The sequence below is a fragment of the Sporocytophaga sp. genome (genome assembly GCF_017745095.1).
Classification (GTDB): Bacteria; Bacteroidota; Bacteroidia; order Cytophagales; family Cytophagaceae; genus Sporocytophaga.
Genome location: NZ_JAGHZZ010000006.1, coordinates 287945 through 345615, shown reverse-complemented (window position 1 = coordinate 345615; position 57671 = coordinate 287945). Strand labels below are relative to the sequence as shown.

The following is a 57671-nucleotide window of genomic DNA, read 5'->3' as shown; positions in this document are numbered from 1 at the left end:
TGGTGCACTGATCGCTACATCTGCATTATCTTGGTCTGGAGATAATTCTTTTCTGTTAAAGGGACTAATGCTTGTATTGTCTACAGCATGTCTTTATGCAGGAGGAATTGTATTTAATGATGTCTTCGATTATGATATGGATAGAATAGAACGTCCTGAAAGAATGATTCCAAGCGGAAAGCTTACAATTACTGAGGCAAAAAGGTTTGGTATTTGTCTTTTTTCATTTGGGATTTTCTTTGCATTGATGGTGTCATTCTCAAGCGCTGCTCTGGCTTTTTGTATTGTGATTTCAGCCTTCACTTATGATGCGAAAGCCAAACATTCTGTTATTTATGGTCCTCTGATGATGGGTATTTGCCGTGGATTAAATATGTTGCTGGGAATTTCAATAGTAAGCAACAGTATTATTCAACATGTTTATCTTGCTCTAGTACCCTTGTTTTACATCATTGGTATAACACTTATCAGTAAATGTGAAACAGGAAGAATTAAAAAAAATATCCTGGACGCCGGCTTCTTCTTTTATCTCTTGGCATGTTCAGGTCTTATTACGATATTATTAGTTAAAGAATTTCCGTTGCTAAGTATACTGCCGTTCCTGTTTGGCTTCCTGCTGCTTACTTCTATACCAATTGTAAAAATGCAGGTGAAAGTCAATTATGGTATAATAAGACAGGCAGTTAAAAATGGTATAATAGGGATTATTCTTTTGGATGCTACTCTGTCTGCAGGATATGCCGGTCCTGAGTTTGCTCTTGCCATACTGACACTTCTGCCAGTATCCATTGCGCTTTCCAGATACTTCGCTGTTACCTGATAGCACACTCCTCTGAGTAATGTATAGTAGATCTTTTATTATTATAAATAGATCTGTTCGTGTTTGTTTGATCACTCATAGTTGATGGAAAATTATTATGAAAAGTTTGCAGCAATCATTCGTAGTCCCGTTTACTTATAGGGTATTTTTTACAGAAGATATATTCGATGAAAGAAATCATATACTGAAAGGATTAATCAACAAGTCTTCAGAAGAAAAAGTATTGTTGATTTTTGATGAAACTCTCACTTGTAAAAGCCCGGATTTATTGCCTAAGTCCAATACATATTTTAATAAGAACCTAAGCGGACAACTTACAGAAGTTATGATTCTTCCTGGTGGGGAATCTGTGAAAAATGAAATGGGAAGGGTTAATGAAATCCTTGAAGCAATTGAGAGAGGAAAGTTGTCGAGGCATTCTTATATTATTGTTGTAGGTGGTGGTGCTTTACTGGATCTTGCAGGATATGCAGCTTCAATTGCACACAGAGGTATTCGCCTGATCAGAATTCCTACCACGGTGCTTGCTCAGAACGATTCAGGAGTGGGAGTAAAGAACAGCGTGAATTATTTTAACAAGAAAAACTTCCTGGGATGTTTTGCTCCACCTTTTGCTGTGATCAATGACAGAAAGTTTCTCATGACATTGGGTCAAAGAGACTGGATTGCCGGTATTGCTGAAGCGATTAAAGTTTCATTAATAAAGGATGAAGAGTTTTTTCATTTTATAATGAACAATGCTTCTTCTCTTATTGCCAGAGACCCAGACATTATGCAGGATCTGATTTATCGATGTGCAGAGCTTCATATGCAGCACATTGGTGGAGACGATCCCTTCGAGCGCGGCTCTTCACGTCCGCTTGACTTTGGGCATTGGGCAGCTCATAAACTGGAGCAGATGGATAATTATAAAATTCGACATGGGGAAGCAGTAGCAGTAGGAATAGTCCTTGATGTTACAATTTCATATCTAAGAAATTATATAACACAACAAAGCTGGCATCAAATCTTGGATTGTATTAACCAATGTGGATTCAGAGACATAGTGAATGATTACTTACCTTTTTTAATCAATAACTATTGTGAATTGGAAAAAGGACTACACGAATTCAGAGAACATCTCGGAGGAAAACTTACGATCATGCTTTTAAGTGCTATTGGAAAAGGAACAGAGGTGGGAACAATTGAGAGTGGTGAAATTATAAAGAGTTTACAACAAGCAAATTCATACTACCAAAAAATTGAAATGAGCCAGTTATGACTTTTAAGAAAGGCTTTCATCTTACATATTGCACGAATATTCATCCAGGAGAGACCTGGGAAGAAACTTTTGGAAACCTGAAAGAATATCTTCCATCTATCAAAGATAAAGTTAATCCTGGACGGCCATTTGGGATAGGTTTGCGCCTATCTGACATAGCGGCAAGAGAATTGTTAGCAAATGATAATCTCTTCAGATTCCGTCAGTGGTTGGAAGCTAATGGCTTCTACGTATTTACAATAAATGGATTCCCTTATGGAGGTTTTCATAGAACCATTGTAAAAGATAAAGTACATCTACCCGATTGGAATTCCCGTGAACGAATAGAATATACTGTCCGCTTGATTAAAATTTTAAACTTCCTTTTGCCTCAAGGGATAGAAGGGGGAATTTCAACTTCACCGGTATCTTACAGGCATTGGTTTAAGAGCAATGAGCAGATGGATCATATATTTCGGAAGGCAAGCTTTCACTTTGCTGTGGTAACGGAATACCTTATGCAGGTGAAGAATGAAAGCGGAAAAGTAATTCATCTTGACATAGAGCCGGAGCCGGATGGAATCATAGAAGATACCAGGGGTATGATTAATTTTTACAATAACTGGCTTGTTCCGGGAGCAGTGAAGTATTTCTATGAAATAAAAAATATGAGTGCGCAAGAGTCAGAGACAGCAATTAGAGAACATATCAAGGTTTGTTTTGATGTATGTCACTCTTCTGTGTTGTTTGAAAATCCTGCTGAAATGCTTGCTCTATATAAGAAAGAAAAGATAGGGATTGGTAAGATCCAGATAAGCGCAGCATTAAAATTCAAACCTGCAGGCATAGATCATAAAGAGCTTACCACTAAACTCAAATCTATAAGTGATAAGATTTATCTTCATCAGGTTGCCGGAAAATATCAGAAGGAAATTAAGAGGTATAATGATTTGCCTGATATGATCAATGACCACAATTATGGTTCATGCGAAGAATGGAGAATCCATTATCACGTACCTCTTTTTGTATCCAATTATGGAGTATTAGAATCAACTCAGGATGATATATTAAATGTATTTCAATTGCTGCAACATCAGTCTATCACTAATGTACTGGAGATAGAAACATATACATGGAGTGTATTGCCAGATGAAGTTAAATTAGATTTAACTGAATCAATTGTAAATGAATTCAAGTGGGTGCTTGAAAATATGAAAGTTCAATATCAGAATTTATGGATAAAGTAGTTGTGATTAACCTTGTGGCTTTGTCTTCAAAGCTGCTTGGAGATTCTACTCCTTTTCTGAAGGAGTGGTCTTCCAGAAAAAAAACAGTGCCAGTAAGGCCTGCATTTCCAGCGGTTACATGTACCGCTCAAAGTAATTATTTAACAGGCAGAACTCCTGGGGAGCATGGTATTGTCGGGAACGGCTGGTATAGCCATGATGATTGCGAAATCAAGTTCTGGAAGCAGTCTAACAAACTTGTTCAGTCTGAAAAAATCTGGGAAGCAGCAAAAAAGATTGATCCTAATTTTACATGTGCCAATATGTTTTGGTGGTATAATATGTATTCATCTGCTGATATCTCTGTAACGCCAAGACCTCAGTACCATGCTGACGGAAAAAAACTCCCTGATGTTTATTCAAACCCTTCAAGTCTGAGAGATTATCTTCAAAAGAAGCTGGGCACATTTCCTCTATTTAATTTCTGGGGCCCCAATACTTCTATAAAATCGAGCAACTGGATTGCTGAAGCTTCCATGCTCGTAGACGGTATGTTTAATCCAACTCTCACACTAATATATTTGCCTCACCTGGACTATTGCCTTCAACAATATGGACCTAATGATTCCAGGAGCAAAGCAAACCTTAGAGAAATAGACGAATTGTGTAAAAGACTGATTACGTTCTATGAACGAAGAGGAGCTAAAGTGAATATCGTTTCTGAGTATTCTATAACAAATGTTTCCAATCCAATTCATATTAATAGGATTTTAAGGGAAAAAGGATATTTGAAGCTGAGAGAAGAAAGTGGAAGAGAACTTTTGGATGCAGGAGCTTCCAGGGCTTTTGCAGTAGCAGATCACCAGATTGCACATGTTTACATTAACGATTCATCCATTAAGGAAGATGTTAAAAAAATGCTGACTTTATCCAAAGGTATTGATGTTGTTTTAAGCGGACTAGATAAAGAGCTTTTAAATATTGATCACGAAAGAGCAGGAGATTTAATTGCAGTTGCAGATAAGGACTCATGGTTTTCATACTACTATTGGATGGATGATTTGAAAGCTCCTGATTTCGCACGAACTGTTGAGATACATAAAAAGCCAGGTTATGATCCCGTAGAATTGTTTTTTAATCCTGAAATGAAATTTATTAAAGCGAAGGCAGCTATTAAATTACTAAAGAAAAAAATGGGCTTCAGGACACTTATGGATTTTATTCCACTGGATGCAACATTAATTAAAGGATCGCATGGGAGGGTTCCTGATTATAAAGAGGAATGGCCTTTGCTGATAACCGGAGAACATTACAAATGTCCGGACTTTATCGAAAGCACAGGAGTGTACAGAGTATTATTAGATCAGGTATTTTCTGAAGTCCCATATTTATAATGAAATGTATTTTAGAAACACTCTGAATAAATTTGTGATAGTTAAAAAAATGTATAGGTGGTAACCACAGTTAATAGATGGTTAAATTATCTTCTTTTTACATCGTTTTTATTACATTTGTTTCAGAGGGATCTTGTATTTACATGCTTAAAAACTTTTTGATTTTAATCTTACTTTTTACAGTCATGGTTCCGCAGGTATTTTACTTGTCGGCGGGATCAGGCATGGTATTGAAGAAAAAAGATTCGTCAGTAAAAGTAACTGTCGATGAAGAAGAATCGGAAAGTGATAATGGTAATGAGGAAAGAGATGAGGCTAAGGAAAAAATATGCCTTAATGCATTGAGTAAATTTATACTTGAATTTCTTATATCAAATTTACAGTTTCCTTATTCAAATCCCGCTTTTCTTCTCGGCCAGTCCCGAGAAATGATAACTCCACCACCTGAAGTAGTTTAGAAACATTACCTGATTTTCAGGTTACTATTTTTATAAAATAATTATATCCTGCCTTGTCTCATTGCGGGGTATGGCAGTTTCTAATCTATTTAAAATTTTTAATATGGGGTTATTAAATAATCTTTCAAAACAAATATTTGCCAATTTAAAATATGATATACCATCAGGTTTGGTGGTTTTTGTGGTTGCTTTGCCACTTTGCCTTGGCATTGCTTTGGCTTCAGGAGCGCCTCTTTTTTCAGGACTTATTGCGGGTATGGTCGGTGGACTGGTGGTTGCATTGTTGAGTGGAGCTGCTCTCAGTGTGAGTGGGCCGGCGGCTGGGCTAACAGTCATAGTTCTTAATGCTATTACGGAAGTTGGATATAACGCATTCCTTTTAGGTGTAGTAATAGCAGGAGTGCTACAGATTATTCTGGGTTTTATAAAGGCAGGAACAATCAGTTTGTTTTTCCCATCATCAGTTATAAAGGGAATGCTTGCGGCTATAGGTATTATTTTGATACTTAAACAAATACCTCATGCCATAGGCTATGATGTAGACTATGAAGGTGATTTTTCATTTGATCAGTTTGATAAAGAAAATACTTTTACAGAGTTGATGAGAGCCTATGAGTCTCTGAATAAAGGTGCTATAATAATATCAGGTTTATCCCTTCTTATTATGATTTTCTGGGATAGAATCGCAAGAGGTTTTTTAAAATCGATACCGGCCCCATTAATTGTAGTAGTTGTAGGATCTTTATTAAATATTCTTTTTGCAGAAAATGTTCCTGTTTTGGTACTTGAAAAAGAACATTTGGTTGCTATTCCGGAGATAAAGGGATTGGCGTCCTTAACAAAGCTTGTGATATTTCCTGCATTTAATGAGATATGGAATTTAAAAGTATGGAGAATCGGGCTGACACTTGCTGTAGTTGCAAGCCTCGAAACTCTTCTCAGTATTGAGGCGGTCGATAAACTTGATCCTTTGAAAAGACATACGCCAACAAATAGAGAACTTAAAGCTCAGGGGGTAGGTAATATTCTTTCTGGGATAATAGGTGGCTTACCTATGACATCTGTTATTGTTAGAGGCACTGCTAATGTAACCGCTGGAGCAAGATCTAAATTCTCCTCCTTCTATCATGGTTTACTTCTGTTGCTTTGTGTTGTGTTTCTTCACAAAATATTAATAAAAATACCATTGGCCGCATTAGCTGCAATTCTCTTGGTGATTGGTTATAAGCTTACTAGTATAGGGCTGTATAAAAATATTTTTAAAAATGGGGTAGAACAGTTTGTGCCTTTTATTTTGACGATCCTTGCAATTGTATTGACAGATTTGTTGAAAGGTATAATAGTGGGTATTTGTATTGCTGTGGTCTTTATATTAAGACGAAATCTTAAACTTGCCTATTCCTGCTCTATGAAGGAGAGTGAAGATACAAAGGTTATGAGGCTTGATCTGGCAGAAGAGGTTTCTTTCCTGAATAAAGCGAATATTATGACTATGCTTCGGGAAATTCCCGATTATTCAAAAGTGATCATTGATGGCTCGCATGCAAAGTATATTGATTATGATGTGATAGAGATTTTGAATGACTATAAGGTAACTGCTAAAACCAGAGGGATAGACCTGCAGATGGAAAACATTAAAGAGAGTTATGATATAGGATATAAAAATGGCAAATAGCCGGATGGAAGGATGTTTCATAACTTTATAAATTCTTTTATAGTTCTTTTTATGGATGTGTATGTGAAAGGAGAGAATTATATGAGAAAAATTAGAAACCTGTTATTCCTTCTGATCGGAGGAATATTGTCCTCTTGTGCTTATGATGAGATAGGAGGACATCAGCAGTTTACGACATCTTCATTGCCCGGTCAGAAGGTAAGTTCTGCAGATAACCAGAACTCTGGTCACCATAGCCCTAGTTATTTTCATGAGTGGTTTGAGGATGAAAAAATTACGTCAGAGCAAAATACCCTTAAACTTAATTCTTTTGGGAACCATGTAATCTACGAAAATGTGGATTATGAATATAACAGATTCAACGATTATCTGGGGGGAAGTAATCCTCACAGATATCCCGAAGGTGATGAAAATCCTATAAGGCCTGAAGATTGGATTGGTTTGGAGGTTTATTATGCTCAAAGAGACTCTTCCTATCTTCAAAAAGGATATATATATCCTGAAACCGCATTTATTCCCCCTGGGTACTATCAGGAGCTTCAAAGCAGAGACTCCGCGGATGCAGAAGTTCGTACTTGTTGTCCTGGAAGGAAGAAAGCAAGTGATGCAGCTCCAGAAATTAGGGATGAAGTACTTCACGGTGAATCTTGTTCTAAAATGAACAAATCATTGTAGTAAACGGTTATATTATTAGAAGGTATGAGAGAGAAAGGAAAGTGAAGAAGGAAACCTTCGAATATCTTAAATAGCTAAAAGTTATTTAAATATATGGGGCTGCCTGTAAAAGGGCAGCCTTTTTTATTATTATTAGTATTTGTGGATAAGCAAGATGATTTGAAATTTTATTGCTGTTGCTCAAGCTGTTGCTTTAAATGCAGCTCATGTCAATAACTTGACCATCATAAGCCAAATGAACATTGGCGGGGAGTTCGGTCTCGACACTTCGGTGTAAACCCATTTTATGGGCAATATGGGTAAAGTATGCTTTTTGAGGTTTTATTTTATCTACAACTTGCAGAGCCTGTTCAAGGTTGAAATGTGAGATATGTTCCTGTTTTTGTAGAGCGTTTAGTATTAAAACTTTTGTACCTTTTATTTTTTCTAGTTCTTGATCTGAAATATAATTGGCATCAGTGATATAGGTGAAATCCTTTATTCGGAAACCGAAAACTGGCATTTTGTAATGCATTACCTCTATTGGTGTGATTTCAGTTTTTCCTATACTGAATGGTTTATTTTCTATTTCAATAAGCGTTATTTCAGGTACACCAGGATATTTAAATTCAGTGAAGGCATAGGAGAATTCCTTTTTCAACTGCTCCAGAGTTGCAAGTCTTCCATAGACCGGCATATCTTTTTTCTGAGAATAGTTGTACGCTCTTATATCATCGAGGCCTGCTGTATGGTCTTTATGAGCGTGGGTAATTAAAACGGCATCCAGGTTCTTTATTCTTTGCCTTAGAGCCTGAGTTCTGAAATCCGGGCCGGTATCTACTACAATGCTTTGATCCTCCGTTTGAACATGAATGGAGGTTCTGAGTCTTTTGTCTCTGAAGTCAAGAGAAGTGCATACCTCACAATCGCAGCCGATTACAGGTATGCCCTGAGATGTACCGGTACCCAGAAATGAAATGATCAAAGCGATAATTCAGTTTGATTGATTTCCAGATAAAACTTTTTGTTTTTTTCACTCAATCTTGATACATCAAGCTTAATGGAACGGAGGATTTCTATTAAGCAGTTGATTTTACCTTCAACCGGAAAATATTTATTGACAACCGCTACTTTGGTGTCTTTTAGAATGCAATAACCCGAATGAAAATTGCCTTTTTCGTATCTGAGCATATATTCTGACTCTGCGAAAATATCTTCCAGTTTATTTAAAAACTGATTGGTGTATTTTATTTGCATAATTTATAAAGTCCATTTTTTCACGGTTTCGACCAGTTTGTCGAAATCGAGAGGTTTCTGAAGATACTCATTTATTCCGGCATCAACAAAATCTTTATCGCTATAGTTTTTAGCATTTCCGGTTATTGCTACAATGGGTACTTTAGATTTCACAGAATCAGGGTTTTTTCTGATTTCTTTAGCGCAAGTCATACCATCCATAAGAGGCATGTTTATATCCATTAAAATTATGTCGTAATTTTCTGATTCAACAGCTTTTAATACGTCTTTTCCATTTTTTACGCTTGAAATTTTGTAATTCTGAAATTCCAGGATCTTTTTGGTCAGGTTTTGAATAACTGAACTGTCCTCGGCAATAAGAACTTTCTTGTAAGTGCTCATAATCTCTATTCTTTAAAAAATATTTTTGTAATAATCTCTGAATTCCTGAAAGGCAGTATCTAACTCATTCAGACCCTCTTCCAGATTTGTCAAATTGTTTTGTTTTAGTCTTCCCTCTATTTCTCTTGCGAGCTTCTCTACTCTTGCAATTCCGAGGGTTCCGGATGTCCCTTTTAATGTATGCAAATTATTTAAAATATTCTTAATATCTTCTGTTTTAAAAGAATTTTTGCATGCCTCTATTTGCTCAATAGCCTCTGTTTCAAAGTCATTATAGATATTAAGTAAAGTATCGGAATCGGCAAAAACTTTAAGTTTATTCAAAACCTCCTGATTCAGAATTGCATTGTTGGTCTTTAATGTTTCCTGACTAATATTTATCTCGGATTTTGTCTCAGACTTCCTATGTTTACTCCATTCCCTCAGTTTACTGATTAAATTCTCTGGTTTTATTGGTTTGGATAAGTAGTCATCCATTCCATCTTTAATAAACTTCTCCTTGTCTTCCTTCATGGAATATGCAGTCATCGCAATGATAGGAGGTGTTTGGGCTAGGTTCAGCTTTCGTATTTCTTTTGTCGCTGTTACTCCATCCATCTGGGGCATTTGAATGTCCATGAAAATGAGGTCATAAGACTTCGACTTTACTTTTTCAATTGCTTCAATACCGTTTTCAGCTATATCCACTTTGCAACCAGCTTTTTTCAATATCTCATTGGCCACAAACTGATTGATCTGATTATCATCAACAAGTAATACGTTTAATGGATCATCTGAATAGGATTTACTTGTTTCTGATAGATTCTCTGAAAGGTTTGCTTTGGGCGATACTCGTTTACTTTCCTGAGCTTCAAATGTAAACCAGAATGTACTACCGAGACCTAACTCAGATTCCACACCAATCTGTCCATTCATCATTTTACACAGCTCTTTCGATATAGACAGTCCTAAACCTGTACCAGCATAGGCTTTGGTGGATGAGGTATCTACCTGGCTAAAAGATTCGAATAGCTTTTTCTTATTTTCCTCAGAAATACCAATCCCTGTATCTTTTATCAATACTTTTATCTTGTAAGTACTCCCTTTTTTCTCGTCAAGCACCAACTCGATATTTACACTTCCATGATCTGTAAATTTTATTGAATTGCTGGTAAGGTTAGACATGATTTGTAATAACCTTATTTCATCAGCAAGAATATATTTGGGAATATTTTCGTCAATAGTAAATGCAAAATTAATCTTCTTGGAAGCTGCCTGTTGATAGAATAATGAAAATAATTTTTCAACAGTTGATTCGATAGAAATTGAAGTAAGGCGAAGCTGCATCTTACCTGCTTCAATTTTAGAAAGATCAAGTATGTCGTTAAGTATTGTCAAAAGTGTCTCGGAAGACTTCTTAATAGTTTGAACATACTTTCTCTGTTCTTCATCAAGATGAGAATCAAATAATAGATCAATCACTCCGATGATTCCGTTCATTGGTGTTCTGATCTCATGACTCATGTTGGCAAGGAAGCTTTCTTTTACTTTCAGTGACCTCTCCGCTATTTCTTTAGCTTTAAGCAATTCTTCTGAAGCCTTCTTCAAATATGTAATATCTCTGGCTACACCATCTACAGCAATAGGTTTACCTTCTTTGCTATAGATAAGTCTTATATTTGAAATAGACTGAATTACCGTTCCGTCTTTAAGTACCAGGTTGTTTTCATAGTTTCGGATAGTACCGGTACGCAGCAATTGTTTTACAAGGGCCGTCTGTTTTTTAGGACTTACATAGAACTCTGTAATATGTCTTCCGATGATTTGATCCTGGCTGTACCCGCTTAGTTCACATCCGGACGGACTTATCATATTGATTCTGCCATGAACATCTGTTCTGTAGTATATATCTTGGAAAGATTCAAATATATTACGAAACTTTTCCTCGCTTTCCTGCAGTGCTATTTCCCAATGTTTCTTTTCTGTAATATCGTGTGAAATACCTGAAACTTCTTCTATTCTTCCATCTGGAAGGAATATAGGATTCAGGAAAGTTTCTCTCCACGTTTCCCTTCCATCAATAATTGTGCGGGCTTCAAAGTGTTGTTGTTTGCCTTCAAATGCTTCTTTGTACCTTGCATTGACAAAATCATGATAAATTTCGTCTGAAAGCATTAATATTTTAGGCTTTTCAGAAGCTTGGTCCAGTTCAGGATAAGAACCGAATTTCCTCTTTATAGCTTCAGCATAATTTCTATTGAAAGAAGTAAGCCCCCTTTGTCTGTTAACAGACCATATTAGGTGAGAACTGCTTTCAAAAATTGAATTTAATCTGGCAGTTTGTTCAAGGATCTTTTCTTCGTTTCTCTTTCTCTCAATCGCAATGGCAATCTGCCCTGAAATAAAGTCAAGAAGGTCAAGGTGTCTTCTCTTGAATTTATTTCTGTCACTATGGCTTTTTACTGCAATGACTCCAATGGTACGGTTTTCCAGGCGCAAAGGAACTCCCAGCCAGATTTTGGGTACCGGACCCATTAATTCTACTTTTCCAGAAGCTGCCAGTTCGTGAATATCTTCTTCGTAAAGAAAAGTAGGTTTGTCGTTAAAAAGAGAATATTCAGTTAAGCCTTTTCCTACAATTCTTTTTTGAGTAGTAATTCTATCTCCGAAATTTTCATCAACATAGTAAGGAAAATTCAGATAGTTTTTATCCTTGTCATAAAGCGCAACATGGAAGTTGTTAACAGCAATAATTGTCTTAAGCTCCTGGTGAATATTGTAGAGAAGAGACTCCAGATTGTTGCTGCTAATGGTAAGGTTAGCGATTTTGTAATAAAGGGTAACGCCTCTTTCTGCTCTAATTCTTTCAGTATTGTCGTGAAATATACCTCTGAACGCAATAGGCTTTTCCTTCTCATATCGAACGTTTACACTGCCAATAACATGGATAGATTTACCAGCCTTTGTAGTGAAAACAGTTTCAATTTTGTCGCCTTTTTCTCCGCTTAATATTTTTTGTAAATGATCAAAGGTAGCTTGCTGATAGTCCTTGTGAACAATTTCTTTAAAATTAAGACTTGTGATCTCGTCATCTACATACCCAAGGGTATTCTTCCATGCATTGTTTACAAAAATAATATCACCTTCAAGTGAAAATACCTGAATAAGGTCATTGGCATTTTCAAAAAGATCGTGAAGTTGCTCATTACTTTCTTTTAAAGCTTTTATTACCCTCTTTTTTTCAGTTACATCTTCACCCACGAGGGTAGTTTCTGAAAGCTTTCCATCCGTATTGTTTTGAATCAAAACCTGAAATCTGACAGTTCTCACTTGTCCGTCTTTGGCGATGATTTTTCTTTTAATGTTATTAAAAAGTTGGCCATTTTCAATCAGGCTAAAAATCCCCCTATCATCCTGGCCTTTACCTTTGTGAACAATATTAGTCCATTCCTTTCCCAGGAGGTCTTCCTTGGGTAAGCCCAGAAAGTCAGCAAATGTCTGATTGCAATACGCTATTTTGCCATCCTGATTGATAGAAAGAGCGAATAGGGTAATTTTTTCCAGGGCATTACGAAAATTCAGGTCAATCTCCGGTAGTTTTTTATCTGATTGCCTTTCAATTAAGTTTATTTTATCCTGAAGCTTCAGGATCTCCGCAGCTAATTCTTCTCTCGATTTATTTTCTAATTCCATGGGTACTCAGAGGATGGATCGACTTAAACAAATATAATCAATTTGATCTATAAAAACTTTTTTTACGCTAAAAAGCCTGTGTTTCTAATTTGTTGGTTTTTAAAGTGTTTTGCGTGTGTTCCTTAAAAAATATTTTTCAGTTAATATATCTTACAATAATTCAGGCTACAATTTTTAATTTGCAAAAAAATAGGCAATGGCCAGAATCATTTTTACGGTAACAAACGATCTTTCTTATGACCAAAGAATGCAAAGGATTTCATCCACATTGGCCAAGGCCGGGCATTCTGTTCTTCTGGTAGGTAGGAAAAGAAAAAAATCTATAGAGTTAAAACATCAATTGTTTGAGCAAAAGAGGCTTGATTGTTTTTTTGAAAACGGGAAGCTTTTTTATCTGGAATATAATTTTCGTCTTTTATTATTTCTGATATTCAGCAAGGCAGATATAATCTGCGCGATTGATCTCGATACAATTCTACCATGTTATGTTGTTTCGAAGTTAAAAAATAAACCTTTGGTGTATGACGCTCATGAGTTATTTACAGAGGTGATTGAAGTTGTCAGAAGACCATTTGTTAGGTCTATGTGGCTGAAGCTTGAAAGTTATATAGTGCCAAGAGTAAAGTATTCATATACTGTGAGTGAAGGAGTGAAGAGAATTTTTGAAGAAAGATATCCTGGAGTTAATTTTTCTTTGATAAGAAATCTTCCTTTGTACATGCCGGTTGATCCTGACACATCAAAAGAAAAATATATAGTATATGCAGGAGCAGTAAATGAAGGAAGAGGTATTGAACAAATGCTTAATGCAATGCCTGAAATCAATTGCAGCCTTTATATCTGCGGAGATGGAGAAATGTTTGAAAGCTTGAAGGCTAAAGCAAAGGATATGAACCTCGATGGTAAAGTGAAATTTCTGGGTTATGTAGAACCTGAAAAATTAAAGGAAATTATTCGTAAAGCATATGCCGGTGTATTGCTTTTGGAAAACAGAGGGGCAAGTTACTACTATTCACTTGCTAATAAGTTTTTTGATTACATGATGGCCGGAATACCGCAGGTAACAATAAATTTTCCGGAATACAAACATCTTAATGATGTATATTCCTTTGCTTTATTGATTGACCTTAAACACGAAGAAATAGTAAAGGCTTTCAATAGATTGCTTAACGAGCCTGCGCTTTATGATGAAATCAAGGAGAATGCTATGAAAGCAAGAAAAGTTTTCAATTGGGAAAAGGAATCAGAGGCACTTATTGATTTTTATAAAAAGGTTGAAAGTGGGAAGTAAATATCTTATTGTAATTGCAGGACCGACTGCAGTCGGCAAAACTGACCTTTGTGTCGAACTAGCACAGTATTTTGAAGTTCCGGTGATATCAGCTGATTCAAGGCAGTTCTTCAAAGAAATGAGCATAGGGACCGCCAAGCCTTCTATAGCTGAAATGCAAGGTGTTGTTCATTACTTTATCAACAGTCATTCCATTGCAGAGCCATTTAATGCAGGATTATACTCAGAGGAAGCTTTAAAATTAATTGATCATCTTTTTACAGAAAAGGATTATTTGATTCTTACAGGCGGTTCGGGATTATATATCAAGGCTGTTTGTGAAGGATTTGACGAAATGCCTCAGGTGGAAGAGGAAACGAGGAATCAATTGGTTTCTGAATTATCAGATAATGGGCTTTCTCCTTTATTGGAAGAATTAAAGAAGTCTGATCCTGTTTATTATGAACAGGTCGATAAGGCGAATCATCAAAGAATACTAAGAGCTCTTGAAGTGATCAGAAGTACTGGTGTTCCATTTTCTTTTTACAGAAAAAATGAAAAGGCATCCAGAAACTTTGAAATTATAAAAATAGGACTGGAGCGACCAAGAGAAGAATTATATGAAAGAATAAATCGCCGCATGGATTTTATGTTGGAAGCAGGTTTGGAAGATGAGGTGAAAGCATTAATTCAATACAAAAGTATGAATGCATTACAAACAGTAGGATATAAGGAGGTTTTTGATTTTTTTGATGGAATTTATGACCGGGAAGAAATGATTCGTTTGCTGAAGCGGAACTCAAGAAGGTATGCGAAACGTCAGTTAACCTGGTTTAAAAAAGATAAAGAATATCGCTGGTTTAATCCGGTACAGAAAGCTGAGATTATTGATTTTATTGAAGCTGAAAGCGGAAGGCAGAAAGCTTAAAGTGTATCTCTATCATGGTTTTGATATGCCATCAATGGCGCCTCTGAGAGTAATAAAAAAGCCCCCGACATGTCGGGGGCTTTTTATTATTATAAAATTTCTCTTTCTATATTATGGTATTTTCTACCATTCAAAATTTCAACGATACGGATAAGCTCTTTGTTAATTGGCTTTTTCTTGGTAATAGTATCTTTGAATGGAGTGTAGCACAATGTTCTGTTGATTACCCCAGCCATTACATTGGTTTTTCCTTTAATTAATCCTTCAACAGCGCCAAGTCCTAATCTGCTTGCAAGCACTCTGTCTGCAGCTGTAGGTGCTCCACCTCTTTGTACGTGACCTAAAGTTGTTACTTTTGCATCAAGTTCAGGTAGTTCTTTTTTCACTTTATCAGCGATATTCTGAGCCCTTCCTACTTCATGGCCTTCTGCAACTATGATAATGTGAGAAGCTTTAGACTGGCTTGTCCCGTGTTTTAATTTCTGAATTACTTCTTTTACAGAGTTTTTAGTTTCAGGCATTACAGACATTTCGGCTCCACCTGCTATAGCAGATCTTACTGCAATATAACCTGTATCGCGACCCATTACTTCAATAAAGAATATTCTTTCGTGAGCATCCGCTGTATCTCTGATTCTGTCTATCGCTGAAAGAGCAGTATTAACTGCGGTATCATAACCAATAGTGAAGTCGGTACCATAAAGGTCGTTATCTATTGTTCCAGGAGCTCCAACGCAAGGTATCTGATATTCATTGTAAAAAATTTCAGCACCGGTAAATGTTCCGTTTCCTCCAATTCCAACTAATCCGTCGATACCAAATTTTTTAATATTCTCGTAGGCTTTCTTTCTTCCCTCTACAGTTCTGAATTCTTCACTTCTGGCTGACTTTAAGATGGTTCCACCTCTTTGAATGATGTTACTTACCGATCTGTCATCCATTTCGATAAGATTACCATGGATCATTCCGTCATAACCTTTCAAAATTCCATATACTTCTAAACCAAAGTAATGCGCTGATCTAACTACAGCTCTTATACAAGCGTTCATACCTGGTGCATCACCACCGGAAGTGAAAACCGCAATTCTCTTCATACTTTATAACCTATATTTTCTGGGTCAATTTTAAGAAAAAATTTTATGTTTTTAAAATCCTTGTAATATAACAATCGATAAATCTGAAATTTCATAGCAATTATATATACTCAAGGTCTAATTTTTAAGCCTAAACGAATGTGTTTAAATAAAATTGAAAAATCAAGCTATTCAGAAAAAATAAGATAAGTGAATAATTTGTAATTGGTCTGTTTTTCCTTTTTCAATAATTATAAATAAACAATTCAAATATTCATGCAATGTGAATGCTGAAAATTTTCTCAAATAAAGGATATATTAAAATTCAAAAAAAAAACTTTAATGTAAGTTAAGTATTTGGTAGGTAGTGGTTTAATGGTTTGTGATGATTATTTATGAAACGATAAGCCTGTCTATAATATATAATAGCTGATTTTTTTCAAGTTATTTTAATGAATATGCGAAAAGGCGTTTAATGACTAAATCGCCCTTAACCTTTGATTAAAATGTAAAATATATACTATCTTTCGGGATAAAATTATATTGATTTTTTGTTAATAAGGTTCAACGGAAGTCTTTGGTAAAATTTTATTTTATCCTTCAAAATAATCCGACACACATGGAGCTTAGGTAAAAAAATAAGCTCTATTCTGAATCTGAAAAATAGAAAAGACAAGGAAAAGTAAATAAAGTATTGAATATGGATATAGCGGTGATTACGGGCTCTGCCGGATTGATTGGGAGTGAGGCGGTTAGTTTTTTTAGCGATAAATTCGATCTTATAGTAGGAATAGACAATGATATGAGACAGTATTTTTTTGGAAAAAATGCTTCTACTAATTGGAACAGACAAAGACTGGAAACTACTTATCAGAATTACACTCATCAGTCCCTTGATATTAGAAATCAGGAAGAATTAGATAAACTATTTGCTCAATATGGCAATGATATAAAACTGGTTTTGCATACGGCTGCACAGCCAAGCCATGATTGGGCTGCAAAAGAGCCATTTACAGATTTTACGGTAAATGCCAATGGTACTTTGAATATGCTGGAAATGACCAGAAAATATTGTACAGAGGCTGTCTTTATTTTTACATCTACTAACAAAGTATATGGAGACACTCCGAATTTTCTACCTCTGGTGGAATTAGAAAATAGGTGGGAAATAAACCAAGAGCATCCATATTTCAAAAATGGTATAGATGAGCATATGACTATTGATCAGTCAACGCATTCTATTTTTGGCGCATCTAAAGTCGCTGCTGATATATTGGTGCAGGAATATGGAAAATATTTTGGAATGAAGACAGGTGTTTTCAGAGGAGGATGTCTTACAGGCCCAAATCACTCTGGTACACAGCTTCATGGATTCCTCTCATACCTTATGAAATGTGCAATAACCGGAGATCATTATACTATCTTTGGATACAAAGGAAAACAAGTCAGAGATAACATACATAGTTATGATTTGATTAACATGTTTTGGCATTTTTATCAAAACCCTCGTCAGGGAGAAGTATATAACGCTGGGGGAGGAAGATTTGCCAATTGTTCAATGAAAGAGGCGATCCTGATTTGTGAAAAAATTACAGGAAAGAAAATGAATTATTCATATTCCGATACTTCACGCGTTGGCGATCATATCTGGTACATCAGCGATTTATCTAAATTTAAGAATCACTATCCTGGTTGGAATTATAAATATGATCTGCTTAATACGCTGGAAGAAATCTTCAATGGTTTAAAAAGCAGAGTTTAATCACTGGTGGTAGCGGATTATATGATCCGCTATCTCCTGATAAGCAGATATTTCCATATTATGTAACTGGTCAGCAAGTATTAAAGAGTCTTTTTTCTTTCTAATTACTTCTTCCAGTGAAATATCCTCAATAAAGTTTACTAATTGATTTTTTAAGTCTTTATTAATATCGACCAACCAGGATGCTTTTTGGAGCATAAACCATGTGTCCGCTTCTTCATTTCCGTAAAATAAAACAGTACCTCCTGTACATATTGAACTAATTGCCTTTGAAGGGACTGCTGTATGATTAAATTCAGGAAGCAAACTTACTAGATGGATATCTATATAATGCAGTTGACTTCTCGGTACATTTTTAAGCAATGTTATACCTGATTTTTCTTTTGCATATTCTTGTATATCAGTAGCTTTTGGCCCATACACTGCAAGAATTAAATGTTGCTTGTCCGGATTAAAGGTATCAATAAATCCTTTCAGAAATTCTTTCGAATGCGGAGCTCCCAGATTCCCGCAATAACCAAAATAAATTTTTCCGTCATCTTTTTTCCATTCAGGAATTTGTGTGTCTTTTTCATAATCTGTAAAGACGCCACATGGCAATACTGTAACAAGAGGGGGCCTTTTATAATTTGTCAGGATATATTCTGCCTGCTTAGGGCCCAATGAAACCAGCAATTCGGGTTTGTTATTGTAAGTAATGGATCTGATAATTTTATAAAGGAAAGAATTACTTTTCATTTTCCTGTTTGCGACAAAAGCTTCAGGAAATAAATCCATTGACCAGAAAATCCATTTTTTACGAAATATTCCAAAGAAAATAGATGCCCAAAATGGTAACAAAGGAGGGCTGGTCATGCAAATGACAGGTCCTTTTTTCACAAAAAGGGTTTTAAGAATCAGAAATAAACCATCAAGAAATCCGGCAAGAGATTTCAAGCCTTCATTTTTTCCCTTATATAAAGTTGGAATGGAAACAATTTTTCCAATAGGAGATCTGACAGCGCCTCCGCCATCATCATTTCGTAGTACATGGACTATCTGTACCTGAATATTGTAATGGTCTATCAAGTATTTTGCAAGGTCCCAGGCCGATTCACCAGTTATGCCAGGATTGGGAGGATAATGTCTGTTTACAATTGTTACCCACTTCTCTTTTCTACTATTATCAGGCATAATTAATTTAATGTACTTTTGTAACTTACCATGTGAGACTGAAGGCAAAGGTAATACATTTACTTAAAAGTAATTTAAGTAATGAAAATCGTCGAATCTGCTTCCTGTATTCGCTATAATGGGCCCGAGAAGTTGAATTCTATGGGGAATAGGAGAAGAAGAATTATTTAAATCCGAATAGAAGAGCGAATTTTATTCAAAATTTGTAAGTTTACTCTCTTACAAAGGGTGAACTTATAGAGGATTGAATTCCTTGCTTAAATTGAAACTATCACATTAGGTATACAGTTCACCTGAAATCTAAAAAATAATTTTTGAGTCAATACTTAAAGACAAATGGAGTTAAAAAACAAGAAAGTCCTGATTACGGGAGCAGACGGGTTTATAGGAAGTCATCTGGTAGAAAAGTTATTGGAAGAAGGCTGCAAGGTCAGGGCATTTGTATATTACAACTCATTTAACTCTTGGGGATGGCTTGATTCATTTCCTAAAGAAAAACTTGCTCAACTTGAAATAATTGCAGGAGATATAAGAGATCCGCATGGCGTAAAAAATGCAATGAAAGATATTGAAGTTGTTTTTCACCTTGCAGCACTTATCGCTATCCCTTACAGTTATCATTCTCCGGATACTTATATTGATACGAATGTAAAAGGCACTCTTAATATCGTTCAGGCTGCTAAAGAGCTTGGTGTTGAGAGGGTATTGGTAACTTCAACTTCAGAAGTGTACGGAACTGCTCTTTATGTGCCAATAGATGAAAAACATGCCCGTCAGGGGCAATCACCATATTCTGCCACCAAAATTGGAGCAGATTATATCGCAGATTCATTTTACAGAAGCTTTGGAGTACCTGTAACTATTGTTCGTCCATTTAATACTTATGGTCCGAGACAGTCAGCAAGGGCTGTAATTCCTACAATTATCACACAATTGCTTGCTGGTAAAAATGAGATCAAGCTTGGCTCTCTACATCCGACAAGAGATTTGTTATTTGTTAAGGATACAGCAAAAGGATTTATTGAAATTGCAAAGGCTGATGCAACCATCGGTGAAGAGGTAAACATAGCAATGCAGGAAGAGATTTCTGTGGGAGATTTAGCGCAAAAACTCATCAGTCAGATCAACGAGAAAGCGAAAATTATTACGGACGAGCAGCGTTTCAGACCTGAAAAAAGTGAGGTAGAGCGTTTGTTCGGGAGTAATAAGAAAATTAAGGAACTTACCAATTGGAAGCCTGACTATACCTTGGATTCCGGATTAGCAGAAACTATTAAATGGTTTTCGGAACCATCTAATCTGGCAAGATATAAGACTGATATCTACAATATTTGATTTTAAACTTAGTAAATTGAAATAAGCTTCTCTGAAGCAATTCTAAAAATGATCCCTCTTTCAGTACCAAATATTTCAGGAAATGAATGGACATACATTAAAGAATGTCTTGATACCAATTGGGTTTCTTCTGTTGGAAGCTATGTAACTAAATTTGAGAAAACTCTTGCTGATTATACCGGGGCAAAGTATGCTGTTGCTACTTCCAACGGAACTGCAGCGCTTCATATAAGTCTCCAGTTAGCCGGAGTTGAAAGGGGAGATTTGATTATCATTCCTAATATTACTTTTGTCGCTACAGCTAATGCGATTAAATATACAGGGGCAGATCCTATCATGATAGATGTTGACAGTAACACCTGGCAAATGGATCTTAGATTGCTTGAGGAATTTCTTCAAACGCAAACTGAAATAAGAGAAGACTTTAGTTACCATAAAAAATTAAACAGAAGGATAAGAGCAATTGTACCAGTTCACGTGTTGGGTAATATGTGTGACATGGATCAATTTATCAGAATAGCTCAAACATATAGATTGACAATTGTTGAAGATTCTACAGAAGCATTAGGCAGCAAGTTTCGTGGCAAACACGCAGGTACCTTTGGGTTATTCGGAACCAGCAGCTTTAATGGTAATAAAATTATTTCTACCGGAGGCGGAGGTATGATCCTCTCCAACGATGAGAAACTGGCGGCTAAAGCAAAACATCTTACCACCCAGGCAAAAGCTGACCCAAATGAATATTATCATGATGAAACAGGTTATAATTACAGGCTTGTAAATATCCTGGCAGCCATGGGAGTAGCTCAAATGGAGCAATTGGATGCATTCATCAAAAGAAAAAAAGAAGTAGCTCAGATGTATAAAAATGAGTTATCTTTTATTGAAGGATTTAAAACTCAGGAGGTGATTGAGGGGGTGGAGCCCAATCATTGGTTGTTTACAGCAAAAGTTCCTAGGAAGGCTGAATTAATTGCTTTTCTGAGATCTAAAGGTATAGAAGCAAGATCATTTTGGGTACCTATGAATCGATTGCCAATGATGGAAAAAGATCTTTATTTTACTCATAATGATATTTCACAGGAAGTATATCAGGCATGTGTGAGCCTTCCTTGTTCTACATCCATTAAGGATGAAGAGGTGAATCAGGTTATTCAATTTGTTAAAGACTTTTATTCGAAATTATAAAACTTGAAAAAACTTATCCTCATAGGTGGCGGAGGTCATTGCAAATCATGCATAGATGTAATAGAATCATGCGGAAGCTATGAGATAAAAGGTATTCTTGAAAAGGATTTTATTGAAGGAGAAACGATTCTAGAGTATCCAATCTTAGGAGGGGATGAGCTCATTCCTGAGCTAGCACAAGAAGGATTTGAATTTTTAATTACAATTGGGCAGTTCAAATCACCCGCATTGAGAATTAAACTTTATAATTCGATAAAACAAGCTGGAGGAAAATTAGCCACTATTATAGCGGCATCAGCAATTGTCTCAAAGTATGCTAAGATCGGAGAAGGTACCATTGTAATGCATGGTTGTATTTTAAATGCCTCTTCAGAAATTGGAAATAATGTCATTATCAATACAAGAGCATTAATTGAGCATGATGTGAAGATTGGAAATCATTGTCATATTTCAACCAATACAGTGTTAAACGGAGGCGTTAAAGTGGGGGATAATTGTTTTATTGCAAGTTCGGTAATGGCCTTCCATGGCATTTCAATTGCCTCGAATATAGTAGTCGGAGGGCATTCTACTGTAGTTAAGGATCTGCTTGAAGAAGGCGTTTACATAGGGAATCCTGCAGTTTTTCATAAATGAATATTACATTTATTTTATTAAATGAAACAAACAATTTTAATCATTGCCGAAGCAGGAGTTAACCATAACGGAAGCATAGATATTGCGAAAAAACTTATTGATAAAGCTTTTGAAGCCGGTGCTGATATTATAAAATTTCAGACTTTTAAGGCTTCAACGATTACAAGTAAAAAATCAGAGAAAGCCGAATATCAGAAGAAAATGACTGGTGCAGATGAAGGTCAATATGAAATGTTAAAGAGGCTTGAACTGAATGAAACACACCATCATATACTAAAAGAATATTGCGAGACCAAACCAATTGAATTCCTTTCTACCCCTTTTGATTTGCAAAGTATTGACTTATTAAAAGATCTTGGAATTAATATTGGTAAAATACCTTCCGGTGAATTAACAAATCTGCCTTACCTCAGAAAGATGGCTAAAAACTTTGAGAAGATCATCCTTTCAACTGGGATGGCTAATCTTGAGGAGGTTAAAACTTCTGTGAAAGTTTTGTTGAGCAGTGGCCTTAAAAAGGAAAATCTTACTATTCTGCATTGCACTACAGAGTATCCTACACCAATGAAGGATGTTAACTTAAAAGCAATGCTTACAATTCAGAAAGAGCTAAATGTTGCTATAGGATATTCTGACCATACCAATGGAATTGAAATTCCAATTGCCGCAACAGCATTGGGAGCAACGGTGATTGAAAAGCATTTTACGCTGGACAGGAATATGGAAGGACCTGATCATCAATCATCACTTGAACCAGATGAGTTGAAAGCTATGGTTGCTGCTATAAGAAATATTGAAATAGCTCTGGGAGATGGAATTAAAACACCTTCCGAATCAGAAAAAAAGAACATAGGAATCGCTAGAAAAAGCATTCATATATTGAATAATCTTCCTGTCGGTCATATACTTACAGAGAATGACTTAATTATGAAAAGACCAGGAGATGGTATTAGTCCGATGGAAATGGATAAAGTGGTTGGGAAGAAATTATTGAAGTCTATGAGCGAGGATGATAAATTAAACTGGAAGGATATCGCATGAAAATAGCTGTACTTACCAGTTCCAGAGCTGATTATGGCATCTATTATCCTTTGTTGAAATTATTAAAGGAAGATCCTTTCTTTGATCTTGAAATTATAGCTTTTGGAACACATTTGTCGGCCGCTCATGGATACACACTTAGTTGTATAGAAGCAGACGGTTTTGAAGTAAAACATCAGATCACTACCGTTCCTAAGGGTGACACTCCTTCTGATATAGCGTTTTCCATAGGTAATACAATCGAAAAGTTTTCTAAACTTTGGAATGAGAATAAATTTGATATAGTATTTGCTTTAGGAGACCGATATGAAATGTTTGCAGCTGTAAGTGCTACAACTCCCTTTAATATCAAAGTAGCTCACATTTCCGGAGGCGAAACAACTCTTGGTGCAATAGATAATGTTTATAGACATTCTATTACATTAATGTCTGCATATCATTTTGTGTCTACAGATATTTATAAGGAAAGAGTTGTCGAAATTACAGGTTCAGAAGAACATGCTTACAATGTAGGAGCTTTAAGCATAGATAACTTGAAAAATATGAAACTCTTTTCTCCTGAAGAGTTTAAGCAGAAATTTAATATCGATCTCTCCAAACCTACAATACTTATAACATTCCATCCGGAAACAGTTTCTTTTGAAAAAAATGAAATTTACATTGATGAGGTTATAAAGGCCTTGGAGAAGTGTGATAAGTACCAATTGGTCATTACCATGCCCAATACTGATACAATGGGAAATATGATCAGGTCTAGGTTAAAGGATTTTATTGCATATACTGAAAATGCAATAGAGATAGAATCTTTTGGAGCACTGGGGTATTTATCCTGCATGAAGTATTGTGCTTTTATGCTGGGAAATACATCTAGCGGATTTGTAGAGGCTTCATTTTTTCCAAAATACGTTATCAATCTCGGAGACAGGCAAAAGGGGAGGCTTGTGACTCCTAATATTTTAAATGTTCCAATCGAACATGAAAAAATAGAGCAGGCTATAAAAAAAGTAGCTTCTTTGAAGCTGCTTGAAAATATGAATGTCTATGGAACAGGAAATGCTTCCGGGCAGATAGTAAATATCCTTAAACAGCTTAAAAAATAAGTTGCTGTAATGTCTTATAAACTTGAATTTGAAAAATATGTGATCTCCGAGACCTGCACTCTTATGCAGGCTTTGGAGAAGCTTAATGCGAACGATAAACTCACTTTAATTGTATTAAATGATAATGGCGAAGTTGTAGGTACAATTACGGATGGTGATATACGCAGAGGTATCTTAAAGGGGATATCACTTGAATCTCCTATATCAACTTTCATGCATGGCAATTTTATTTTTCTGAAAAACGGACAGCCGGATTTGGCGCTGATTGATTCAATAAGAAAAAATAATATAAGGCTCTTGCCTGTGCTGAACAATGAAAGGAAGCTTGTTAAACTTTTCGATCTCACAAGACAAAAGTCATTACTTCCAGTAGAAGCTGTTTTAATGGCTGGAGGCAAAGGAGAGAGACTTAGGCCATTAACAGAAAAAACACCAAAGCCTTTATTGAAGCTGGGCAATAAAGCTATTATCGAATATAATATCAACAACCTAAGTAAATTCGGAATAGAGAATGTATACATCTCTGTTAAATATCTTGCAGACCAGATCATCGATTATCTTGGAAATGGTGATAAATATGGATTAAATATCCAATACATCAGAGAAGACGAGCCGCTTGGAACATTGGGAGCTGTGACTCTTGTAGATAATTATGAATCAGATACAGTGCTTGTAATGAATTCTGATTTGTTTACAAATCTTAATCTTGAAGAGTTTTATAAACATTATTTGGAAGTAGGGGCAGACATGGCAATTGCTTCTTTTCCTTATGTGGTTTCAGTACCTTATGGAGTACTTAATATTGATAATTCTTCAGTTACGTCTGTTGCTGAAAAGCCTACTTATACCTACCACGCGAGTGCTGGAATGTATCTTATAAAAAAAGAATATTTTAATCTTATTCCGAAAAATACATTCTACAATGCAACAGATCTAATGGATCTACTATTCTCAATGCAGAAAAAGATTACTTATTTCCCTATTGTTGGCTATTGGATAGACATTGGTAAGCCCGATGATTATAAGAAGGCTCAGGAATATGTAAAATATTTAGAGTAGATGAAAACCTTGTATCTTATTCCAGCTCGTGGAGGATCCAAAGGTATTCCCGGCAAAAATATTAAAAAATTTAATGGTAAGCCTCTTGTCTATTACAGCATAGATCTCGCAAGGGAGTTTGCTGATGATAAAGATATTTGTGTGTCGACAGACAGTCAGGATATTGCTGAGACTGTCCGAACATATGGATTGGAACTGCCATTTATAAGACCTGCGGAATTCGCCACAGACACAGCTTCAGGATATGATGTAATTAAACATGCCATTCAATTTTATGAAGGAAAAGGCGTTCAATATGATAGAATTGTTTTATTGCAGCCTACTTCTCCTTTAAGAACTGCGAAACATCTAAAAGATAGTCTTGAACTATATAGCAATGATGTGGATATGGTTGTGAGCGTGCAGGAGATGTATAATCCCATATATCTTTGCTACAATGAAGATGAAAATGGATTTCTTAAAAAGGCGGCAGAGAATACTTTTACAAGAAGGCAGGATATGCCAAAAGTATATAAATACAATGGAGCAATTTATATCATGAAAGTGGATTCTCTGAAAAAAATGTCTCTCTCTGAATTTTCTAAAATAAGAAAGTATGTAATGGATGATACGGATTCTGTTGATATCGATAATCCTTTGGATTGGGAAATTGCAGAACTGATTTATAATAAGAAAATAAAGGGAGAATAATAATATTAATCTCAACAGAGGTTATTTAAGTTCAATGAGTACAATAAAAAAACAATCCTTACACAGTGCTATCTTTTCATACCTTGGGGTAGTAATAGGATTTATCAGTCAGGGATTACTAATCCCCAATTTGCTGACCAAAGATCAGAACGGGCTTTTGGGATTACTTTTATCTTTTATGTATATATTCGTACAGATAGCCAGCCTTGGGTTTAATTATGCAGGTAGCAGGTTTTTTCCGAGTTTTAGTGAAAGAAAGGGGTATGGTGGTTTTGTTTTTACCGGTCTGAGTATATCTATATTCGGTTTTCTGCTGGCAACAGGTATCTTAGTGTTATTAAAGCCTTTATTCTTATCTTCATCTTCAGAAAGATCAACTATACTAGACCAATATTTTTATCTGCTACTTCCTATTTCCTTAGGCACTATACTGTTTAATTTTTTTGATAGTTATTCAAGGAATTTATTTGAAACAGTATCCGGAACCTTTCTGAATCAATTTGTACAAAGATTGATAATTTTGATAGGTCTCGTGCTTATAGCGTTGATTGGGATAAGTTTTGATATCTTCATATGGATTTGGGTTTCAGCATTTATAATTCCCACAATATGGATGATAATAAAGTCCATGCAATTAAGTGAATTTTCTCTTAAACCTGACTTCTCTGTATTTACTCCTAAATTCAGGAAGGAATTTATCAATTACAGCCTTATCACTATATTGACAGGGTTTTCTTCTATGATTATTATGTACATAGATAAGATTATGCTGACTTTTTATGGAGGGCTTGATGACACTGGGGTATATAACACTGCCTCTTTTTTCGGAAGTATAATGGGGATGTCTCTAATTGCCATGAGTAGAGCAGCTGTCCCTGTTATTGTAAATGCATTTAAAAACAATGATCTTCATACAATACAAACCATTTATAGAAAAAGCTGTGTCATGCAACTGATAATAGGCTGTCTAATCTTTGGGGGGATACTTATAAATCTAGATTCCTTTTTTGAATTAATTCCGCAAGGTTATGAAGAGGGAAAATGGGTAATCATAATTCTTGGTCTGGGGAAACTTTTTGATCTGGCAACAGGGGTGAATGGAAGTGTATTAGCCTTGTCAAAATATTATAGATATGACTCAGCCATTATGATCAGCCTGATTTTCCTGACCATTATTGCTAATATGCTTCTTATACCGGAATACAAACTGATAGGGGCAGCATTGGCTGCAGCTATTTCCACGTTTTATTATAACTCAATAAAGTATTGGCTGGTATTGAAGAAGTTAAAAATGCAGCCATTTGATATTAACTTTCTTAAAGTTATCGTCGTGTCATCAATGATTATTGTGGCGGCCTATCACATACCTTTAATAGGAGGCAGTGTGTTTAATAACCTTTTGGATATGGCTATCAGATCAAGTATTTTTTCTAGTGTCTTTATTGTGGTAATATATAAAATGAGAGTATCGTTAGAAATGAATGATATTATAAACCGAGTATTAAAACCCCTGTTAAAGTCATGAGTACATTCACATCTGTAAGCATGCATTTAAGTGATTTTTTAACCAAAGGGATTCAGACTTGTATCTCCTTAGTGAGAGTTTTGCTCATGTCAAGACCTGTTACTCATTTGCCACCTCCCCAAAATAAAATTTGCAGTATTTTAGGAAACGGTCCCTCTCTGAGTACATCACTTGAACAGCATCTGGATATTATGAAAGATACGGACTTAGTATGTGTCAATACCTTTGCAACATATGACTATTTTGAACAACTAAAGCCTGAGAATTATGTAATAATTGATCCATTATTTTTTTCTGAAGAGGGGAGTAAGAACGATGCTATAATTTCCACTTTTAAAGCATTAAAAGATAAAACAACCTGGCATTTAAATTTATTCGTTCCTTTAAAAGTTAAAAAATCATCAATTCTTCAAGATCTGCTAGCTCAAAAGCCAAATATTAAAGTGGTGTATTTTAACTATACAATATTTGAAGGATTTGATTTTATAAAACATTTCTTTTTTTCGAAAGGATTAGCAATGCCCCAATCTGAAAATGTAATGATAGCAACTTTATATTTGATGATAAACAGGAATTATGAATACATATATTTATATGGAGCTGATCATTCCTGGCATGAACACATTAGTATCAGAGAGGATAACATACTTACTATAAAGGTTCTGCACTTTTATAATCCGGATGCTGCTAAGGAAAAAGAACAACTGTTGTATAATGAAGACAAAAAAAGAAAAACAATGGCCAATCAGTTTTTGTCTATTTCAAAAGCATTCAGAGGGCATGAAATTCTAAAAATCTACGCAGATAGTAAAAAAACTAAAATTTTCAATGCAAGTACCAAAAGCTATGTGGATGCATTTGAAAGAATTAAATTCAATTAAATAATAAAACATGTTCGCGTTAAAATATCTCTTTAAGAGTATATATAGAATACTGAAGTCCGCAAATGGCCGTCACTTACTCATATTAATGGCCAAATATGGAAATGTTGCCAGATATTCTCAAAGGAACATATCATTTCTAAAATACAAATTCCTGGTTCCTGATTGTTGGTCTTTCCTGTTTCAGTTTCAGGAAATTTATGTTGAGCAGTATTATAAGTTTGAAACAAAGGAAAAGACTCCTGTAATTTTTGATTGCGGAGCCAATATAGGTACTAGTTGCCTTTACTTTAGCTCTTTATATCCAGCATCTAAAATTATAGCATTTGAGGCTGACCCAAATATTGCTTCTATTTTAAAAAACAACCTTGATAAGAATAATATTAAAAATGTAGATATCATAAATAAGGCAGTGTGGATAGACAATAATGGAATTGAATTTTCGATCGAAGGAGCTGATGGGGCCTCCATCTTTGGTAAGGGGAAAAAAGTAAAAATCGAATCTGTAAGACTACGAGATCTTTTGTTGCAAACATCTAAAATAGACATGCTAAAGATGGACATTGAAGGAGCAGAGTCGGCAGTGTTAAAGGATTGCTCAGATGCATTGGCGAATGTAAAGAACATATTTATAGAATATCATTCATTCCCCGGGCAGCAACAAGAGTTAAATGAAATACTGGGTATACTTTCTAAAAATAATTTTCGATATTATATAGATTCAGCTCAGGGACGTCAGTCTCCTTTAGTAAACCATTTCTACAGAGACAATAAAATCATGGATCTGCAGCTTAATATTTTCGGTTATAAAAACTAATTGCATTGCATCTTCAGCTTGCAATAATGCGATTCCAAATATTCTTGAAGTCAGGACTGTAATATGAAAGTTTTAATTCTAAGTACATTTGATACATTTGGAGGGGCGGGAATTGCAGCCTTACGTCTTCATAAAGCTTTATTAAAAAGTGGCCTGAAGTCTGATATGTTGGTGCAGGAAAAGAAAACCAATGACAAGAATGTTCATAGCATTGCGAATTCATGGGTTCAGAAAAAACTTGCACTATTCCGATTTGCAACAGACAGGCTGCAATTTTCTTTTTATGAGAAAGATAAATCTGCTCGTTTTATTTTTTCCCAAGCCGAAATAGGTGTTGATCTCAGTAATAATGCTCTAGTAAAAGAAGCGGATATTATTCACCTTCACTGGGTCAATTTCGGATTTCTGTCTTTAAACTCCATACAAAAACTGATAGCAACTGGGAAACCAATAATAATAACCCTCCACGATATGTGGACATTCACTGGTGGTTGCCATTACAGCAAAGAATGCACAAATTATATTAGAGCATGCGGCAATTGTCTTCCTTATTTAAAACATCCAAATGAAACAGATTTGTCGAGGAGAAGATGGAATAAAAAAGCGGAAATTTTCAGCCACAAAAATCTCACTATTGTTCCTTGCAGTGAATGGCTTGCTTCCAAAGCGAGACAAAGCAGTCTGCTGAAAGATAAAAAAGTAGTACCTGTTCCTAATCCTATAGATGTATCAGTATTTAAGCCGGAGGATAAAACTATTGCCAGAAAGTTCTTTAATCTGAATCCTGATAAAAAATATATTCTTTTTGCAGCCATGAAAGTAAGCGATGAAAGAAAGGGTTTTGCTTTCTTCAAAAGTGGACTGGAGACACTGGCAAAGAAATATTCAAATGAACTTCAGGATACAGAATTACTAATTTTTGGTCTGTATGATGAGCAGGATTTTGCAGGAATACCTTTTAAAATAAATAGTCTGGGAAGATTGTCTGATATGTCAACCATTGTCAATGCATATTCTGCAGCATCAGTATTTGTTATCCCTTCTTTGGAGGATAATCTACCCAATACTGTAATGGAGTCGCTTGCATGTGGGACACCTATAGTAAGTTTTAATACGGGAGGAATTCCGGAAATGGTAGAGCATATGAAAACAGGTTATGTAGCAGAATATAAATCATCAGAAGATTTAGCCGCTGGCGTTTATTGGACATTGTTTCAGGCTCCTTACGAAGCGCTGTGCATGCAATCAAGAGAGAAGGCAATTAAGGATTATTCGGAAGAATCTGTAGCAGAAAAATATACACAGTTGTACAAAGAGGCGAAAGGAAATTAGTTATTAGAAAAATAAAAAAGGCACTTGATTTAAGTGCCTTTTTATTTTTTAAGTTAATCTTTCTTTTTCACTGAAGAGGAGAGCTGAATACCAAGCAACCCAACAATTGATAATACTAATATCCAAGATCCTATTCTTGATATTTTTGAACCTGTAATATATGACTTAGGTTCAAACTTGAATGAAATAGTATGTTCTCCTGCCGGAATTTTTAGAGCACGCAGAATATAGTTTACTCTAATATGGTCAACAAGTTTATCATCAATATAGGCGTTCCATCCTGGTTGATAGTAAACATCAGAGAAAACAACCAATTGATCCTTCTTGGACTTTGATTCAAATGTAAGGTGATTAGGATGGTAGTCTTTAAGAACAATAGAAGCAGTAGTGTCGATTGAAAGATTTAAATCTTTCACATAGCTCTCAAACACCTTATCTACAATAGCCGTCCTTGCAGGATTGAAATTACTCAATCCTTTAAGTTCTTCATCGGGATTCGGAACAATCCTTACACTATCTACAGCCCACGCATTTCCTAAAGCACCAGGATTTCTTTGTACAGTTGGTTGATTGGTTTGTTTGTCTGGAACAATAAAATACCTCGTATTAAGCATATTCAATACAGCCATATTGTTCTTGCTCAATTGTGCGTCAATAAGATCCTGATACCTGCCCAGCTTTATCGCGCTGTAACCTCCGATCGATTTGTGAAAATATGATGTTATTGCATCAGCGAACGGATTTGTCGTTACGTTGAAAACCCTGAAGTAGGGATCTTTGTCCTGTGCAATAATGTTATCAGCAGGGCTAGGTACAAATATCGTTTCTTCAAATTTTTCTCTGTTTTTGAAGTCTTTTGAATTCAGATATCTTTTATCTACAGTCCAAAGATCGACAAGGATAAGTATTGCAAGTAGTACATAAAAAACATTCTCCTTTAATTTATCATTGATAACTGCCCAAATCATTCCTGCAGTTGCAGCTACAAAAAATAATGATCTCAACGCATCTATTCTTAGTGCAGAAGCACGATCATCCTTTAGAGAGTCAATTAGCCAGGTTGGAAGCTGAGCATCAGAAGCACCGTTAAAATCAAAAAATGCACCACCTAAAATGGCAAAGAAAAGCGCAAGCCCCCCGGTAATACCGAAAGATATTTTAAGCCCTTTCATAATTTCTTCTTTCGAAAGTTCACTATCCAATACCTTTTTCAACACAACAAAACCAAGCAGAGGAAAGGTAATTTCAGCTACAGAAAGAATCATAGTAACACTTCTGAATTTATTATAAAGTGGAACGTAATTAAAGAATAAATCTGTAAGCAGCTCAAAGTTTTTCCCCCAAGAAAGGGAAATGGACAAAATTGTCACAGGGATAATCCACCATTTCAAAGGCCCTTTTATAAGAACCAATCCTAAAACGAACAAGAAGCAAACGATGGCACCAAAATAGATTGGTCCTGAAGTAAATGGCTGGTCTCCCCAGTACATCGGCATACTCTCGATGTATTCCTTTGCCTGAGTTTTAGCGATTCCGTTGTTCACCATAGTTTTGAATGTCTCAGATCCGGTGCTTAACTGTTCATTAGAACTTCCTCCAAAGAATGAGGGAATCAGGATGGTCATAGTTTCTGATATACCATTGCTCCAGCTTAATGCATAGTCCTTATCAAGACCGGTTCCTTGATCTTTTTTAGCCAATAAATCTGATCCACCTCTAGGAGTTGCTTTTGAATACTCAGACATGGTCCAAAGTTTGGCCACATTAGGGGCAATACTGATAATGACACAGAATAACAACACAACTGAGCCAGTTAAAAATCTTTTGAGATTATTACCTTTCAGGGCATAAATAAATTCGGCGATTATAATGAATATTACCATGATCAGCAGATAATAAGTGATCTGTACGTGACCATAATATATCTGGAGGGCTAAAGAGATAATTGTTAAGGCCGCTCCGGTAATCATATTTTTGCGGTATGTTAATATAATACCAGCAATGACAGGGGCCATCAGCATCATGTCATAAACTTTGTTAATATGACCTGCTTCAATACTTATTAAATTATAACTGGAAAATGTATAAGCCAGAGCGCCTGCAAAGCAAAGCCAGGCATTCAATCCAAATACGTGTAATAGTATATAGAATCCTGTAAACCCGAAAAGACAAAGGAGTACAGGGTTTGGAATAAAACTATTCAAAAAGGTATTGACATAGTTTAAAATATTGGCTCCTGCTCCCCTCCAAACAGGCATACCACTGAAAGTGCTGTTTGACCATAAAATTTCCTCATTTGAGCTTTTGGCAAAGTCTGCGGATTCTTTTAAGGCTCCAAGTGTTTGGACCATATCGTTTTGAGCCAGACTTTTACCATTCAGGTATGGGGAAAAATAAACTAATGAGATAATTAAAAATATGGCGAATGCTAAAAGGTGAGGTAAAACCTTTACTTTAAAGTTGTTTATATTCATGTGGCTTCTTTTGAAAAATTATTTTTAAACCACTGCAAATATAGATTAATTCTCCTATTCCTTATATATTATACAATTTAGCAACTGCTAAAATTATATTATGTAATTATAAAAGGGTGATTAGTTATAAAAGTTTAGGCTTAATGAAGCAAAAAGAGGGAGAATAAATCTAATTATTCTTCGGTTATTTTAGCTTAATGCTTGTGAGGAGATAATTTTCGGTGCTTCAGGGAGTCTTTGTGGGTAATGTTCAATTCATCTAATTCTGAAGAGGGAGTAGTAATTTTAGGCGAGAAAAATATAGAAAACGCAAAAATTGAAATTAAAGAAACAGCTATGGTAAGATTGTTGAAGCGGTTTAATTTTAAATAAACTGGCTTTTTATGAAGTGTATCATAAATTTTATCCCAAGCATACGGATCCGGAGAGGTTTCCATCTCCTCCAGCTTATTCTTTATCAGCTCATATTTTGGATCTAGCTTTTCCATTCCCTTTAAGGGATAAATTTTTTAAAAATAATTTTCTTTTTAAAAAAGAGAACAATCAAAAAAGATGTCAGGTTCTCTTTAATTAAAACTCCTTATTACTAGATGCTTTTTTTGAGAAAAAGGTTGTATCGGTTGATTAAAGTTTTCTTCAAAAAAAGAAAAAGTACCTAAAATTCAATTAATCAACTGAAAATTACTTATTAAATTCTGACAGAATTCAAGGTATTTCTTAATTTTGTGGTTCATTACTGATAAAATATGTTCGAAAGTTTAAGTTCAAAAATTGATAAAGCCTTAAAAACGCTTAAAGGGCAGGGAAAAATAACTGAAATTAACGTAGCTTCTACAGTTAAGGAAATCAGAAAGGCGCTTATCGATGCCGACGTAAATTATAAGGTTGCAAAATCTGTAACAGATAGTATCAGAGAAAAAGCATTAGGCCGTGAGGTGCTTATCGCTGTTTCTCCTGGACAACTTCTTGTTAAAATTGTCAGTGAGGAACTTACCGAACTGATGGGGGGAACTAAAGAGGATATCAATACTAAAGGAGATCCGGCTGTTATTTTAATTGCAGGTTTGCAAGGATCAGGTAAAACCACCTTCTCCGCAAAACTTGCCAGCTATTTAAAGAAACAGAATAGAAATGTATTGCTGGCAGCCTGCGATATTTATCGACCAGCGGCGATCGACCAGCTTAAAGTACTTGGAGAGCAGGTAGGAGTGGAGGTTTATTCAGAGCCTGAAAATAAAAATGCCGTTCAGATTGCTAAAAATGCACTTGAATACGCAAAAAAGAATAATAAGAAAATTGTAATCGTCGATACTGCCGGCCGTCTTGCAATAGACGAGCAAATGATGAAGGAAATTGAGGAGGTAAAAGCTTCTGTCAAACCATCTGAAACTCTTTTTGTCGTTGATTCAATGACTGGGCAAGATGCTGTAAATACCGCTAAAACCTTCAATGAGCGTTTGAATTTTGATGGTGTGGTTCTTACCAAACTTGATGGTGATACCAGAGGTGGTGCCGCATTATCAATCAGAGCAGTTGTAGATAAGCCTATTAAATTCATCAGTACAGGTGAGAAGATGGAGGCATTAGACCTTTTCTATCCTGATCGTATGGCTCAAAGAATCCTGGGAATGGGAGACGTGATTTCACTTGTGGAAAGAGCACAGCAGGTTTTTGATGAAGAGGAAGCTAAAAAGCTGAATCAGAAAATAAGAAAAAATCAATTTAGCTTTGATGACTTTTTGGCTCAGATTCAGCAGATTAAGAAGATGGGTAGTATTAAGGACCTGGTTGGAATGATTCCTGGTATGAATAAGATGATGAAGGATATAGATATTGATGATAATGCTTTTAAACCTATTGAAGCTATCATCAGAGCTATGACTTTGGAGGAAAGAGAGAATCCTGATATCATTAATGGTAGCAGAAGAAAGAGGATTGCAGATGGTAGTGGTACTACTATTCAGCAGGTTAATAATCTTATCAAGCAATTCTCTGACATGAGAAAGCTAATGAAGAATATGAATAAGATGGGAAAAAAAGGAATGCCAAATATGAATGCATTCGGAAGATAAGTTGAAAGCTGAATTTATACATTGATAAATAAAAAAGGGACTCTGTATAATCAAAGTCCCTTTTTTATTTATAGAAAGTAAATTATTGCTCAAGTGCTTGAGCTCTTGCCATCCTGTTTCTTAAGATTCTGGTATACTTCAGAGCCAACTTGACATTATAATCTTCATAAGCCTTTTGAGCCCATTTCATTGCGGAATCAAGATCACCATTTATTTCATGAATTATAGCATAATTGTAAGCAGCTCTTCCCGCAACTTTTGGGTCAGGATTTGAACTTTCAGTTTTCCAGATTTCTGCTGCGCCATCCCAGTTCCCAGCTCGGGCTTTTCTTGTTGCAATTTTTAAAGCATTATTACCCCTTATATAATAGTCTCTTGAGACACGAGTCCAAAAGGGAAGTAATCTATCTGCATAAATGGTACCGGATTCTCTACCCAAGCGTGTTACCACCTCTTTTCTATTTACTAAAGCTTTTACAGCTTCCATTGGATTTACTCCTTGACTGTGTGAAACGAAATTTCTGTCGAGGTGAAATTCATCCATTATGACTAATGAGCCTTGTGGATCGTAAATGCGCCATCCTGTTTTTACAAGAGTGTTCAAGGTCGCGTTATGGACAATCCCTGGAACATTTCCTAATGGAGTTGGAATAGTCGTGTTCGTGACATTTACGGCCAATTTTGTATCTGTATCAAAAAACTCAAGAGATAAAATTGCATCTACTTGATAGGTTTGACAAAGTTGAGAAACAGTTTGAAGAGGAAGTGAATTTGGAAAAACTCCTGCCCCCAATGTTTTCAGATCATTTTTTTCAATTGGAATCACATTGAACCTATCGCCTGCAAGTTCATTTTGGACAGCTATGAAGCTTGCATCTGCCCCTTCTTTGTCCATATTTACCCCTTCAAGAGTTAGTAATTTTTCTAAATCGTCTAAAGGTTTAGTTTTTTGAGCAGGTAGTGTTCTGTTTATTACTCCAAATCTTTTTATGGAAGGATGGACCCTTACTACTGCTGGCTCAAGAACATTCATGGTTATAATGCCTTTTTTGCTGCAGGATGAAATTAAGACCAGAGCAAATAGTAGGTAAATGGTTCTCATTGATAATTAAATTTTATAAGGAAAGGGAATATCTAATCTACATACAGTTGATCAGAAGGTAAATACGATGGATTGAAAAATAGGTTAGTGGGTAATCTTTAAAAAAACGATGCATAAAATAAAACAGGCTGCCTTTTGGGCAGCCTGTTTTATTTTATATATAATATAGAAAATGCTATAATTTGTATAAAACAGATTTTGCAGCTTCCACAGTTCTCTTAACGTTTGGAAGAATTACTTCAATTAGAGTTGGAGCATAAGGTAGAGGTAAGTCTCTGTTGGTAACCCTTCCGATAGGAGCATCCAGATAGTCAAATGCATATCTTTGCACGTGGTATGCAATTTCAGATGAAATACTAGCAAGTGGCCAAGCTTCTTCAACAATAACTAATCTGTTAGTTTTTTTAACAGAATCTACAACTGTTTTATAATCAATTGGTCTTACAGATCTTAAATCTACAACCTCTGCAGAAATTCCTTCATTAGCTAATTCCTGAGCTGCACTAAGGGCAACTTTCATAAACTTACCAAATGATACAATAGTAACATCAGTACCTTCTCTTTTGATATCAGCAGTGCCGATTGGAGTAAGATATTCACCTTCAGGAACAGCGCCTTTATCTCCATACATCAATTCAGATTCCATAAAAATAACCGGATCGTTATCTCTTATAGAAGCTTTTAAAAGTCCTTTAGCATCAGCAGGTGTAGAAGGAACTACAACTTTAAGTCCTGGACAGTTTGCATACCAGTTTTCAAAGTTCTGGCTATGCTGAGAGCTAAGCATACCTGCGTTTCCTGTTGGGCCTCTGAAAACCATAGGAGCGGAATATTGTCCGCCAGACATTGACATTAATTTTGCTGCACTATTGATAATCTGGTCAATAGCGACAAGCGAAAAGTTGAATGTCATAAATTCCACAATTGGTCTTAAACCGTTCATGGCAGCTCCTACACCAATACCTGCAAAACCAAGCTCTGCAATAGGAGTGTCAATAACTCTTTTGGGGCCAAACTCGTCAAGCATTCCCTGACTCACTTTATATGCACCATTGTATTCAGCCACTTCTTCACCCATAAGAAACACTTTATCATCTCTTCTCATTTCTTCAGACATGGCTTCTCTTAAGGCTTCTCTAAATTGAATCTCTCTCATAGTTACTAAAATGTTTGCAACAAAAATAAAAATTTAAGGGTTTAAAACCCAATAAAATAACAAAAAGGTTATAAACATTACAGTCTGCTATTCAATATTCCTCAAAGGCCTTGATTTTTATTAATAATTTTTAAAAGAGGAATACTTAATTATTTGGTTTACAGGACCTGATTTGGTTAATATATTAATATGCGTAATTCCCAAGTAGGGATGACGGTGGATAAATACTTATTAAAATTAAGAGGGGATTTTCTTTAAGGAGAAAGATTCAGGACGGGGCTATTAACAAAAAAGGCCACCATTTCTGGCGGCCCTTTTCAGTTTTCCACTTTATGCTTATTTAATAGCATTCTTAAAGTTTTCTGAGTTTTGATACTCAAGGAATTCTACATCATTAAGAGCTTTTTCTGTTAGTTTGCTGTCTAATTGAACTGCTCTCTTAAGATTTTTAGTAAGAGTTCCTTCATCTTTTAGTCTTGCAGCAGTAACTGCGCTTAGGTAGTATCCCCATGCATTTTTGTCGTTACCTGCAGTTACAGCTTCAAAGCCTTTTTTCGCAGCATCATAATTTCTGCTCAAAAGGTTAGCTAAAGCTAGGTTGTATAGAACATCATTAGTCTCGTTTGCTTTAGAAAGGCTTTGGATAGCGTCATTGTATTTTGCCTGTTTGATTTCCAAAGTTCCTTTTACTGCATTGATACCTTTTTTAAGTTCTGTAGAAGCTTGAAGTGCATCAGCTTTTAATATTTCAGCTGTTGCCTGATCTTTCAAACCTTTTATAAGGTAAGCCACTGCAAGGTTTGTACGAGCCTCAGCATTGTCTTTAATTTTTAAAGATAATTCAAGTTGGTTGATAGCTTTGTCAGCGTTTGCAATCTTAGTTCCGTTGTCAATCGCTTTTGCAGCCATTTCAAGGTATACAGCTCCTAGGTTATTGTGAGCATCCCATGTATCTTGTTTTTTAATTAAAGCTGTATAGATTGCTTCTTTCTCCGTTAAAATAGGAGTAAGAGTTGCTGCGTAAGCTAATTCATTGTAATTAAGAGTATCTGCGTTTAGACCTTTTTCAGAGATTTCTTTCGCCAAAAGAGAAATCTGAAGATCAGTTTTCTTTGGTTTTACAGTTAAAATCTCAGTTTTTGCAGTTCTAAGTTCAGGATAAACTTTTGTTATCAGTTTCTTGAAAGATTTCAGTTTCTCAAGTTCTTTTTCTTTATCAAGGAAGTTTCCTGATCCACTGATAACTCCTAAAATTTCTGATTTTTCTTCAGGAGTAAGAGCTGTTGTAGAATCTAATTTTGCTCTCAGAGGCTCCCAATCCTGGAACACACTCTTAGTAACAAAATTGATAGAATCTATTACATTTTTCTGGTTGAAATACTTCATTCTGTCTTTGTAGTATTTCTCAATAACCTTAGCTCTTTCTTCAGCTAATTTAGAGTTTTTAGCTTCAGTACCTTCAGGTGAGTGGTAGCCAATGATTGTAACAGTTCTTGTCGCGTTTTTCTTAGCTATAAATGCATCAAGGTTTTTAGCTTCAGAACCTTTGGTTTCTTTTTTAGTAAGTTTAGCACTTCCTTGTTCAAAGTAGAAACCTACGTTAACTGGGATTAACTCTTCTTTATTGTTATATCCATGTTCAGCATAAGCTGAATAATAAATGTCTTTTACAAGTCTGGATGTTGTAATCAAACCTTTTGCAACAGGCATTTCTGCCGAGCTTTTTGATTTGCTTTTTGTAATATTTGAAGCAGTTCCTACTACAACAAGGTCTCCATTTCCGATTTCAGGTTTATAACCAAATGAAAATGCTTTGCTTACTTTAGGTTGCTCAGTTTTAGCATTTGGGAAATCGGTTGATTTAAATTCTACATCTGCAAGGTTGATTTTTTGATCGCCGTATTTATAGGCAGTATTTAAGGTGTAGATTTTATTCTTCTTAAGCATCTTAAGAGGAAGGGCGGCAGAAAGGTCAAATTTAACACTGTCACCATGTACCTCCAAAGGAGAAGGGGTCACAGTCAATTGTTGGTCTTTTGCCATCTTTACCATTTGCTTCAGGGCACAGCCATCTAAAAGCAAAACACCAGTCAAAAGCAATGCAACAGGAGCTTTTTTATTCAAGGTCATATTAAAAGTGTTTAATTTCATCGTTGCGAAAATATCGTTATAATTTAATTAATACAACATCTTCTTTAGGAAATTTTCATACTTATTCCAAGTTTTCAGATATTTTTATTATATTTGAAATAGGTCACTAAAGATCAATCATATGATTAAAATTCTGGCATTCTTTGAGAAACAGGCTTTTGGCGTGTGTTCTACTCTTGGGGAAAAATTGGGGATCGCTTCTTCCGCCGTTAGAATGTTTTTCGTATACGCTTCTTTCCTAACTTTTGGTTCTCCCTTAGTGATTTATCTTTTCCTGGCTTTCTTAGTAAATATCCATAAATACCTTAGAAGGAAAAGAAGCACAATCTGGGATTTTTAGAAATCAAGCTTCCCGAATTTATTTTTCCGATATAAAAAAAACTGCATTACCAGAGATTTTTTTAAAACAGTAGGGTCTTCTGACAGATACTGGTAGCCCGCTTTTTTCAGTCGCACTCTCTTAATATATAGTTTTTTATACTGACCATAAACACTGAAATGAGCTTTGATGACTGCATTAAAATGCTTGTAGGAATCAGAAAATAATAATTTAAATGCTGCTACGCCATCTAATAACATTCGGATGAATATCGTTCTTAAAAAATGCTTTTCAGAATGATTCTTAATTAATAGTGCAAGATTATTTCTGAAATTTAAATAGGTCTTTTGTGGGTTTGTCGCTGAAAGCGTACCTCCTCCTACGTGGAAGACTTCAGATTGTCCGCTATACATAATTTTATAGCCCAACCTTTTCAGTCTCCAGCAAAGATCAATTTCTTCCATGTGGGCAAAAAAATCATCATCAAAGCCTCCTGTTTTATGAAAAAGCTCTGCTCTTACGAACATGCAGGCTCCCGTTGCCCAGAATATTTCGCATGTGTCATTATACTGACCTTTGTCTTTTTCTAATTTTTCAAATATTCGGCCTCTGCAAAATGGATAACCTAAATAATCAATAAATCCTCCGGCCGCTCCGGCATATTCAAAATATTCTGGCTCTATAAACGATTTGATCTTTGGTTGGCAAGCTGCGATTAAAGGATCTGAGTCCATAAGACTAATAATTGGACTTATCCATCCTGAGGTTATCTGTACATCAGAGTTTAATAATACATAATACTCAGCCTCGATTTGACTCAAGGCTGAATTATAACCTTTGCAAAAACCTTCATTTTTGGGTAATTGAATAATTTTTACTTCCGGATGATTTTCCTCAACGTATTGGATACTTCTATCAAAAGAATTGTTGTCAGCTACATAAATAGTGGCCTCCGGACTATATTTTATTACGTCAGGTAAAAACTTCTTTAAAAATGTTAAGCCATTCCAGTTAAGGATGACTACTGCTACTTTCATGTTAAATTAAATTTCCTAAATCTAAGCCTGGTATATTTGGCAATAGCCCCTCTGTTGATTTTTTAAGACTTTCTTTGATCTTTTCTTCAATCTCTTCCATCCCCTTGTTTACCGCTGCTATTACCAGGTCCTGTATCATTTCTTTGTCATTACCTTTAAGCATTTCCGGATCAATTTCCAGCTTTACTATCTTACGGTTACCATTTATAGTTGCTTTAACCATACCTGCTCCGGCTTCGGAAGTAACGGTGATGTTTACTAAGTTGTCTTTAGCTTCTTTTACTCTTGCTTGTACTTCTTTTATCTTTCCAAGCATGTTCATCATATCAAACATGTCTATATCAATTTTTTTTCAAATCTAAGATTTTATCTTAATAATGTTACAGTTCCTTTATATACCTTTTCTCTGCCTCGATTATCCTTTGCTTTTATCAGATAAGCATAACTGTCTTGTTGGGCAACATCTCCTTTATAAAGACCATCCCATCCATTATTAATATTTGAAGTGTAAAATACTATTTCTCCCCACCTGTTAAAAACTGTCATTTCAAATTCTGTGAAAAACTTGCCTTTCGGTACAAATATATCATTAACACCGTCTTTGTCCGGAGTAAATGCTGTCGGGGTGAATATTTGTATTTCGTATTTCACGGTTTTTATATTCGACTGTGAAAAAGGGAGGATTTCTGTTCCTACTGGTATTGCTTTAATGTAATAGGTGAACCCGACAGAGGTGTGAGGATCAATTTCTGTATCCGTGTAAGAAAGGCTGGTGCCTGCATCAATTTCTTTTACAATATTTCCTGAAAGATCCGACTTTACTATTATATATTTTGATACGTCTGATAGAAAACCTGAATATGGTGTCCACTGAAGTATGTTCTCGGTTTCGGACTCTTCCATATTTAGTATTACCGGACATGTCTGATTACTTATTGGCGAATTATTACCACAAGAGTCGGTAAATTCAATCTGATAACAATCATTGTTAAGAAGGTTGACTGTGGAAATAAATGGAGATTGCTTCACTTCTGTTATGATTTCAGGTGTTCCCCCATTGGTACTTTTTAAAATAGTGTACTTTGGTATGGAAGAAATGGATGAGGCCCATAGTATTTTTACCTGATTGTTTTCTATGGTTGAATTCAGATTATTGATAGCGGTTGGGATAGTGTTGGATATTCCTTTTACACAGATTAAAGGCGATTCTGATACAGCTCCTGTAGTAAGGTGAGTAATGAGCTTATAGCAGTCTTCCTTTCCACATTTGATATCTGTATCAATTAAAGTCGTTATGATACTGGAGGTAAATGTTGAAAGCGGTACATTATTTTTAAGAATCTCATAGCTTTGAAAATCGGAGCCTTGGTATTGGGCCCAATTGATATCGTTTTCATTATTAGCTGCGGAAACCGAAAAAGGAGAAGAGCAAACCGTCACGGAGGAGGTGCTGTGATTGCAGTCATCAAAAGCTGAAATTCTGTAACAGTAGGAATTACTTTCTGTATTTAAGTTCTCATCAAGAAAGTTTGTCTTTGTACCGTCAATAGTATCTATTGGCGAAAATACACTGGAATAATTGATGTCCCTCTCAATCTTATATTGATTAAAAGAAGCTGAAACTGAAAATGAAAGATTTATACTGCCACTGGATTGACTGATGTTATTCGTTGTAATTTTGTTTAATTGAGGAGCTGGCAATACTGCAAATGGAGTAACATTTTGGATAGCCGAAGCACCACATAAAGTCGGTCTGAATCTACCAGTTAAATTAATTGCAGTAGGTCCTGCTAAAGTTACAATAAGCTCTTGTCCTGATTTAACTGCAACCGGGCCTATGCCATAATCAAGCAAATATTCATGATAATAAGTATCTGTTATAAGGATTTTGACTTGGTTATTGATACACTTGTGCACTTCAAACAAAGGAAGTCGTTTATCCATTACAACTACAGTCTTCTTGGCGTTGTAGCTATTGATAATCTGATCTATAACGTATGTTCCGGATTTTTTGTAAGTATAAGATTTGCAGGCAACATAATTATCATATGTAATAGCATTAGGAATCGTGCCGCAGGTATCAGATATTAATCCTTGGAAATTGTAATAAGTATTTGGCTTATTATCGTCAGAAATAGTTAATAAATCACCAACACAAACAGTATCGGCGGATAAATCAAATTTTTCCTGCCCCCAACTATAAGTGCAATGGAAAAGTAAAATGAAACCTAAAAAATACCTTACAATTTGAATCACCAGGATCTGTTATTTTAGTTTTGTGATTATCTCCTCAATGGTCAAAGATTCCTGTTCCCCGCTAACCATATTTTTAACTGCAACTTTACCCGTTTTTATTTCCTCATCACCTATAATTCCAACGTAAGTCACCTGTTTTTTATTGGCATAATCGAGCTGCTTCTTAATTTTCGCCACATCGGGATAAATTTCGCTATTAATACATTCAGCTCTTAATTTGGTAAGTAAAGGCAGCCCAAATTGTTGTCCCTTTTCGTCAAAATAACATAGAAGAATTTTAGTTGAATTTAAATGCTCTTCGGGAAAAAGATTTAATTCTTCCATCACATCATAAATTCTGTCTACACCAAAGGAAATACCAACCCCAGAAACTCCCGGAAGCCCGAATACACCTGTAAGATTATCGTATCGGCCTCCACCACTGATACTTCCTATTTGGACACCAATTGCCTTTACTTCAAATATAGCTCCTGTATAATAGCTTAACCCACGGGCGAGAGTCAGGTCAAATTCAAGACTGGAATTTTGAAGCCCTAGCAAATCAACTTTTTCAAGAACAATACTTATTTCTTCAATCCCTTTTAAACCGGTAGAGGAACTTTTCAGGATTCCCTTCATCGCTTCTAACTTTTCTTTGCTATTACCTTGCAGATGAAGAATGGGTAAAAGCAATTCTATGCTTTTTTCATCAAAGTCCTTCTCCCTTAATTCTTTCAGAACTCCTTCAATACCGATTTTGTCAAGCTTGTCAATCGCAACACAAAAGTCTGTTTCACAGCCAGGTTTTCCAATGATTTCGGTAATTCCTGACAAAATCTTCCTGTTATTGATTTTCAGAGCGAAGTTTTCAATTTTTAGCTTTTTAAAAACCTCATGAACCATCAACACAATTTCAGCTTCGCATAATAGAGAATCTGTTCCTACAATATCTGCGTCACACTGATAAAATTCACGGTATCTACCTTTTTGCGGCCTGTCTGCCCTCCAAACCGGTTGAATCTGATATCTTTTAAAAGGAAAAGTTATTTCATTCCTGTTCATAACTACATACCGTGCAAATGGTACGGTAAGGTCATATCTTAAAGCTTTTTCAGTAAGAACATCTGAGTTGGTGTTTTTTTCAAGACCTTTATCAAATTCAGCTTTTAGCTCTTCTTTATTTTTTGCTTCGTAAAGCCTTGAATTCAATATTTTAAAAATAAGCTGATCTCCCTCATCTCCATATTTTCCTGTCAGAACAGAAATATTTTCCATGGACGGAGTTTCCAGTGGAAGAAACCCAAATCGGGTAAATACTTCTTTAATAGTAGAAAATATATAATTTCTTTTGGCCATTTTTTCCGGGCCAAAATCTCTTGTACCTTTTGGTATTGAGGGTTTTTGAATACTCATAATTTGAATTTGCCGGCAAAAATACAAAAAGAGGCTAACAAATGGCCTTTTTTGACCGTAAATAAAGGCCTGATTTGAGTAAAAATTAGTGTTATGAAAATTATTAAAAGCTTAGAGTACATTTTAAAGAAAAGGGAAAACTACAAAATGTTATTGATACCCATGCTGTTTCTGATTTTTGAATGTAGCGTGGCATTAATTCTGAATTGGGAATTATTTGGAGAGCGATATAAAGTTAGCGAAAAGACATTTTTAACAGAAGCATCTGTATCAGTCCATAATCCATTGATTGTAATAAAGCCAATTCATTCTGACAGAGTCACCAATCCATTTGGAATTGAGGAGCATAGAGGTTTTATTAGCTTTCACAGTCCAAAGGCTGCAATAAAGGCTGTTGTATATATTTTAAGTTTGCTTTGTTCCTTTCTTGGAATATTCATTGCATTGTTGTGGATAAAAAGATTTTATGGTCAGAATTCAATAAATATCCGGTGGGAGCTATGGCCAGCAGCATGTATGATGGCTCATGTCACCTTTTACCTGATAGCCAGCGGAAATTTTAATAATATCTTTTAAAAAAGTTTTTCCATTATAAGAAAAAAGTATATCTTTGCGGACTCAATTCTAATTTTAAGAACAATGGCAGTCACTAGATTAAAAAGAAAAGAAAAAAAGAATAAAACTGTTTCTAAAGCAAGAACTACAAGCATTAAAAGACTTACTGCTGTTCCTGTGATCAAGAAAATAGATCTAGAAGAGTTGAAAAAACAAGCTGGTGCATAATTAAGCATTCATAAAGTTATTATAAGAAAAGGTGAATTTAGGTTCACCTTTTTTATTTTATCCTCTTTTGCCTAATTCTATAGCCTTTACATTTTCAAGTTTTTTATTGTTGAGGTCAAATTTCATAATTGTTTTTATTTTATGAAACCCTTGATTCCCAGCTGCTCCTGGATTTATTGAAATTAATTTAAGGTCAGGATCGGAAATAACTCTCAGAATATGAGAATGTCCACAGATAAAAAGATTAGGTTTTTCCTTTTTTAATTGATCTTTAATTCCCTTGGCATAGTGTCCGGGATAACCTCCAATATGAGTGATGAAGACTTTAAATCCTTCTTCTTCGAAAATCAAGTCTTTGGGGAATTCAAAGCGAATGTCTTTATCATCAATATTCCCATATACACCTTTCAACGGTTTAATTCGTGCTAATTCTAAAGCTACTTCTGCTGGACCAAAATCTCCTGCATGCCAAATTTCATCTACATCTTTAAAATGATCAAAGACTTTCGGATCCAGAAATCCGTGAGTGTCGGATATTAAACCTATTCTTTTCAATGTGTAAGACTATTTGGGCGTAAAATTCTAAAGCCTTTCAATGTAGATTTATTTTAAATCCAATGTTCGAAAGGCTTTTGGGAAATTATAAATATAATAAGCTTATACTGACCATTTTTCCGGCGCAGTCCTCCAGGAGCTTAATGTTTCCAGGTCACTTTCTTTAATATATCCGAGTTTAATCGCTTCTTTAAGCAAGGCATTGTAATCTGTAAGTGATTTTAATATAACCCCTTTATCTTTAAAGTTTTTCTCTGCAAGATCAAAGCCATACGTAAAGATAGAAACCATTCCCAGTACTTCAATACCGCCATCTCTCAGCGCTTCTACAGCTTTTAATGAACTTCCACCAGTGGATATAAGGTCCTCAACGACAACTACTTTTTGTCCCGGATTAATTTTTCCTTCAATAAGATTTTCCATTCCGTGATCTTTTGGTTTGGGTCTTACGTAAAGGAATGGCAAGTTCATCTTGTCAGCGATTAGAGTGCCTTGAGGGATACCGGCAGTTGCCACACCCGCAATAGCTTCTGCTTGAGGAAAATAATGTTTGACAAGAGAAACAAGTTCTTCTTTAATGATGTTTCTAACATCAGGAAATGAAAGAGAAAATCTGTTGTCGCAGTAAATTGGTGAGTTCCAGCCTGATGCCCATTTAAAAGGATTTTCAGGACGAAGTTTTATCGCACCGATCTTAAGAAGGGATTCAGCTACTTTTTCTGAAGACATATAAATTAATTTGAAGGCAAATTTAGAATAATATTTAATAGCATGATACAATTCTATTTGTTACTTTGCATGATATATAATCAAAATTTACCATCCCAATTCCCAATTTAAATGAAGCTTTTTTTGAATGACAAGCCTGTATGGATAGTGCAGCTTGGCGAGCAATTGGACAGCAGTGGTTATGATGCTGTGCTCGATGGCAAAAATGAGATTATTTCTAAAAACCTCGTAGGTAGTGTTATTATTATGGGAGCTTCTCCTTCCCATATAGACCGTTTGCTTAAGTTGCTTGAGGTGAAAAAATTAAAGAAACTCAAAGAGATAACTTTTGCTGTACCTGATAAGAAATTTGCTGTCGAATTTGTCAAGGATCAGTTTAAGATCGTCAAAGCAGCAGGTGGAATTGTTGTGAAAGAGGATAAAATTCTCATGATTTTCCGGCTTAAAAAGTGGGATTTACCCAAAGGTAAGCTTAGAAAGAAAGAAGATACAGAGAAAGGAGCCAAAAGAGAGGTGGAAGAGGAGTGCAATATTAAGGTAGAGGTTAAAGAAAAAATTTGTAAAACCTGGCATACTTATGTACGCAAGGGAAGGAGAATCTTGAAGAAAACTACTTGGTATCTGATGGAAAATGTAAATGATACTATGATGCGTCCTCAGATAGAAGAGTATATTGAAGAAGTCAGGTGGATGGATAAAAAAGATGTGAAAAAAGCTACAAAGAACTCCTATAGATCAATTGAAGAAGTTCTTGATAATTTCTATAAAGAGAAAACTATTTTGTAGGATAGTCTAATTCATAAGGCAGAAAATGATCTGCCTTTGCTCCATATCTGTGCAAATCTCTGATGATAGAGGAGCTTAATGCCGCTAGTTCAGGCGAAGTAATAAGGAATATTGTCTCCATTTCATTCCAAAGATATTTATTCGCTTGGGCTATACCACATTCGTATTCAAAATCTGTTGTGTTTCTTAATCCTCTGATTATAAATTTTGCATTTCTTCTCTTTGCAAAATCAGCAGTAAATCCCTCATAAGATTCTACACTTACCTGAGGATAGTCTTTAAAAACACCTTTAATTTTTCCCTCCATAAATTCTAAAGGAAAGTATCTGCTCTTATTGGTGTTTTTTCCTATTCCTATAATTACTTTATCGAACAAACCGATACTGCGCATAACAATATCCAAATGTCCTTTGGTAAAAGGATCAAATGATCCCGGAAAAAGTGCTATCCTTTCCATTGATTTAATTAGAGCTATTCACAAAGGTGCATGGTATATAGATCAAAAAACTTATGGTCGAAAACTTCATCAAAGTTATATCCGAAATGAAGGCTAGATGGCTTATCTCCGAATGAAATGTTTTTGATATATTTATAAAGCTTTTTATATAAGGTCGAATCGGGAGTGATTTCTCCGAAAATAGTAACAGGAACCATTTCCGGATTGATCTGAAGTTGGTCCATCACAAACATCGTGAAGTAAACAAAATCTTCCGGACTAATATAATTAAATGAATTACAGTATTCGAGATTTTTACTACGCTTAACCAGAATGGTCATGTATTGATTTTCTACATTGATCACTACTGACAAATCCTGCTTATTGGTCCCGCTAAGCAAAACACCTTCAATCAATGGACTTGTATGATGTACAATCTTTACCTTTTTGGAAGGATATCTTAAATTAAACCACTCTATTATTTTTTTATCCGCAGAAAAGATGTTCACAGCATCCAATCTATTCTGGCGATAATAATATACTTCGTCATTGTTATCATCAGAAAAATGACAATTGATATGAAGGTAGTCTTTCAGATATTGTTTTTCAAATAAGGAGAAAGGTATTAAAGAGAAGCAAGTATTTTTAATGGCTAGTCTTACATCTTTCCAGAAGCCGGCTTGCAACAATGCATGATCTTCGTAAAGAAGACTCAATTGCTCAAGCAACTGATCAGGTGTGCGTATATTCTGTAATTGATAATCTTCAAGTAACAGGCACCTGTTTTTTACTGAATCTGTAATGCAAATTCTGAAAAGGTCTTTACTTACCTGAAGTGATAATGTATACCTTGCAATCAAGTCCTCATTGAACTGATCGTCTTTTATTTTTTTATTTAACTTGTACTGTGCTGTTAGTTCTTCCATCTTAACAAGATATTCACATTGCCTGGGGAATAATGTGGATAAATGGTTAATAATCTATTTTCTCTTTAAAATTAACCAAATTTTTACTGTTGAAAATATTTTTTCCACAAAAATGTTAAAATGTGGAAAAACAACTCAAATAATTCCCTTCTGAAGAAAATAGCCTTTTAGATTTAATAGTTCAGTTTCGGTTTTTCCCAGGCGAAAAATATTATGGAACAAACTAGCATCTTTTTTTTGAATGTCTCCAAGGTTCCAGAATTTAACTTCTTCTATGATCTGATTGTCTGATTCCATCTCAGGGTCTTCCCCTATTTTCAATTTTCCTCCTGTTTCCTCTATTTCAAAGAAAAGTTCAACCTCATGAAATGGAGGAATGAGATATTCATGAGTGAAAAGAAAATTTTTGATCTTGACTCTTAGGCCGGTCTCTTCATAGAATTCCCGGATCAGAGACTCCTCCGCTGATTCGCCAAAATCTATACCACCTCCTGGTGGAGCATAATAGAATTTATTCTTTCCTATAGTTAGGTGCTTGATAAGTAGTACATCGGAGTGGTTTCTGAATAATAATCCACGAACTTTAACCCTGGTTTTATTTCCATAGATATCGATTATATCTTGTTGAAGTTCTTTTATATCTATATCTTCCATACCTTAATCATTTCCTCTATTAAGAAAATAACCTTTAAGGTTTAATAGTTCAGTAGTGGTTTTAGCAAGGCTGAAAATATTATGGAACAAACTAGCATCGTTTTTTTGAATCTCAGAAAGGCTCCAGAATTTAACTTCTTTAATGATCTGATTCTCCAGTCCCATCTCTGGATCTGTTCCTAATGAAAGTGTTCCGCCAATTTCTTCAACTTCAAAAAAAAGTTCTATTGCGTGCAATGGAGGTTCAAGATATTCATGAGTAAGTAGGAATGATTTAATTCTTACAATTAGCCCAGTCTCTTCGTAAAATTCACGGATCAGGGATTCTTCAGCTGATTCGCCAAAATCTACACCTCCGCCTGGAGGGGCATAAAAGAATTTATTTTTTCCTATAGTCAAGTGCTTGACTAATAGTATGTCAGAGTTTCTGAATAGTAACCCACAAACTCTGACACGTATTTTATTTCCGTAAGTATTGATTATTTCCTGATGATGCTCTTCCATATTACTGCAATTTATCGGAAATTTGTATCCTGTGCGACCTTCAGCTTTAATTTCCTCTAACTTCCCATTTGAACCAACCTACGGTCAGCAAGCTGTATTTAAAATGCTTGACGATTTCCTCTTTTCAAGACAAATGAAAAAGCCGGTCTTTCTATTAAAGGGATATGCCGGAACGGGTAAAACAACCTTGGTAAGTGCTCTTGTAAAGGCTTTGGATACGTTGGAAATGCCCGTTGTATTGATGGCGCCAACTGGTAGGGCAGCAAAGGTTATGAGCAACTATTCAGGCCGAAAAGCTTTTACCATTCATAAACAAATCTATGTTAGGGAAGAGGATTCAGCCAGTGGAAATCTCCAATTCAGAAGAAAAAAGAATCTTTTTGCCAATACACTTTTCATAGTTGACGAGGCTTCTATGATTTCTGATGATGGAGATTTTGGAGAAAGAAAATTGTTAACTGACCTGGTTGAATTTGTATTTGAGAAAAAGTCGAACCGATTAATGCTGATTGGTGATAATGCCCAGCTTCCGCCAATAAAAAGGGAAATAAGCCAGGCGCTGGAAGGCGATTATCTTCAACACAATTTCGGAATTGATCTTGTAGAATACGAACTCAATGAAGTAGTAAGACAGGAGCAAGCCTCCGGTATATTATACAATGCGACTTCTCTCCGTACTAAATTAACTAAAGATAATTTCGATATTCGTTTTACGACCAAAGGATATAAAGACTTTTACCGTATGACAGGAGAGAAGCTTGAGGAAGGCCTGAGATACGCTTACGACAAGTATGGAGAAGAAAATACTGTTATCATTTGCAGGTCTAACAAGGCCGCCACTCAATATAATAACTACATTCGTAGGGCAATACGCTTCTGTGAAAGTGAAATTGAAGCAGGAGATCTGCTAATGGTTGTCAGAAACAACTATACAGTTTTAGAAGAAGGCACAACCCCGGGCTTTATTGCCAATGGTGATTTTGCGGAGGTCAGGAAAATCAGAAGCATAACTGATGCCCATGGTTTTCGCTTTGCAAAAGTTGAACTTCAGTTGATTGATTATCCGGATTTACCAGCTTTCGAAACCCTGATCTTTCTTGACACTCTTCATAGTTCTACTCCTTCCATATCGCAAGAGGAGAATAAAAAGCTTTACGACTCAGTACTTCAGGATTACCTCGATATAAAGACCAAGAAAGATAGGGTAGATGCTATCAGGAAAGATCCATATCTAAATGCTCTTCAGGTAAAGTTTGCTTATGCTTTGACCTGTCACAAATCACAAGGGGGGCAATGGAAAGCTGTTTTTGTGGATCAGGGATATCTGACGGAGGAGCAGGTCAATAAAGAATTTGCAAGATGGTTATATACCGCAGTTACCAGAGCATCTGAGGAATTGTTTCTTGTGAATTTTAACACTAAATTTTTCTGATAAATGGCAGGAAAATTGTTAGTTTTAAGAGAAAAAATTGGAATATGAATATGAAGCCTCTCCTATATAGCCTTACTCTTTTTTTAACGTTGTTTTTTAACCTTCAGGTTAAAGCACAGACTGCCAATGGTGCGATTCTCGAATTTGCAGAAAAGTCATTTGAGTTTGGAGACATAGTGCAGGGAGATTCGGTAAAGCATGTTTTTAAGTTTATAAATACAGGAAATGCTCCGCTGATGTTAAGAGAAGTACTTACAACATGCGGATGTACAGTTCCTAAATTTTCTAAAGACCCTGTGATGCCTGGTAAAGAAGGTGAAATTCTTGTAAAATTCAATTCGGAAGGAAAAGAAGGCCGGTTAACCAAGGTGATTACTATACTAAGCAATGCAACTAACAATCCTGCAAGAGTTAATATAGTGGTTAATGTCCAGCCTAAGAAATAACCTAATGCTCTTAAAAGTTTTTCATAATACTTATCAAGGCAAAGATCCATCCGGCAATAAGGAATAATCCTCCGATAGGAGTTACTGCTCCCCATTTAGATACATTTGTAAGACAAAGTACATAAAGGGAACCACTAAATATTATAACTCCCGTTATAAAACAGTACCCTGAGTAATTAAGGGTTTTGATATCACCTTTGATCAAGAGCAATAGTCCGATGAATAACAGGGCAAAAGTGTGGTAAAACTGATATTTTACAGCTGTTTCAAATACTTCAGTCCTTCCAACTTTTAGAAGATAATCTTTTAATTTATGAGCACCGAAAGCTCCGATCATTACTGATAAAGCCCCTGAAAGGGAACCTGCCGTTAAGAATAATTTATGCATACAATTTTGATTTATAAGTAATTTCTAGATCCGAATATGGCGCTTCCAACACGCACCATAGTACTTCCGGATTCGCATGCTAATTTATAATCAGAACTCATACCAATAGACAATTCTTCCATTTTTATCTGTTCTGTCTGGGCTGAAGATTTAATCTGACTAAAGAGTTTTTGTATATGCTGAAATTCTTTCTTTATCTGATCTTCATTGTCAGTATTACTTGCCATTCCCATCAATCCAGTTATTTTGATGTACTTAAGTTCTTCGAGTTCTTCAGATTGAATCGTTGTGAAAAGCTCTTCTTCCGAAAAGCCAAATTTAGTTTCTTCCTGAGCTATGTGTATTTGTAAGAGGCAATTAATAATCCGGTTATTTTTTTCAGCTTCTTTATTAATTTCTTTTAATAATTTGAAAGAATCTACAGAGTGAATCAAATGAATGAATGGAGCAATGTATTTGATTTTATTGCTTTGCAGGTGACCGATCAGATGCCAGCGAATATTTTTAGGAAGAACTTCATATTTTGACATGAGTTCCTGAACTTTATTTTCTCCAAAATCTGTTTGTCCTGAGTTATAGGCTTCTAAAACTGTATCGGAAGGATAGGTTTTAGATACAGCAATTAATTTAGTTTTATATGGATCTAAAAAAGATCGGATTTTCTGAAGATTTTGTGAAATACTCATTTAGGTCTTTTTGCTCGTAAAACCACGTAATTTTACTAAAAAATAGATAAAAGTTTAAATTCTTCAATTTATCTTAGCATTATTATTGCAATAGGTTGGAGAGATAATTAGTTTAAGTTAAAAATCTTTTAAAAAAACTGGCAGGAATGGCGTTATTTGGTGCTATATTAAACAAAGGGATTAAGCTAGGCAAAAAGATTGAGAGTGAGCAACGTTCTGCATTTGAAATGCAAAAGAAAGAGCTGAAAAAGCTCTTGAAGAAAGCCTCAGAAACACAGTTTGGGCAGCATTATCATTTTCAAAGAATACTTCAGAGCTTTAACAACGGGGGAGAAAGCTTTTATACAGAATATAAAAAGAATGTACCCGTATGGAATTATAATAAGTTATTTAATAAATGGTGGCATAAAAGCAAAGCAGGAGAACGTGATGTCACCTGGCCGGGAATAGTTAGATATTTTGCACTGAGTTCCGGTACTTCAGAAGCTGCCACCAAACATATTCCTTTGACAAAGGATATGATCAAATCCAACAAGCGAACCGGAATTCAACAGATCCTTTCTCTTTCGGCATATGATCTTCCAAGTGAAGTTTTTGAAAAAGAAATTCTTATGCTTGGAGGAAGCACCGAGCTACTTAAAGCAGGTTCATATTATGAAGGAGATCTGAGTGGCATCCAGGCTAGTAAAATACCTTTGTGGTTTCACCTTTTTTACAAACCAGGAAGAAAGATTGCCAAAAACAGAGATTGGGATAAAAAGCTGAATGAAATTACCCAGAATGCCAAAAACTGGGATATTGGCTTTGTTGTAGGTGTGCCTGCTTGGATTCAGATAATGATGGAGCGGATTATCGAATATCATAAGGTTAAGAATATTCACGAAGTCTGGCCCAACCTGAAGATATTTGTGCATGGTGGAGTTTCTTTTGAACCTTATAAAAAAGGATTTGAAAAACTGCTCGGAAAGCCTTTGATTTATATGGAGACTTATCTGGCTTCTGAAGGTTTTATAGCATACCAGTCTGTACCAAACAGCAAGTCAATGAAGCTTGCTCTGGATAATGGATTATTTTTCGAGTTTGTCCCATTTAATGAAAAAAATTTTAATCAGGAGGGAGATCTGGTAGATAATCCTGAAACATTGATGATTCATCAGATAGAAGAGGGGATAGACTATGCTTTATTACTGAGCACAAATGCCGGAACCTGGAGATATCTGATCGGTGATGTGATCAAATTGGTATCCAAAGCCGAATCTGAAATAATCATTACAGGAAGAACAAAGCATTTTTTGAGCCTATGTGGTGAACACCTGTCTGTTGAAAACATGAATAAGGCGATACATCAAATTTCTGAGGAGTTCAATATTGAAATAAGAGAATTTACAGTTTCTGGTATTGAGCATGAATCACTGTTTGCGCATCAATGGTTTATTGGTACTGATCAACAAGTGGATCAGGAAAAGCTTAAACTTCGATTGGATGAACATCTGAAACAACTGAACGATGATTATAGAGTAGAAAGAGGGCACGCACTGAAAGATATATTTGTAAAAGTAATTCCATCTGCTGTTTTCTATAAATGGTTTAAAAGCAAAGGAAAAGAAGGGGGACAGAATAAGTTTCCAAGAGTAATGAAAAAGGCTTTGTTCGAGGAGTGGTCAAAATTTGTGGAGCAGGAAACTGAAAACTCTCGTTGATGGCTGAAATTGTAGCAAGTGCTCTTGGGTTTGCGGCTTTGCTTGCATTGCTTCCCGGTCCTGTATTCTTTGCTCTCATTCAGACAAGTATTCAGAAAACATTTAAGTATGCGGTCTTTTTCGCTTTGGGAGTCGCATTGAGCGATGTATTTTTTATTCTCGCATCTTATCTGGGTATTTCAAACTTTATAGATAACGCACATTTCGAAAAGATAATAAAATCGGCCGGAGGTGCAGTTTTGTGTCTGTTTGGATTGTTTTATTTTTTTAAACCTGAAGATAAAAAAGTTGGTCTGGAGCCTATTCAAAAGGAGTATAAAAAAGGCAACTTCATTATTAAAGGAATAGCATTAAATTTCTTGAATCCTTCAACATTCTTTTACTGGCTTGCTCTTACCAGCGTTGTTAGCGTTAAATACAGCGATAATCAGGTTGATGTATTTACTTTTTTTTCTATTTTGATCTTGGCAATTTTTGGAATGGACGTGCTTAAATCTTACCTGGCTAACCGAATCAAAAAGGTTTTTACTAATAACACAATTTTGATTTTGAATAAGCTGTTGGGAGGGATATTGATTCTGATTGGAGTTAATTTCCTGGTCTCGGCCTTTACTGGTAAAACAATGTATTAATCCTCCAATGCATTAGAGATAAAAGTGGATTTTAAAAACAACCATAACAGGTAAATTATCATTGCCCAGAATAAATAAACCTGATAATAATCACGAGTATTTTTGAATCTGTTTTCTCTGATGATTCCTTTTTCGTATGAATCTATAAGAGTAAAGGTTTGTTCCAATGCTTTTCTATTGGAGGCTCTGAAAAATCTACCCTCACTTATTTGGGCAATTTTTCTTAATGTGGATTCATCCAGATGAGATTCGACATATGCTTTTTTGCCGTTTGTATCGTTTCCCCAGGCGACCTTTCCTTCACGGCCAATTGCTATGGAATATATTTTTATTCCGAATGCTTTTGCCAGTTTAGCTGCCATGAGTGGGTTCAGATTTCCGGCTGTATTTTCCCCATCGCTGATCACAATCATCACTTTTGATTTTGATTGAGATTCACGTAGTCTGTTAATTGCTACTCCTATTGCATTTCCAATGGCAGAGCCTCCGCTTTCTATCATTCCAGAAGACAGTTCTGCAATGAAGCTCTGCACCAACTGATGGTCTGTTGTTAATGGTGATAAAGAAAAGGCATCACCTGAGAAAACTACAAGACCTATCCTGTCTTCCTTTCTGGATTCTATAAAACGTGAAGCAATATTTTTAGCTGCAGAGAGTCGATCAGGATGCAGATCTTCTAATTCCATTGATTCTGAAATGTCCAAGACCAGGACAATATCAATCCCTTCCTTAAAGACTTCTGCAGTTTCATCAGCCTTTTGCGGGCGGGCCAATGCTACAAGCAAAAGCCAGATACTGATAATGATAAAAAAATATGGAATAAACCTGAGTTTACCAATGAACCAAGAATAGTTGAGGTCCTTTAAAGGGAAAGCAACATCCATCTTTTGCCTAAAACGATAATAAAATGCCCATCTAAGTAAGACTAAAAGGGGAATTATCGGAATGAGATATAGAAAGTAAGGTGAGTCCCAATGATAGGATCTCAAAGTCGAAGGAAGAAACCAACTCCAGGAAAACCAGTCTGATATATCTTTTAAAAAATCAAACATTGCTCAATTTATTCTTTACTTCGAGAAATCTTTTATTGGTAAATTTTTTAAGAATAGTCAAAGATCTTGTGGGTGCGGCAGATACTAGCCCTCCGTATATAGCTCTATCAATATCCTGTAATCCTTGCTGTAAATCTTCCTGCTTATAAAGATCAATGATTTCCGTAGTGGTATAAGTATTTACAGGAATATTTTCTAATCTGGTAAGATAAATCTTCCATAAATTTAATGCTCGTTCTACAATATCTGGATCATTTTCTGCCTTAAATTCTTTTTCATGCTTTTCAAAGTTTCTCAAAAATGTGAGATGTGCTTTTCTTATCACATAAAGTTTGTAGCTCCTGACAATCGCCTTTCCAAACAGCATATAAAACAGGAAGAGGAAAAAGAAAACAATTGCAGCTACTCCAAGAATCAACGGATAGTTAATAGTTCGTTTAACGCTGGAATACTGTGTATCGCTCAATAGCCTTTGTCCTGCCAGCGTTTTAATGTTTTGTATAATTGTAACAGAGTCAGGCTGACTATAAATCTTAAGACTGTCACCATTTCGGATATAGAAAACCGGAAGACTTAATTTTTGGATGCTATCTGTTTTAAATGTTTCTAAGATGTAAACGACACAATCTTTGCTGATTCCATTAAGGGTTTTAGTTGGAAAATAGTTTTTTCCAATAAGGTCAAAAGGTTTAAAGTTGTAATTGGAGTCTGGAAATAAAACTTGTTCCTGAGCATTGTAAGTAAGGCTTAGAGCAAAGCCAAACGGAGCGCCTATTTGTACTGAGTCTTCCTGAAAAAATCCATCAGGAGGCAATGTCTGACTCTTTAAAAGAGATGGAAATATTATAATAAGAATTAACGCCAAATACCTTTTCATCACTATCTTTTACTTCGCATTCTTCTTATTTTAAATAGCTGAACAAGTTTGGATAAATAATCTTCATTTGTATTTACCCAAAGATAGTTAGCTCCATTTCTTCTGCAAAATTGCTCGAGCTTAAGTTTATTTTCCGCATACCCTTTATTGATCTTTTCTCTGAATTTTGAAGAAGACGAGTTAACCCAGATTGTTTTCTTAGTCTCTTTATCATAAAGAGGGATAATACCAAGATTGGGGAACTTGATTTCTCTTGGGTCGTTGAGATGGATAACAACCAGATCGTGTTTGTGCGCAAGAGCAGAAAGATTGGTATTGTAGCCTTCGTCTATGAAATCTGAAATAAAGATTACCACGCTTTTTTTCTTTAGCATGGTCAATGTAAATTTTAAAGATTTCTGCAAATCTGTTTTAATTGAAACGGGAGTAAGGTTAAATAGGCTCCCAATCATTTGATAGGCATGACGCATGCCTTTATCAGGTTTTATGTAGGCTTCCTTTTGATCACTGAAACATATCAGTCCTACACTTCCATTATC

Annotated in this window: 56 protein-coding genes (2 of these 56 running past the window's edge); 30 read left to right on the top strand and 26 right to left on the bottom strand. The window is 35.5% G+C overall.

Annotated elements, in window-relative coordinates; all coding sequences use genetic code 11:
- From eboC to J7604_RS11830, 7 genes are all read left to right on the top strand, one after another.
- A protein-coding gene (gene eboC / locus J7604_RS11860; protein WP_293896037.1) for a UbiA-like protein EboC crosses the window boundary here: on the top strand, positions 1 to 820 show its 3' portion. Its footprint begins 74 nt before the window's first position; the window shows 820 of its 894 coding nt (coding positions 75-894); its start codon lies beyond the left edge, outside the window; it ends in the stop codon at positions 818 to 820.
- A gap of 97 nt (positions 821 to 917) precedes the next feature.
- Positions 918 to 2081, top strand: coding sequence for a 3-dehydroquinate synthase (locus tag J7604_RS11855; protein ID WP_293896034.1), 1164 nt, complete (start codon positions 918 to 920; stop codon positions 2079 to 2081).
- A complete protein-coding gene (gene eboE / locus J7604_RS11850) occupies positions 2078 to 3307 on the top strand; it encodes a metabolite traffic protein EboE (RefSeq protein WP_293896031.1) in 1230 nt (409 codons plus the stop codon). Before J7604_RS11855 ends, eboE begins: the two co-directional genes overlap by 4 nt.
- A complete protein-coding gene (locus J7604_RS11845; protein ID WP_293896029.1) occupies positions 3295 to 4680 on the top strand; it encodes an alkaline phosphatase family protein in 1386 nt (461 codons plus the stop codon). Before eboE ends, J7604_RS11845 begins: the two co-directional genes overlap by 13 nt.
- A gap of 185 nt (positions 4681 to 4865) precedes the next feature.
- Entirely contained in the window at positions 4866 to 5138 is a 273-nt protein-coding gene (locus J7604_RS11840) for a hypothetical protein (protein ID WP_293896028.1), read from the top strand.
- 103 nt (positions 5139 to 5241) lie between these two features.
- A complete protein-coding gene (locus J7604_RS11835) occupies positions 5242 to 6813 on the top strand; it encodes a SulP family inorganic anion transporter (RefSeq protein WP_293896025.1) in 1572 nt (523 codons plus the stop codon).
- A gap of 81 nt (positions 6814 to 6894) precedes the next feature.
- Entirely contained in the window at positions 6895 to 7488 is a 594-nt protein-coding gene (locus J7604_RS11830; RefSeq protein WP_293896022.1) for a hypothetical protein, read from the top strand.
- A 193-nt stretch (positions 7489 to 7681) separates the two neighbouring features.
- Here the strand turns inward: J7604_RS11830 and J7604_RS11825 are convergent, their stop codons facing one another.
- From J7604_RS11825 to J7604_RS11810, 4 genes are read right to left on the bottom strand one after another with little or no spacing between them, the layout of a single operon-like run.
- Entirely contained in the window at positions 7682 to 8452 is a 771-nt protein-coding gene (locus tag J7604_RS11825; protein WP_293896019.1) for an MBL fold metallo-hydrolase, read from the bottom strand.
- A complete protein-coding gene (locus tag J7604_RS11820; RefSeq protein ID WP_028982339.1) occupies positions 8449 to 8724 on the bottom strand; it encodes a hypothetical protein in 276 nt (91 codons plus the stop codon). Before J7604_RS11820 ends, J7604_RS11825 begins: the two co-directional genes overlap by 4 nt.
- Positions 8725 to 8727: 3 nt before the next feature.
- Positions 8728 to 9105 carry a response regulator gene (locus J7604_RS11815; RefSeq protein WP_028982338.1) on the bottom strand — a complete coding sequence of 126 codons (378 nt, stop codon included), beginning with the start codon at positions 9103 to 9105 and terminating at the stop codon, positions 8728 to 8730.
- A 12-nt stretch (positions 9106 to 9117) separates the two neighbouring features.
- Positions 9118 to 12777, bottom strand: a complete 3660-nt coding sequence (locus J7604_RS11810) for a PAS domain S-box protein (protein WP_293896013.1) — start codon at positions 12775 to 12777, stop codon at positions 9118 to 9120.
- Between the two features lie 196 nt (positions 12778 to 12973).
- On the opposite strand from J7604_RS11810, the gene J7604_RS11805 reads away from it, so the two are divergent.
- Both J7604_RS11805 and miaA read left to right on the top strand, forming a co-directional pair.
- The gene (locus J7604_RS11805) at positions 12974 to 14068 is read left to right on the top strand and encodes a glycosyltransferase (protein WP_293896010.1); all 1095 of its coding nucleotides are present in this window, start codon (positions 12974 to 12976) and stop codon (positions 14066 to 14068) included.
- Positions 14058 to 14975: a tRNA (adenosine(37)-N6)-dimethylallyltransferase MiaA gene (gene miaA / locus J7604_RS11800; protein WP_367113563.1), complete on the top strand. Its 918-nt coding sequence runs from the start codon at positions 14058 to 14060 to the stop codon at positions 14973 to 14975. Before J7604_RS11805 ends, miaA begins: the two co-directional genes overlap by 11 nt.
- An 89-nt stretch (positions 14976 to 15064) precedes the next feature.
- On the opposite strand, the gene pfkA is transcribed toward miaA, so the two are convergent.
- Complete coding sequence (gene pfkA / locus J7604_RS11795; RefSeq protein WP_028982334.1) at positions 15065 to 16069, bottom strand: 6-phosphofructokinase; 1005 nt, start codon at positions 16067 to 16069, stop codon at positions 15065 to 15067.
- A gap of 679 nt (positions 16070 to 16748) precedes the next feature.
- Here pfkA and J7604_RS11790 point away from each other — a divergent pair.
- On the top strand, positions 16749 to 17810 hold the full coding sequence (locus tag J7604_RS11790) for an NAD-dependent epimerase/dehydratase family protein (RefSeq protein ID WP_293896002.1): 1062 nt from the start codon (positions 16749 to 16751) through the stop codon (positions 17808 to 17810).
- On the opposite strand, the gene J7604_RS11785 is transcribed toward J7604_RS11790, so the two are convergent.
- Positions 17811 to 18983 (bottom strand): hypothetical protein, encoded by a 1173-nt coding sequence (locus J7604_RS11785; RefSeq protein ID WP_293895999.1) that lies wholly within the window; start codon positions 18981 to 18983, stop codon positions 17811 to 17813.
- 336 nt (positions 18984 to 19319) lie between these two features.
- Between J7604_RS11785 and J7604_RS11780 the strand changes: the two genes are divergently transcribed.
- The 11 genes from J7604_RS11780 (at position 19320) to J7604_RS11730 (ending at position 30587) form a co-directional block, all read left to right on the top strand.
- Entirely contained in the window at positions 19320 to 20318 is a 999-nt protein-coding gene (locus J7604_RS11780) for an NAD-dependent 4,6-dehydratase LegB (RefSeq protein WP_293895996.1), read from the top strand.
- Positions 20319 to 20366: 48 nt separating this feature from the next.
- Entirely contained in the window at positions 20367 to 21506 is a 1140-nt protein-coding gene (locus J7604_RS11775; protein WP_293895994.1) for a LegC family aminotransferase, read from the top strand.
- 3 nt (positions 21507 to 21509) lie between these two features.
- Positions 21510 to 22142, top strand: a complete 633-nt coding sequence (locus J7604_RS11770; protein WP_293895991.1) for an acetyltransferase — start codon at positions 21510 to 21512, stop codon at positions 22140 to 22142.
- A gap of 21 nt (positions 22143 to 22163) precedes the next feature.
- Entirely contained in the window at positions 22164 to 23183 is a 1020-nt protein-coding gene (gene neuB / locus J7604_RS11765) for an N-acetylneuraminate synthase (RefSeq protein WP_293895989.1), read from the top strand.
- Positions 23180 to 24283, top strand: a complete 1104-nt coding sequence (neuC, locus tag J7604_RS11760) for a UDP-N-acetylglucosamine 2-epimerase (RefSeq protein WP_293895986.1) — start codon at positions 23180 to 23182, stop codon at positions 24281 to 24283. Before neuB ends, neuC begins: the two co-directional genes overlap by 4 nt.
- 9 nt (positions 24284 to 24292) lie before the next feature.
- Entirely contained in the window at positions 24293 to 25342 is a 1050-nt protein-coding gene (locus J7604_RS11755; RefSeq protein WP_293895983.1) for a nucleotidyltransferase family protein, read from the top strand.
- Positions 25343 to 26032: an acylneuraminate cytidylyltransferase family protein gene (locus J7604_RS11750; RefSeq protein ID WP_293895980.1), complete on the top strand. Its 690-nt coding sequence runs from the start codon at positions 25343 to 25345 to the stop codon at positions 26030 to 26032.
- 34 nt (positions 26033 to 26066) lie between these two features.
- The gene (locus J7604_RS11745; RefSeq protein ID WP_293895977.1) at positions 26067 to 27557 is read left to right on the top strand and encodes an oligosaccharide flippase family protein; all 1491 of its coding nucleotides are present in this window, start codon (positions 26067 to 26069) and stop codon (positions 27555 to 27557) included.
- Positions 27554 to 28438 (top strand): hypothetical protein, encoded by an 885-nt coding sequence (locus J7604_RS11740; protein WP_293895974.1) that lies wholly within the window; start codon positions 27554 to 27556, stop codon positions 28436 to 28438. Before J7604_RS11745 ends, J7604_RS11740 begins: the two co-directional genes overlap by 4 nt.
- A 10-nt stretch (positions 28439 to 28448) precedes the next feature.
- A complete protein-coding gene (locus J7604_RS11735; RefSeq protein ID WP_293895972.1) occupies positions 28449 to 29255 on the top strand; it encodes an FkbM family methyltransferase in 807 nt (268 codons plus the stop codon).
- 63 nt (positions 29256 to 29318) lie between these two features.
- A complete protein-coding gene (locus J7604_RS11730) occupies positions 29319 to 30587 on the top strand; it encodes a glycosyltransferase family 4 protein (protein ID WP_293895970.1) in 1269 nt (422 codons plus the stop codon).
- 53 nt (positions 30588 to 30640) lie between these two features.
- Here the strand turns inward: J7604_RS11730 and J7604_RS11725 are convergent, their stop codons facing one another.
- Together J7604_RS11725 and J7604_RS11720 are read right to left on the bottom strand one after the other, a co-directional pair.
- Positions 30641 to 33061 (bottom strand): YfhO family protein, encoded by a 2421-nt coding sequence (locus J7604_RS11725; protein ID WP_293895968.1) that lies wholly within the window; start codon positions 33059 to 33061, stop codon positions 30641 to 30643.
- A 194-nt stretch (positions 33062 to 33255) separates the two neighbouring features.
- Positions 33256 to 33549, bottom strand: coding sequence for a hypothetical protein (locus J7604_RS11720; protein ID WP_293895965.1), 294 nt, complete (start codon positions 33547 to 33549; stop codon positions 33256 to 33258).
- A gap of 258 nt (positions 33550 to 33807) precedes the next feature.
- Here J7604_RS11720 and ffh point away from each other — a divergent pair, with 258 nt between their 5' ends.
- On the top strand, positions 33808 to 35133 hold the full coding sequence (gene ffh, locus J7604_RS11715; protein WP_293895962.1) for a signal recognition particle protein: 1326 nt from the start codon (positions 33808 to 33810) through the stop codon (positions 35131 to 35133).
- An 82-nt stretch (positions 35134 to 35215) separates the two neighbouring features.
- Here ffh and J7604_RS11710 read toward each other — a convergent pair whose 3' ends face one another.
- From J7604_RS11710 to J7604_RS11700, 3 genes are all read right to left on the bottom strand, one after another.
- Complete coding sequence (locus J7604_RS11710) at positions 35216 to 36235, bottom strand: DUF6340 family protein (protein ID WP_293895959.1); 1020 nt, start codon at positions 36233 to 36235, stop codon at positions 35216 to 35218.
- A gap of 175 nt (positions 36236 to 36410) precedes the next feature.
- A complete protein-coding gene (locus J7604_RS11705; protein ID WP_293895956.1) occupies positions 36411 to 37391 on the bottom strand; it encodes a pyruvate dehydrogenase complex E1 component subunit beta in 981 nt (326 codons plus the stop codon).
- A 336-nt stretch (positions 37392 to 37727) separates the two neighbouring features.
- Positions 37728 to 39521, bottom strand: coding sequence for an OmpA family protein (locus J7604_RS11700; RefSeq protein ID WP_293895953.1), 1794 nt, complete (start codon positions 39519 to 39521; stop codon positions 37728 to 37730).
- A gap of 142 nt (positions 39522 to 39663) precedes the next feature.
- Between J7604_RS11700 and J7604_RS11695 the strand changes: the two genes are divergently transcribed.
- Positions 39664 to 39882 (top strand): PspC domain-containing protein, encoded by a 219-nt coding sequence (locus tag J7604_RS11695; RefSeq protein WP_045457918.1) that lies wholly within the window; start codon positions 39664 to 39666, stop codon positions 39880 to 39882.
- Here J7604_RS11695 and J7604_RS11690 read toward each other — a convergent pair.
- From J7604_RS11690 to hisS, 4 genes are read right to left on the bottom strand one after another with little or no spacing between them, the layout of a single operon-like run.
- Positions 39879 to 40898 (bottom strand): glycosyltransferase family 2 protein, encoded by a 1020-nt coding sequence (locus J7604_RS11690; RefSeq protein ID WP_293895946.1) that lies wholly within the window; start codon positions 40896 to 40898, stop codon positions 39879 to 39881. The genes J7604_RS11695 and J7604_RS11690 overlap by 4 nt on opposite strands.
- A gap of 1 nt (position 40899) precedes the next feature.
- Entirely contained in the window at positions 40900 to 41232 is a 333-nt protein-coding gene (locus tag J7604_RS11685) for a YbaB/EbfC family nucleoid-associated protein (protein ID WP_293895943.1), read from the bottom strand.
- Between the two features lie 32 nt (positions 41233 to 41264).
- On the bottom strand, positions 41265 to 43154 hold the full coding sequence (locus J7604_RS11680; protein ID WP_293895939.1) for a gliding motility-associated C-terminal domain-containing protein: 1890 nt from the start codon (positions 43152 to 43154) through the stop codon (positions 41265 to 41267).
- 9 nt (positions 43155 to 43163) lie between these two features.
- On the bottom strand, positions 43164 to 44546 hold the full coding sequence (gene hisS, locus J7604_RS11675) for a histidine--tRNA ligase (protein ID WP_293895936.1): 1383 nt from the start codon (positions 44544 to 44546) through the stop codon (positions 43164 to 43166).
- A gap of 93 nt (positions 44547 to 44639) precedes the next feature.
- Here hisS and J7604_RS11670 point away from each other — a divergent pair, with 93 nt between their 5' ends.
- On the top strand, positions 44640 to 45122 hold the full coding sequence (locus tag J7604_RS11670) for a hypothetical protein (protein WP_293895934.1): 483 nt from the start codon (positions 44640 to 44642) through the stop codon (positions 45120 to 45122).
- A gap of 63 nt (positions 45123 to 45185) precedes the next feature.
- Positions 45186 to 45329 carry a hypothetical protein gene (locus tag J7604_RS11665; protein WP_169716572.1) on the top strand — a complete coding sequence of 48 codons (144 nt, stop codon included), beginning with the start codon at positions 45186 to 45188 and terminating at the stop codon, positions 45327 to 45329.
- Between the two features lie 57 nt (positions 45330 to 45386).
- Here J7604_RS11665 and J7604_RS11660 read toward each other — a convergent pair whose 3' ends face one another.
- Positions 45387 to 45884, bottom strand: coding sequence for a metallophosphoesterase family protein (locus J7604_RS11660; protein ID WP_293895927.1), 498 nt, complete (start codon positions 45882 to 45884; stop codon positions 45387 to 45389).
- A 102-nt stretch (positions 45885 to 45986) separates the two neighbouring features.
- Positions 45987 to 46613 (bottom strand): orotate phosphoribosyltransferase, encoded by a 627-nt coding sequence (pyrE, locus tag J7604_RS11655; protein WP_293895924.1) that lies wholly within the window; start codon positions 46611 to 46613, stop codon positions 45987 to 45989.
- Positions 46614 to 46724: 111 nt separating this feature from the next.
- Here pyrE and J7604_RS11650 point away from each other — a divergent pair, with 111 nt between their 5' ends.
- Positions 46725 to 47399, top strand: coding sequence for an NUDIX domain-containing protein (locus J7604_RS11650; RefSeq protein WP_293895921.1), 675 nt, complete (start codon positions 46725 to 46727; stop codon positions 47397 to 47399).
- Here the strand turns inward: J7604_RS11650 and coaD are convergent.
- The 4 genes from coaD to J7604_RS11630 form a co-directional block, all read right to left on the bottom strand.
- Complete coding sequence (gene coaD / locus J7604_RS11645) at positions 47389 to 47856, bottom strand: pantetheine-phosphate adenylyltransferase (protein ID WP_293895918.1); 468 nt, start codon at positions 47854 to 47856, stop codon at positions 47389 to 47391. The two genes, J7604_RS11650 and coaD, sit on opposite strands and share 11 nt — an antisense overlap.
- Positions 47857 to 47870: 14 nt before the next feature.
- Positions 47871 to 48761, bottom strand: a complete 891-nt coding sequence (locus tag J7604_RS11640; protein WP_293895915.1) for a DUF3822 family protein — start codon at positions 48759 to 48761, stop codon at positions 47871 to 47873.
- Positions 48762 to 48896: 135 nt separating this feature from the next.
- Entirely contained in the window at positions 48897 to 49415 is a 519-nt protein-coding gene (locus J7604_RS11635; protein ID WP_293895912.1) for an NUDIX hydrolase, read from the bottom strand.
- Between the two features lie 3 nt (positions 49416 to 49418).
- Positions 49419 to 49919, bottom strand: coding sequence for an NUDIX hydrolase (locus J7604_RS11630; protein WP_293895909.1), 501 nt, complete (start codon positions 49917 to 49919; stop codon positions 49419 to 49421).
- A 22-nt stretch (positions 49920 to 49941) separates the two neighbouring features.
- Here J7604_RS11630 and J7604_RS11625 point away from each other — a divergent pair, with 22 nt between their 5' ends.
- Both J7604_RS11625 and J7604_RS11620 read left to right on the top strand, forming a co-directional pair.
- Positions 49942 to 51351, top strand: coding sequence for an AAA family ATPase (locus J7604_RS11625; RefSeq protein WP_293895906.1), 1410 nt, complete (start codon positions 49942 to 49944; stop codon positions 51349 to 51351).
- A gap of 50 nt (positions 51352 to 51401) precedes the next feature.
- The gene (locus tag J7604_RS11620) at positions 51402 to 51797 is read left to right on the top strand and encodes a DUF1573 domain-containing protein (protein ID WP_293895903.1); all 396 of its coding nucleotides are present in this window, start codon (positions 51402 to 51404) and stop codon (positions 51795 to 51797) included.
- 10 nt (positions 51798 to 51807) lie between these two features.
- Here J7604_RS11620 and J7604_RS11615 read toward each other — a convergent pair whose 3' ends face one another.
- On the bottom strand, positions 51808 to 52185 hold the full coding sequence (locus tag J7604_RS11615; RefSeq protein WP_293895900.1) for a DUF423 domain-containing protein: 378 nt from the start codon (positions 52183 to 52185) through the stop codon (positions 51808 to 51810).
- 11 nt (positions 52186 to 52196) lie between these two features.
- A complete protein-coding gene (locus tag J7604_RS11610; RefSeq protein ID WP_293895897.1) occupies positions 52197 to 52871 on the bottom strand; it encodes a YggS family pyridoxal phosphate-dependent enzyme in 675 nt (224 codons plus the stop codon).
- 146 nt (positions 52872 to 53017) lie between these two features.
- Between J7604_RS11610 and J7604_RS11605 the strand changes: the two genes are divergently transcribed.
- Positions 53018 to 54571 (top strand): GH3 auxin-responsive promoter family protein, encoded by a 1554-nt coding sequence (locus J7604_RS11605; protein ID WP_293895894.1) that lies wholly within the window; start codon positions 53018 to 53020, stop codon positions 54569 to 54571.
- Positions 54571 to 55203, top strand: coding sequence for a LysE family transporter (locus tag J7604_RS11600; RefSeq protein ID WP_293895891.1), 633 nt, complete (start codon positions 54571 to 54573; stop codon positions 55201 to 55203). The genes J7604_RS11605 and J7604_RS11600 overlap by 1 nt, the downstream gene beginning before the upstream one ends.
- Here the strand turns inward: J7604_RS11600 and J7604_RS11595 are convergent.
- The 3 genes in view from J7604_RS11595 to J7604_RS11585 are tightly spaced (at most 2 nt apart) and all read right to left on the bottom strand, a layout consistent with a single transcriptional unit that may run on beyond the window.
- The gene (locus tag J7604_RS11595) at positions 55200 to 56255 is read right to left on the bottom strand and encodes a VWA domain-containing protein (RefSeq protein WP_293895888.1); all 1056 of its coding nucleotides are present in this window, start codon (positions 56253 to 56255) and stop codon (positions 55200 to 55202) included. The two genes, J7604_RS11600 and J7604_RS11595, sit on opposite strands and share 4 nt — an antisense overlap.
- Positions 56248 to 57132, bottom strand: coding sequence for a hypothetical protein (locus tag J7604_RS11590; protein WP_293895885.1), 885 nt, complete (start codon positions 57130 to 57132; stop codon positions 56248 to 56250). Before J7604_RS11590 ends, J7604_RS11595 begins: the two co-directional genes overlap by 8 nt.
- Before the next feature lie 2 nt (positions 57133 to 57134).
- Positions 57135 to 57671: the 3' portion of a DUF58 domain-containing protein gene (locus tag J7604_RS11585; protein WP_293895882.1), read on the bottom strand. The gene runs 336 nt beyond the window's last position; the window shows 537 of its 873 coding nt (coding positions 337-873); the start codon falls outside the window, past its right edge; the stop codon is at positions 57135 to 57137.

Coding starts and splice junctions, on each gene's coding strand:
- J7604_RS11590 (WP_293895885.1), bottom strand. CDS start 57,132: ATGAAAAGGTATTTGGCGTTAATTCTTATTATAATATTTCCATCTCTT.
- J7604_RS11600 (WP_293895891.1), top strand. CDS start 54,571: ATGGCTGAAATTGTAGCAAGTGCTCTTGGGTTTGCGGCTTTGCTTGCA.
- J7604_RS11635 (WP_293895912.1), bottom strand. CDS start 49,415: ATGGAAGATATAGATATAAAAGAACTTCAACAAGATATAATCGATATC.
- J7604_RS11720 (WP_293895965.1), bottom strand. CDS start 33,549: ATGGAAAAGCTAGATCCAAAATATGAGCTGATAAAGAATAAGCTGGAG.
- hisS (WP_293895936.1), bottom strand. CDS start 44,546: ATGAGTATTCAAAAACCCTCAATACCAAAAGGTACAAGAGATTTTGGC.
- J7604_RS11785 (WP_293895999.1), bottom strand. CDS start 18,983: ATGCCTGATAATAGTAGAAAAGAGAAGTGGGTAACAATTGTAAACAGA.
- J7604_RS11690 (WP_293895946.1), bottom strand. CDS start 40,898: ATGAAAGTAGCAGTAGTCATCCTTAACTGGAATGGCTTAACATTTTTA.
- ffh (WP_293895962.1), top strand. CDS start 33,808: ATGTTCGAAAGTTTAAGTTCAAAAATTGATAAAGCCTTAAAAACGCTT.
- neuB (WP_293895989.1), top strand. CDS start 22,164: ATGAAACAAACAATTTTAATCATTGCCGAAGCAGGAGTTAACCATAAC.
- J7604_RS11620 (WP_293895903.1), top strand. CDS start 51,402: ATGAAGCCTCTCCTATATAGCCTTACTCTTTTTTTAACGTTGTTTTTT.
- J7604_RS11605 (WP_293895894.1), top strand. CDS start 53,018: ATGGCGTTATTTGGTGCTATATTAAACAAAGGGATTAAGCTAGGCAAA.
- J7604_RS11755 (WP_293895983.1), top strand. CDS start 24,293: ATGTCTTATAAACTTGAATTTGAAAAATATGTGATCTCCGAGACCTGC.
- J7604_RS11845 (WP_293896029.1), top strand. CDS start 3,295: ATGGATAAAGTAGTTGTGATTAACCTTGTGGCTTTGTCTTCAAAGCTG.
- coaD (WP_293895918.1), bottom strand. CDS start 47,856: ATGGAAAGGATAGCACTTTTTCCGGGATCATTTGATCCTTTTACCAAA.
- J7604_RS11700 (WP_293895953.1), bottom strand. CDS start 39,521: ATGACCTTGAATAAAAAAGCTCCTGTTGCATTGCTTTTGACTGGTGTT.
- J7604_RS11695 (WP_045457918.1), top strand. CDS start 39,664: ATGATTAAAATTCTGGCATTCTTTGAGAAACAGGCTTTTGGCGTGTGT.
- J7604_RS11650 (WP_293895921.1), top strand. CDS start 46,725: ATGAAGCTTTTTTTGAATGACAAGCCTGTATGGATAGTGCAGCTTGGC.
- J7604_RS11710 (WP_293895959.1), bottom strand. CDS start 36,235: ATGAGAACCATTTACCTACTATTTGCTCTGGTCTTAATTTCATCCTGC.
- J7604_RS11735 (WP_293895972.1), top strand. CDS start 28,449: ATGTTCGCGTTAAAATATCTCTTTAAGAGTATATATAGAATACTGAAG.
- pyrE (WP_293895924.1), bottom strand. CDS start 46,613: ATGTCTTCAGAAAAAGTAGCTGAATCCCTTCTTAAGATCGGTGCGATA.
- J7604_RS11745 (WP_293895977.1), top strand. CDS start 26,067: ATGAGTACAATAAAAAAACAATCCTTACACAGTGCTATCTTTTCATAC.
- J7604_RS11820 (WP_028982339.1), bottom strand. CDS start 8,724: ATGCAAATAAAATACACCAATCAGTTTTTAAATAAACTGGAAGATATT.
- J7604_RS11835 (WP_293896025.1), top strand. CDS start 5,242: ATGGGGTTATTAAATAATCTTTCAAAACAAATATTTGCCAATTTAAAA.
- J7604_RS11775 (WP_293895994.1), top strand. CDS start 20,367: ATGATCCCTCTTTCAGTACCAAATATTTCAGGAAATGAATGGACATAC.
- J7604_RS11830 (WP_293896022.1), top strand. CDS start 6,895: ATGAGAAAAATTAGAAACCTGTTATTCCTTCTGATCGGAGGAATATTG.
- J7604_RS11750 (WP_293895980.1), top strand. CDS start 25,343: ATGAAAACCTTGTATCTTATTCCAGCTCGTGGAGGATCCAAAGGTATT.
- J7604_RS11640 (WP_293895915.1), bottom strand. CDS start 48,761: ATGGAAGAACTAACAGCACAGTACAAGTTAAATAAAAAAATAAAAGAC.
- J7604_RS11810 (WP_293896013.1), bottom strand. CDS start 12,777: ATGGAATTAGAAAATAAATCGAGAGAAGAATTAGCTGCGGAGATCCTG.
- J7604_RS11670 (WP_293895934.1), top strand. CDS start 44,640: ATGAAAATTATTAAAAGCTTAGAGTACATTTTAAAGAAAAGGGAAAAC.
- J7604_RS11740 (WP_293895974.1), top strand. CDS start 27,554: ATGAGTACATTCACATCTGTAAGCATGCATTTAAGTGATTTTTTAACC.
- J7604_RS11790 (WP_293896002.1), top strand. CDS start 16,749: ATGGATATAGCGGTGATTACGGGCTCTGCCGGATTGATTGGGAGTGAG.
- neuC (WP_293895986.1), top strand. CDS start 23,180: ATGAAAATAGCTGTACTTACCAGTTCCAGAGCTGATTATGGCATCTAT.
- J7604_RS11685 (WP_293895943.1), bottom strand. CDS start 41,232: ATGTTTGATATGATGAACATGCTTGGAAAGATAAAAGAAGTACAAGCA.
- J7604_RS11780 (WP_293895996.1), top strand. CDS start 19,320: ATGGAGTTAAAAAACAAGAAAGTCCTGATTACGGGAGCAGACGGGTTT.
- J7604_RS11840 (WP_293896028.1), top strand. CDS start 4,866: ATGGTTCCGCAGGTATTTTACTTGTCGGCGGGATCAGGCATGGTATTG.
- J7604_RS11615 (WP_293895900.1), bottom strand. CDS start 52,185: ATGCATAAATTATTCTTAACGGCAGGTTCCCTTTCAGGGGCTTTATCA.
- J7604_RS11815 (WP_028982338.1), bottom strand. CDS start 9,105: ATGAGCACTTACAAGAAAGTTCTTATTGCCGAGGACAGTTCAGTTATT.
- J7604_RS11730 (WP_293895970.1), top strand. CDS start 29,319: ATGAAAGTTTTAATTCTAAGTACATTTGATACATTTGGAGGGGCGGGA.
- pfkA (WP_028982334.1), bottom strand. CDS start 16,069: ATGAAGAGAATTGCGGTTTTCACTTCCGGTGGTGATGCACCAGGTATG.
- J7604_RS11665 (WP_169716572.1), top strand. CDS start 45,186: ATGGCAGTCACTAGATTAAAAAGAAAAGAAAAAAAGAATAAAACTGTT.
- J7604_RS11705 (WP_293895956.1), bottom strand. CDS start 37,391: ATGAGAGAGATTCAATTTAGAGAAGCCTTAAGAGAAGCCATGTCTGAA.
- J7604_RS11610 (WP_293895897.1), bottom strand. CDS start 52,871: ATGAGTATTTCACAAAATCTTCAGAAAATCCGATCTTTTTTAGATCCA.
- J7604_RS11805 (WP_293896010.1), top strand. CDS start 12,974: ATGGCCAGAATCATTTTTACGGTAACAAACGATCTTTCTTATGACCAA.
- J7604_RS11630 (WP_293895909.1), bottom strand. CDS start 49,919: ATGGAAGAGCATCATCAGGAAATAATCAATACTTACGGAAATAAAATA.
- J7604_RS11725 (WP_293895968.1), bottom strand. CDS start 33,061: ATGAATATAAACAACTTTAAAGTAAAGGTTTTACCTCACCTTTTAGCA.
- eboE (WP_293896031.1), top strand. CDS start 2,078: ATGACTTTTAAGAAAGGCTTTCATCTTACATATTGCACGAATATTCAT.
- J7604_RS11595 (WP_293895888.1), bottom strand. CDS start 56,255: ATGTTTGATTTTTTAAAAGATATATCAGACTGGTTTTCCTGGAGTTGG.
- J7604_RS11855 (WP_293896034.1), top strand. CDS start 918: ATGAAAAGTTTGCAGCAATCATTCGTAGTCCCGTTTACTTATAGGGTA.